Here is a 52,657-nt window from a genome sequence, read left to right as displayed (position 1 = left end):
GACGAACAAGACGAGGTCGACGGGGTCGGCGGGCCCGTCGCCGTCGGCCGCGTCGTCCCCGTCGAGCCCGGCGAACGCCCGCACGACGGCGGCCGTGTGCGCCGCGGTCGTGTCGGTCGGTCCCGGCGCGTCGCCCTCGAAGGGGTCGACGACCCGCGCCGGCTCGAAGCCGGCCGCGCGGACGACGGACTCGCCCATCGGGTCCGCGGCCACCGACACGACGGCGTCGGGCGCGACCGCGGCCAGCCGGTCCAGCGCGCGGCGCGCTCGCTCGGGCGCGCGCCGTTCCGCGCCGCGCTCGACCGCCTCCGCCACCTTCCCGTCGGTGCCCTTCAGCCCGACGCGGCCGCCCATGCCGGCGACAGGATTCACCGCGATCCCCACGTGCATGCCCGACGTTCACCGCGCCGGCCTCTTAAGCGAGCCGCGTCCGGCCGCGGCGCGCGGGCGGCCGCCCCCGGCGACTCACTCGAACGGTTCATAAAGCCCCTCAACACGCGGACACGGGAACCAACAGGCGTCCGCTCATCACAGCAGACGCCGATGGAACGTGCCCGCCATCGGCGACGTCAGCCGCTCGTCTCACCGGGACTGGATCCCTCCCTCGGTAGCTGCCACACGCCCACGCCTTCCGGTCCCGTTTTCGAACCCCTGTGACGCAGTTTCGGGACCGTCCTCGGTCCCGCGCCGACGGACTCCGTCGGAGAATCAATACTTAAGACGCCCCCAGAACAACCGCGAGACATGATCCTCGAAGCCGCCGTGACGGAGCCGTTGCCGATCAGCGCGACCGCGGGCGTGGTCCTGCTCGCGAGCCTCGCGCTCGTCGCCGTGTGGGTCGCGTACCTGTACCGCTAGGCCGCCCCTTCCTCGGCCGCTCTCGTCGCACCGACCGCTCCGGCCGATCGCTTCTCGGCCGCTCAGGCGGACCGCTCCTCGACCGCGTCCGCGTGCTCGCGGATCCACGCCGCCGCTCGCTCGGCCTCCCCCTCGCTCTCGGCGGTGATCTTCACCGTCACGACCTCGCCCGGGTAGGAGCCGACGCGCACGTCGAACCGCTCGCGCAGCGACGCGAACCGGTCGAGCAGCTCGCTCTCCGGCTCGTCGACGTCGACCGTGAGCACGTGGGTGAGCGTCCCCGCGAACTCCGCTTCGACCCGCTCGAACATCGCCTTCATCTCGCCGGGTACCCCGGGGAGGACGTAGACGGACTCGACGACGGCGCCCGGCGCGACCCCCGCCTCGTTCGGCAGCGGGCGGCAGTCCGCCGGGAGGTGCGTCGTCTCCGCCGCGAGGTCGCTGCCGCTGTACCCCCGCTCGGCGAGCCACGCGGCCGCCTCCTCGTTCGCCGCGAGGTCGCGGCCGAACGCGGCCGCGACCGCCTCCATCGTCACGTCGTCGTGCGTCGGCCCGAGGCCGCCGGTGACGATCACCGCGTCGTACTCGGCGTGGTACTCGTTCACGACGCGCGCGATCTCGCTCACCTCGTCCGGCACGACGGTCACCCGTCGGACGGCGACGCCTCGCGCGTCGAGCCGGTCGCAGAGCCAGGTCGCGTTCGTGTTCTCGGTGTCCCCGACGAGGAGCTCGTCCCCGACGGTGACGACGGCGGCGTTCATACCCAGTCCAAGCGGCGCGCGGTAGAAAAGGACCGCGGCGGGGGCGACCGGACGGCGCTCGACGCGACGCGAGCGTCAGAGCCAGCCGTCGTCGTCCTCGTCGTCGTAGACGCCCAGGCCGAGGTCGCGGCGGCGCTGGCGGAGCGCCTCCAGCTGTCGCCTGAAGTAGAGCGTCCCCGCCGCCGCGGCGATCACGCCCACGAGGAGGATGACGCCGAACACCAGCAGGTCCCCCTCGCGGTACGACTGGACGACGATCGAGCCGCGGGACACCTCCTCCCAGACGATCCGGTCGCGGTCGCCGACCGTCTCGACCGCGTGGTCGCGCGGCGACACGTGGCCGACGACCGGGAACTCGGTGGTGAAGCCCGGCGGGAGCGTCACGGCGTACGACCCCTCGACGTACGCGCGCATGGTGAACCGGCGCGGCGACCCGGCGCCCGAGAACGCCACCCGGCCGCCGCTCATGTCGTCCGCGAAGCGGATCCACGTCTCGTCGGTCGTCCGCTCTATCTCGCCGCCGCGGGCGCGGAACTCGCTGCCCGTGATCACCTCGCCGTCGGGGTACCGGTACCGGAACGCCTCGAACTCGAGCGGCTGGTCGCCCGCGTACGGCGTCTGCTCGTACAGCCGGATCTCCTCTCTGTCGCCGACCGCGTACACGACGGTGTAGCGCGCGTCGGTCGAGAGCTCGAACGCGGCGTCGCGGTCCGTGTCGAAGTCGTACTCGCGGGGCGGCTCGGCGTCCAGCGTCTCGTTCGTCACCTCGCCGCCGCCGGTCGCGTAGCCGAGGCAGCCGGCGCTGACCGCGAGGAGGGCGACCGCCGCCGCCGCGAGCGCGAAGCGTCTGTTCACGTGTTACCTCCGGTTAGACCACACAGCGCATCTCGGCCGGGAGGTACGAGCCGATGGCGGCCAGCAGCCCCGGCGGGTCGGTCCCTTCGCCGCAGACGATGCTCTGTTCCAGCAGTCCGAGCCGCTCGACGGTGACGATGTCCTGCGCGTGGCCCGCGCGGTTCACCGTCGCGCGCGTCTCGCCGCGCGTCGCCGAGTTGACGTTCACCCGGCCGTCGCCGCGCCGCCAGTCGTACAGGCGGTCGCGCTCGGCGTCGGCCAGCCGGGACGGCTCCGCGTCCGGGTCGCCGGCGTCGCCCCCGTAGACGAACCGCAGGGGTAGGTGCTGGACGAGGCCGAAGCGCTCGACGACCTGCTCCGGCGAGCCGACGCCGAGGCCGAGCTCGTCGGCGGGCACGAACACGTCGACCCCGGCGTCGAGGGTGACCCCAACGTCGTCCCACGACTCGAGGGTGCCGACGTACTCCTCGCCGGCGTCGAGTCCGCCGTCGTGGGCGACTATCTCGCCCCACGTCTCCGCGAGGACGTTGCGCGCGACCGGCGCGTCCTCGCCGGTCACGTCGACCTGGACGAAGTCGTCGTCGCGCACGCCCACCTGCCAGTCGACGTCGAGCTCGCCGAGGTCGTTCGCCACGAGCGAGTTCATCCCGTCGAGCGCGCGGTCGCGAGCGTCGCCCTCGACGTAGCACTTGGTTGCGAGGACGACCATCAGCCGGTCACGTCCACGTTGAGCTCGTTGCGGAGCTCGTCGATGCGCTGGTCCATCGCGTCGCGGAGCCGGTCGTTGTCCATCGCGTCGAGGGGGGAGCCGCACTCGGGGCACTCGAAGCCGAAGTCCATCGCCTCGCCGAACTCGAAGCGGATCGAACACACCTCACAGAGGTAGAACTCGTGGGTGCGCTCGTACTCCTCGCGCTCCTCTAAGGCCTCGAGCAGCCGGTACATCTCCTCCTGGAGGTTCTCCGGGATGTTGTCGTAGTGGAACGTCCAGAGGTACGTGAGCCACCCGGAGTCCTCGTCGCGGACGCGCCGGTACGTCGCGAGGTCGTTCTCGTACAGGATGAACAGCGCGCGCCGCACGTCGTTGAGCTCCAAGCCGAGCTCCTCGGCCAGCTCCTCGTCGGTGACCTCGCCGTCGGGCGGCGCGGCCGCGACCGGCATCCCCGTCGGCCCCACCAGCTCGTGGAGGTACTTCTGGATGACGGGGTCGTTCAGTAGATCCTCAAAAGCCATTACGGGAAACTGGTGGTGGAATCCGGTTAAAACCTCCGAAAGGCGCGGTCGCGACGCTCCCGATCCGCCCCGCCGGGCGGCGTCCGGTCCGCCGCCGACCGACCCGCCGGTCCGGCAGAGCTTTAGGGGCCGTGACTCACATCGCCCGTATGGCTGACTCGGTGGACGGACGGGGGCGACGCGCGCTCGGCGCCCTCGCGCTCCTCGCCGTCCCGACGGTGTTGGCGGCGGTCCCGCTGGCCGCGCTCGCCGCGCTGCTCGGCCCCGGCGGGCTCGGCGCGCTCCCGTTCGGCGCGGCCGGCGGCCTGCTCGCCGCGGCCGTCGTCGGACCGGCCGCGTCCGCGCTGCTCGGTCCGGTCCTCGTCGACAGGCGGATCGCGCGGCTCCCCGACGCCGACCTCGACGAGCGCCGCGCCGACTTCGTCGCCGACCGCGTCGCGTCGCTCGCGGCCGAGGTCGGCGTCGACCCGCCCGAGGTGACCGCGGTCCGCGCCGACGCCGCGAACGTCGCCGTCGCGGACGGCCACCGCGGGTCCCGGCTGGTGGTCTCGACGCGGCTGCTCGCCCTCCCGAAGGCCGACCGGGACGCCGCGCTGCGCCACGCGCTCGTCAGGCTCCGGACGCGGCAGGCGCTGCTCGCGACCGCGACGCTCCCGGCGCTGGCGGCCGTCGAGACCGCGGCGCTGCTCGCGACGCTGCTCGTCGGGCGCCGGGGGGACCGCACCGCCGCGGACCGGCGCGTCAACCGGATCCACGGGTACGAGCCGGACCGCGAGCGCGTCCCGTCGTGGGCGTACGCCGCCGCCGGCGCGCTCTGCTGGCTGCTGCTCCTCCCGGCGTGGATCCCGGCGACGGTCGGCGACCGGTTCGCCGTCGCCGGCGGGCGCCGCGCCGCGGACGCGCTGGTCGCGCGCGCCGGCGCCGCGGAGCGCGAGGGGCTCGGCAACGCCGTCGCGTTCGCCGGCGACGCCGCGGGCGCCGGCGACTGGCCGCCGCTCCTCGACCGCCTCTCGCTCGTCTCCATGGCCGACGCCGAGACGGGCCGCGTCCGCGGGACGAGCCGGCAGGAGGCGCGGACGCGGCTCGCGCGGCTCCGCTCGAAGCGGACGCTGTAAGAGGGGCCCGCCGGTCCCGGCCCGACTCAGGGCCGCGCCGGGACCCGGAGCCGGACCGTCGTCCCGTCCTCGCCGGTCTCGACGTCGAACCCGCCGCCCGCCTCGGCCACGACCCAGTACACGAGCCGGATGCCGAGGCGGTCGGCGTGGGTCAGCGAGGTCTCGCCCGCCTCCAACACCTGCGTCTCGTGGTTCGGGATCCCGGGGGCGTCGTCGTCGTCGACCTCGACGGTGACCGGGCTCCGCGGCATCCTGAGCGGCACGCCGGAGGTCGTCGAGGAGGACCTGCGCCGCTCCGAGCGGGACGACGCCGACGAGTAGCGGAGCGCCGACTCAGTCGCGGTCGCCGTCCTCGGTGCGGTCGTCCGTCTCGGTGCGGTCGTCGGCCTCGGCGCTCTCGCCGGCCGCGTCGTCGCTCACGTCCGCCGAGTCCCGGTCGGCGTCGACCACGGTCTTCCCGGTCGCCTCCGGCACCACGCGGCGGTCGGCGTCCGCCCACTCGCGGTCGAGCTCAGCGCCTCCGAACAGCCGGTCGAGGAACACCGCGAGCCCGGCGACCTCGGAGTGCGGCTGGTTCGTCACGCCCACGTTGAAGTCGGCGCGCTCGTACAGCGCCCACGGCACCTTCTCGCCGCCGACGACGACGAGGAGGTCGCGCGGCGGCGACGCCTCCCCCACCACCGCTGGCTCGTCGAGGCCGACCGCCTCCCGGACCGCCGCCTCCACGTCCTGGACGCGCTCGCCGTACATCGTCAGGTGGACGACCACGCCCTCGAAGTCGCGGACGATCGCCTTCTGGTCGTCGCGGAGTTCGACCGCGAACGGCCCGCCGAACCGGTCGGTGATGTCGCGGACCGTCTCCGCGGACTGCCCCGCGTTGTCGGGGAGGACCACCCGGTCGGCGCCGAGCGCCCGCGCCGTGAGCCCGACGTGCGTCGTCATGCGGTCGTCGCGCCCCGGCCGGTGGCCGTACCGGAGGACGACGACCTCGCGCGCATCGTTCATGCCACGGGCTGGGCGGGCGAGCGGGGTGTCGCTTTCGATGCGAGCGCGCCGGCGAGGAGCCTCGTCGCGCTCGGCTTGATCCGCAGACGTGGATCGAAACGAGGTAAAACGGGTCGAGGTGACCACGTAACTGGAACCTTCTTGTGGGAGGCGGTCGCGGTATGCGCCATGACGAGCGTCAAGGAGTTCCGCGTCGACGAGCCGGCGACCGCCGACGGACTCGGCCGCGGTCGGTTCGTCTTCACGGACGCCTACTCGGTGTTCGACTGGGGGCAGATGCCCGACGCGATTCCGCACAAGGGCGCGAGCCTCTGCGCGATGGGCGCGTTCAACTTCGAACTGCTGGAGCGCGAGGGGGTCCCGACCCACTACCGAGGGGTCGCGGACCCCGACTCCGGTCGCGTCGTCCCGCTCGACGAGGCGACCGCCCCGCCGACGGAGATGGCCATCGACCTGACGCAGGTGCCCGACCTCCCGTACGAGGGCCCCCACGCCGGCTACGACTACGACGCCTTCCACGCCGCGGGCGGGGAGAACTACCTCGTCCCGCTCGAAGTGGTCTTCCGCAATCGCGTCCCCGTCGGGTCCAGCCTGCGGCGCCGCAGGGAGCCCGCCGACTTCGGCCTCGACGACCTCGCCGGCGCCGACGGCGAGTGGCCGGACGAGCCGGTCGACCTCCCGGAGCCCGTCGTGGAGTTCTCGACGAAGTACGAGCAGCAGGACCGCTACCTGACCCGCGCGGAGGCCGACAAGGTCGCGGGCGTCGCCGACGTCGAGGCCCTCGAATCGCTCGCGCGCGACGTGAACCGCGTCGTCACCGACCGCGCCGAGGCGGCGGGCTTCGTGCACGAGGACGGCAAGATCGAGTGCCTCTCCGTCGACGGCGAGCTGCGCGTCGCCGACGTGGTCGGCACCTTCGACGAGAACCGGTTCTCCTACGGCGGCCGCGGGATCTCGAAGGAGGTCGTCCGCCAGTGGTACAAGGCGAACGACCCAGACTGGGTCGCGGCCGTGAAGGAAGCGAAGGAGTCGGTGGCGGGCCGCGAGACGGACGACTGGCGCGAGCTCTGCGACGAGTCTCCCGACCCACTCCCTCCCGCGGTCGTCGAGGCGGTCTCCGACCTGTACGCAGCCGGGGCGAACGCCTACACCGGCCGCGAGTGGTTCGACGCGCCCGGCGTCGAGGCCGCGCTCGACGCGGCCGAGGGCCTGTAACGTCAGGGGGATCGCCGGGAAGCGGGGGGCGGACCGTCACCATCGATCGGACGCGAGGGAACCTCTTTATCGCCGACGCGCGTGGATGGAGACATGCCCACCGAGGCCGACTTCGGGGAGCGGTTGGCGACCCAGACCGCGGCGTACCTCGACCGGATCGACGACTGCGTCGTCCTCCTGCCGCGCGTCCTCGACGAGTACGCCGACGAGGGTGCCTACCGGGACACTGTCGACGAGATAGCCGCCGTCGAAAGCGAGTGCGACGACCTCGTCCGCGACGTCCGGGCGCTCATCACGGATGCGGGGCCGGACGACATCGGACTGTTGAACACGCGGATCAACTTCAACGAGTCCGCCCTGCTCGACTTCTACAACGAGCTGGACGTGGTCGCGAACCACACCGAACGGATCGCTCAGGAGGTGGCGATGATGCGCCCCGACGCGAGCGTCGAGCCGTTCGCCGACATGCGCGAGATGGCGGACCGGATCGCCGAGATGGTCGCGGTCCTCGGCGACGTGGTCGAGGGGTTCGTCAGGGGGCTCACGCGCGCCGACGGAACGGAGACGTTGGCCGACGGAATCGAGGCGATCCGCGGCTTGGAAAGCGAGTGCGACGACCTCCGTAACGACGCGATCGAGACCGCGTTCGCCGACGGGGCGGTCGATCAGCCCCTCGTCTACCGCGAGCTCGCGATCCTGCTGGACGAACTCGCCAACGCCGTCGAGGACCTCACCGATCGGATCGTCGTTATCGCGAGCAAGGAGCCGGGAATCGTGGCCGAGTCGGCGTCGGACGCGGACGGGAACTGAATACCTCCCGTCACCGCCGCGCCCAGTCGAGCATGCGCTCGTAGAAGGGGTCGGAGGCGAGCGCGTCCGCGTCGCCGACGATCGTCAGCTGCTTTTTCGCCCGAGTGAGGGCCACGTTGACGCGGCGGTGGTCCTCGAAGATGGGCCCGTCCAGGTCGCCGGTCGCGACGAAGGAGACGAGGATGACTTCCTTCGAGGAGCCCTGGAAGCGGTCGACCGTGTCGACCGTCACGTCGGTCCGGCGACCGATCTCGGCGACCTGCGCGCGGAACGGCGCGATCACGCCGACGTCGTCGGGGTCGACGCCGGCGGCGACGTAGGCGTCGACGACCGCGGCGACGCGCTCGGCCTCGCGGACGTTCCGGTTGCCGTCGCGCTCGCCGTCCGGGTCGACGAACCCCACGCCGCCGGTCAGGTCGGGCGCGAGCGCGTCGGGGTCGACGCCGAGGTCCGCGAGCGTCTGCCCGGCGACCTCGGGCGTGGCGGGCCGGAGCGCGCCGTCGTAGAACTCCGCGGAGGCGAACGCCTGGATGCGCTGGCTCATCCGGTACTGGCGGTCGAGCATGACGCTCGCGTCCGGGTACGTCTCGATGAGGCGCTCGAAGAGGGAGGTCTTGAGGTCGTTCTCCGCGCGGACGACCGGCGGGAGCTGCTCGTGGTCGCCGACGAGGACGAACCGGTCCGCGAGGGTGATCGCGGCGTGGGTGCCCGGCTCCGTGAGCTGGGAGGCCTCGTCGACGAGCGCCACGTCGAACTCGCACTCGCGCATGACCCGGGAGCCGCAGGCCGCGGTGGTGGCGGCGACGACCGGGGCGTCCCGCAGCTCTGCCGCCTTCGCGTTCGGCTCGCCGCGCTGGACCAGCCGCACGTCCTGCATGTCGCCCCGGACCCCCGTCTCCGTGCCCACCCTGAGCACGTCGTCGAACCCCTGGTCGCGGAGCGCCTCCAGCGCGTTGTCGACCGCGCGGTTCGTGAACGCGGAGAGCAGCACGCGGTTCCCCTCCGCGACGAGGGCGCGGATCGCCCGCGCGATGGTGTACGTCTTCCCGGTGCCCGGCGGGCCGTGGATCAGCGCCAGGTCCTCGGCGTCGACCGCGAGCTCGACCGCCTCGTTCTGGGCCGCGTTGTTGCCGATGTACGCGTCGGGCGCGTCCGGGTCGTCGGTCCCGGGGCTGCCCGGCGGCCGTTCGCTCGGCTCCCGGAACTCGGGCTCGCGGCGGCCGAACAGCACGTCCTTGCGTTCCGGGTCGCCCTTCAGGACCGCGTCGTGGAGCGCGGTGAGCGACCGGTCGACGGAGATCTCGGACGGGTACACGTCGAGCCGGCGCAGCTCGACCGGCTCGTCCGTCTCGACGATCACCTCGTCGCTTCCGAGCGACGTTATCCGGCCGAGCTCCGCGTGGCCGGAGACGGGGTCGCCGTCGCTCGCGAGCGCCACGTCGCCCTCGCGGAGCTTCGAGACGGCGTCGTCGGGCTTCCGGGCGCGGAGCGCCCAGCGGGCGTCGTCGATCTCTGTCCGCGCGACCGGTTCGAGGCCGATCAGCGCGCGGTCGTCCGCGGCGCGTTCTTCGGGGCTCTGCTCCCACAGCTTCCGGTACTCCGCGTGGGTCTCGCGGCGCTCCTCCGCTAAGGCGACGTAGAAGCGGTCGAAGTAGTCGCGCTCCGCGTCGGGGATCGGCGTCCCGATCTGCCCCGCCTTCGACTCCTGGTCGAGCCGGCCGGAGACCACCATACAGGCGTCCTGCTCGAAGCAGTAGCTGCACGTCGCGTCCGCCTCGTACCCCGTCGGCACCGTCGGGCGCTCGCCGGGGTCGTTGAGCGCGCGCCACTCCATCGCGGCGAGGGCGTTGCGCTCGCGCACGACGAACTCAAGGAAGCCGCGCCCGACCGTGAACTCCTTGGCGGGCGCGAGGTCGCCCGACGCCTCGCTGCGGTCGAGGGCGGTGTTCTTCGTGTACAGCAGCGTCCCGATGTCCGGGTCGACCCCCCGCTCGTCGAGCATGAGCGCGTAGCAGGCCGCCTGGACCTTGTCGTGGAAGCGCGGCTCCCGCTTGGTGTTCTTTCCCGTCTTCAACTCGACGGGCGTGCCGCGCCGGAGCGCGTCCGCCCGCCCCTTCAGCCCGAAGGTGGGCGAGATGAGGCTGAACTCCGAGCGCCACGTGTCGTCGTCGGAGAGCGTCCCCTGCGCGAGCCACCCCTCGATCGCGGCGGCGTTGCGGCGCACCTCGTCTTCGACCTCCTCGGTCTCGTAGCCGAGGAGGCCGAGTTCGAGCCCCGCCTCCGCGACGCGGTCCTCGACGGACGCCTCCAGCTCCACCCCGCGGAGCAGGTCGCCGAACACCTCGTGGACGATGGTCCCCTTGACCACCGGGTAGTTGAGCGGGATCCCGGAGAGCTTGTTCAGGTAGTACATCCGCGGGCACTGGACCCACGACCGGATCCCCGTCACGTCGACGAGGAAGTCGGGCTGGAGGACGACCCACGACTCGCCGGTCGTGGCGTACCCCGTCTCGCCGCGGTACTCGTCCTCCTCCGCGTCGGTGACGAGCAGCTCCATCCCCGGCTCCGCGTGCTCGGCCGTCTCCGTCCACTTCCCCCACAGCGTCACGTCGACCGGGTCGCCCGCGCCGCGGTCGGGCCGGACCCGCACCTCGCGGAGGTCGCGCTCGCCGTGCGACGTCGACACCGTCCGCGCCTCCCCGACGGAGACGATCGGCCCCCGAACGTTCACGTCCCCGCTCGGCGGCGGCACCGAAAAACGCTGTCGGTGAGCGCGGTCGTCGCGGCCGGCGCTCCTCTGCTCGCCGTCGCCCCCGCGTTCGCCCCGCACCGACACGCTCTTGCGCTCGCGACCCCCACGCATCCACCAGCATGCGCGTACGAGACTGGGACGACATCCTCGCGGACGTCGCGAGCGACTCGACCGACCCCGACGGCTGGCGCGCGGTCGCCGGCACCCGCCGCGGCGGCCTCGGCGAGGACCTCTACTTCGGCCACCCGAGCGTCGGCCTCTACCACCTGAAGACGTACGCCAAGAACCCCCGCGACCTCCGCGGCGTCGGCGCGCAGGTCGCCCGCAGCGTCGACGACGAGCTCGACCCGCTCCTCCCGGACGCCGACAGCGACGGGCGGTTCGCCGTTCGGTCGGCCCCGGAGGACGAGGAGCACGCCGAGGAGATGGCGACCCGGCTCACGGAGACGCTGCGGGTCCACGCGGAGGCGCCGACCGACCCCGACCACCTCTTCGAGGACGTGATGGAGGCCGTCGAGTCGCCCGCGTTCGGCCCGATGGAGTACGAGTTCGACGGTCGCCCGGACGAGCTCGACGAGCTCTCCGACACCTTCGACCAGGCCGAGGAGCTGCTCACCAGCGAGCTCGACGACCTGATCGAAGACGACGACGTGGACCGCGGGTTCCACTGACGGGAGCGACCGCTCGGTCCGCGCGGACCGAGCCTGCCGACCACCGCCGCATCGGTTTTGTCGCTCCGCGGTCAACGCCTGGTATGGGACTCAAAGAAGACACCGCGAACGGCGTAATCTCGCTCGGCATCGGCGTCATCGTCACCTGGCTCACCGCCGGCGACGGCGACCACAGCACGGCTGACCTCCTCGTCGCGGTCGCGATCAGCTCGTTCCTCTCGGGCTTCTTCACGAGCTACTTCGCGAAGTGACGCGCGGAGCGGCGAGGGGGAGCCGGAACCGTCGCCCTCAGATCGCCGTCACCCACGCCCTCAGATCGCCGTCACCCACGCCCGGTACTCGGCGTCGAGCTCGTACACCTCGCGGAACGCGCGCTCGACGAACCCCGCGACGCGGTTCGCGTCCGAGCGCGCGGTGACGACGGCGTTCGTCCCCTCGGCCTCCTCGGGGCTGACGAGCTCGTCGATCCGGAACTCGGGGAACTCCGAGAGCAGGTCCTTCAGGCGCTCTAGCTCCTCGTCGGTACAGTCCATGATGAGCTCGGTCCCCGCGAGCTGGATCCACGGCGGCACCTCGCCGCCCTCGGTGTCGTCGCTGGCGGGGTCGACGTCGACGGTCATCACGTCGCCGGAGCGCGCGCGGTGCGCGGCCGCGGCGTCGGCGAACAGCTTCAGCCGCTCGTCCTCGCCCGCGGCGTCGAATCTGGTCATACCCACGCTCGGCCGCGACGGGGCTTAAAAATCCGCACTCCGCGGCCGTGGGAGACTCCGCCCGTCCCCGGTCACTCCCGCTCCGTCTCCGCCAGCACGTCCTCGACGGTCGACAGCGTCCGCTCGGCCTCGGCGAGCCGCGCCTCGGCCTCCCCCTCCTCGATCAGCGCCAGGTCCTCGTCGTCGAGTTCGTGTCGAACCTCGGCCGCGCGGCGGAGCCGCTCGTACTCGTCGCTCCGCGCCAGCTCCCGGACGGAGCGCAGGGTCGCGACGGCCTCGTCGCCCGCGATCCGCCCGACGAGCGGGACCAGCTCGTCGATCTCGTAGGCGAGCTCGTCGCCGGGCTTCGGCGGCCAGTCGAGCGTCAGCGGCTCGCCGTCGAGCCGTTCCAGGTACGTCCGGTGGACCGCGACCGCGGTGCGGAGCGCGCCCGGGTCGTCGACGTAGTGCTCCAGCTTGGAGTTCGTGTAGCCAGCGTACTCCAGCAGCGTCGCGGGCGGCTCCTCGCCGGCCGCGTGCGTCTCGACGTACTCCGCGAGGTCCGTCGGCGGCACGTCGACGTCGACGAAGGGCGTCCCGTCGGCGCGGTCGAGGAAGTCGAACACCTCGCGGGCCGACGCCGACTTGAAGAACTCCTCGAACGCCGCCCGGACCGCCTCGTCGTACGCCTCGATCGGCTCGCGGACGCGGTCGAGGTCCGCGTCGAGGTCGGCGTCGGCCATCTCGGCGACCTCGCGGAGCCCGTCGAGCCGCGCGTCGAGGCGCTTGCGGGCCTCGCGGGCCGCCTTCCGGGCCGCACGGTAGTCGTCGACCGCGTCGTCGTACGCCTCGAGGAGGTCGACGAACTCCCCGGCCGGCTCCAGCGCCTCGCGGGCGGCCGCGAAGTCCTCCTCGGAGAGCCGGCGCTTGTCGACCGCCTCGTCGGCGGCGTCGAACGCCGCCGCGGCCGGGAGGTCGTCGTCGACGTCGACCGCGTCGTCGAACTCGCCGCGGAACCGGACGTACGACTCGAAGTCGCCGGAGCCGACCGCGTCCTCCTCGAACCGGTCGAGGATCCGGTGCGCGTGCCGGTACGCGTCGGCCGCCGCCTCGACGCGCTCGCGGCCGTAACCGTCGATCCGCGACTCGATCCGACGCAGTTCGTCGTAGCGCTCGCGGAGGCGCGCGGCCGCCTCGCCCGCCTCGGCGACCGGGTCGTCCCCCTCGCCCTCGGCCCGTCCCGCGGTCCCGCCGGCGCTCTCGGACATCGGTCAGTACACCTCGTCCGGGTCGAAGACGCGCTCCCCGACGTGCTCGCCGTCTATCGTCCGGTGGAAGCACGACCGGTGGCCGGTGTGGCAGGCGCCGCCCGCCTGGTCGACGAGGTACAGCAGGGCGTCCGCGTCGCAGTCGACCCGGACCTCCCGGACCGACTGGGTGTGGCCGGAGGTGGCCCCCTTGTGCCACAGCTCCTCGCGGGACCGGGAGTAGTAGTGGGCCTCGCCGGTCTCGCGGGTGCGCGCCAGCGCCTCGGGCGAGACGTACGCGAGCATCAGCACCTCGCCGGAGTCGGCGTCCTGGGCGACCGCCGGCACCAGCCCGTCCTCGCCGAAGTCGACGTCGATCGGCTCGGCCTCCGCGTCGGCGTCACTCATGTCCGTCCGGAGGCGTGGCGCTCGAATAGTCCTTGTGCCTGCGGTCACCGCGCGGAGGTCGTCGTCCGGCGGTCGGGGCGCTATCCCCGCCGCAGCACGAGCGCGTCGCCGTCGGCGTACGCGTCCGGCCGCCGCTCGACGACCTCGAAGCCGAGCGAGTCGTACAGCGCGAGCGCGGCGTCGTTGTCCGGGTGCGCCTGAAGCGTCACCGGCCCGTCGGCGTCCGCTATCGCCGCCCGCAGGAGCCCGCGGGCGCGCCCCTCTCGGCGGAACCCGGGCGCGACGACGAGCTCGGCGAGGTGGACGCCGGGCCGGTTCGGCGCGTCGACCGGGAGCAGGTAGCCGACGACGCGCCCGTCCGCGACGGTCACCCGGGCGGCGCCGACCGCCAGCCTGTACTCCAGCAGGTCCGGGCTCGGCTGCCGGAGGTGCGACTGGAGCTCGCGGATCCGGTCGGCGTCCGCGGTCCGCCCCGGCCGAACCCTCGGGTCCGGGCCGTCGCGGCCGCCGTCGTCGCCGGCGGTCGCGTCGTCGTCGCCGCCGCGCTCGTCTCGGTCGGGGCCGGCGGCGTTCTCGCCCGCCATCTCACGCGACCCCCCAGAGCGCGACGGCGACGGCCGCGCCGGCCAGCGTCGCGAGGAAGTTCACGGTCTGGTTCCCGATCCGGTCGCCCTCTACCAGGGCGCCGAGGAGGCTGTCGACGGTCATGCCGGCGACGCCCGCCGCGACGACCGCGCCGCCCGCCGCGACCCCGCCCGGGGTCACCGGGTCGAGGACCGGCGCCCCGGCGGCGGCGAGGAGGCCGACGAGCAGCGCGCCGGCGAGGCCCGCCAGCTCGCCCTGCCAGGTGATCGCGCCGTCGGTGCCGGGCTCGACGCGGCGGAGCGTCGTCACCAGCCGCGGGCCGTCGAAGAGGCCGCCGATCTCAGAGGAGAGCGTGTCGGCCATCGCGGTCGCCGTCGCGCCCGCGAAGGCGAAGCCGAGCGGCGCGGCCGGGACAGCGAGGTGCGGCGCGGCCGCGTAGCCCACCACCGCCGCGAGCGCGACCGCGGAGTTCGCCAGCACGTTGCCGGTGCCGCGGGCGCCCTCGTTCTCCTGAGCGACGCCCCGGGCGGCCTTCTCGTCGAACCGGTACTTCGAGGCGAGGCCGCCGATAGCGTAGAAGGCCATCAGCGTCGCGAACCATCCCACGCCGCCGAGGACGGCCGCGAGCAGCGCCGAGACGACGCCGGTGAGCATCCCCGCCACCGAGGCGGTGCCGATGGCGAACGAGACGTAGCCGAGCGCGCCGGTCACCGGGAGGGCGACGAGGATGAGCGCGACGCCGACGGTCGGCTCCAGCGCGAGGAACCCCCACGTCACGAACGCGACGAGGATCGTCGTGATGTGCGCGTCGCGGGAGAACACGAGCGACCGGACCAGCGCCGCCGTGAGCGCGGCCGCCGCCGCGAGGAAGACGAGGAGGGGGACCGTCGCGCCGTCGACGGGGGCGCCGGTCTGGAGCCGCACCCCCGCCTGGCCGACGAGCGCGGCGGCCGTTCCGGCGACGACGTAGCCGGCGACGAGCGGGAACTCGTCGGTCGTCCGCCGCGAGACGACGGTCCGTCCGAGGCGGCCGACGCCGACCGCGAGCGTCGCGGCCGCGAACGCCTCGTACGGCAGCGGGGCGCGCGGCAGCGACGCAAACAGCGCGAGGCCCGCGCCGGCGAGCGCGAAGGAGACGAGCCCGTAGAGCCGCTCCGCCTCGCGGTCGCCGGGCAGCGCGAGCGTCTCGAACCACTCGCCGTCGCGGACGCCGAAGAAGGCCGCGCCGGCGACGGCGAAGAAGGGGACGGCGGCGGCGGTGTCGAGCGCCGGTGCGAGGACCGCAATGGCGGCCACCGCGGCGAAGATACTCGCGCGTCGGAGCCTCCGTATCACACCATCGGCTACCCCCGACGACCACTTAACGGTCCCGACAGCCGTCGGGTGGTCGCTCGGCGCCGCCTCCCGCCCCGACGCCGCGCTCAGTACCGGTACTCGTTGAACTGGACCGCGTGTCCCTCCAGCACGCGGACGGACTCCTCGGGGTCCTCCTCGTCGTCGGCGGTCCGGTCCTCGTGTGAGTCAACCACTCTCATATGCGAGCGGTACGCTCGCCGGAACATAACTGTTTCCCACGCGGTGAACGTTATCGCCCTCCGCGACGCGGCGCTTAGCCGAGTACGCGGTCGATCTCTCCGAGGTGGTCGATCACGTGGTCCGGGTCGATGTCCGAGGCCGCGAGGGCGGCCTCGTCGGTGACGCCCGACCGGACGAGGACGGACGTCATCCCGGCGCGCTCGCCGAGCGCGATGTCCGTGTCGAGCCGGTCGCCGACGACGAGACACTCTTCGGGCGGATACGGGAGTCGCTCGCGGACCATCTCGATGGCGGTGTCGGAGGGCTTGCCGAGGACGGCGTCGGGCTCGCGCCCCGCGACGCCCGCTATCGCGTTGATCACGGCCCCGGAGCCGGGCACGTCGCGCTCGGGCGCCGGGATAACCACGTCGGGGTCGGTGCCGATGAACGGGATGTCACGCTCCAAGGCCCACAGCGCGGTACAGAGGTCGTCGTAGTCGAACTCGCGGTCGATGGAGGCGACCAGGGCGTCGGCGGCCTCGACCGAGTCGGTCGTCGAGAGGCCGGCGGCCGCGAACTGGTCGAGCAGCCCCGACTCGCCGATACAGAGGAGGTCGTCGTCGGCGTGGCGCTCTCGGAGGTACCGCGTGGTCACGCTGCCGGCGGTGAACACCCGGTCGGCGCCCACGTCGTACCCCGCCGCGCCGAGGCGGTCGACGTACGCCGGGGGCGCCTTCGTCGGGTTGTTCGAGACGAACAGCGTCTCGACCCCCGCCTCCCGGAGCCGGCGGTACCCCGTCGGGGCGCCCGGGATCGGATCGTCGCCGCGCACGACCGTGCCGTCGACGTCGACGACGGCGCCGCTGAATTCCATGTCCGGAGTGGGAGCGCCACGGCCGTAGGGGTTGCGCCCGGATCAGCGGAGCCTCCCAGCCACCCGCCGCAGAGATCACGAACTCGGTACCGGTCCCACCTTCGGGATAACGGAAGGGTAAAGCGGCCGCGTTCCATATCGGTGGTCACTGTGACGACGACCCAGGTGACCCTCGTCCAGATCGACAACTACGGGCCGTGGACGACGACGCCGGAGCCGCGCCGGGAGATGGACCTCCAGACGCTCCAGTCGCGGCTCTACGCCGACGTCGCCCAGTTCCTCGGCCACCGCGACGCCTACGTCTTCTTCACCCGCTTCGACAACATGATCGCGGTGACGAACGGCGTCGACGGCGCGGCCCACGCGACCCTCCAGGAGTCGATCGGCAACCGCTACCCGGTCACCGTGAGCCTCGGGACCGCCGTCGCCGAGCGCCCGGTCGACGCGCTCGAGGCGGCGAACCGGCGGCTCCAGACCGCGGGCAGCGCCCAGGACGAGAGCCGGACCGAGGTGCTCGCCGGCGAGTACCTCTCGGAGACGAACCGGTCGGACCTCCAGGTCGCGCACTTCGACGTGATCAACGCGACCGGCAAGTACACCGACCGGCTCAACGAGTTCGACACGTTCATCAACATCGAACGGGCGTACGGCTCGCTGATGCGCCACCTCCGCGAGGCGCACGGCGCGCTCTCCTTCTTCGTCGGCGGCGACAACGTCGTCGCGGTCTGCCCCGACCTCCCCGAGTCGGCGTTCTCGTCGGCGGTCGCCCACGTCGAGGACGACGTCGACATCGAGCTCCAGGTCGGCGTGGGCCGGGGGGCCTCCGCTCACGAGGCCGGCTTCGCGGCCAAGCACGCCCTCGAAGACTGCCGGCACGACGGGACGAACGTCGAGCTGTTCGGCGTGCCCGCCGTCAGCGACTGACCGGCTCGCCGGTCGGTCGAGCTCGCCCCCTTCGCCGAATCAATTCTGATAATTTCGGTGCGAGGTTTTTATACACCGCTCCGATACCTCCAGATAGCATGTCAGAGGAGATAGTGTTCGTCTGTACGGCGGACGGCTGTGACGAGGGCCCGTGGGAGGGCTCGCACGACGCGATGGCGCACTGCTCCGAGCACCCGGACCACGGGTACACGGGGATGCCGCGGTCCGAGCTCGACCCGAGCCGCGAGGTGATCCCCGCGACCGCGACGCGGGAGCGCGACAACCGCAACCTCCAGCACAAAGGGCACCCGAAGGGTGCGTACGCGCAGAACGACTGACACGTCCCGACGGACGGGCCGCGGTCCCGGCGTCCGTCCCAGACCCTGGCAGCGGCTCCCCGTCGTCGACGCGGCGCGCGAGGAATCGCCTCTCTGACGGACCCTTCTCCTTCCGATTCGGCGCCGTTTATGAGCGCCCCGGACGTACGGGCTCGCATGGTCTCGGAGATATTCGATCCCGACGCGTGGGAGCCCGTCACCGACGAGTTCGACGACATCACCTACCACCGCGCCGTCGACGTCCCCGCGGTCCGGATCGCCTTCGACCGCCCCGCGGTCCGCAACGCCTTCCGGCCCGGGACGGTCGACGAGCTATACGCCGCGCTCGACCACGCCCGCAAGCAGGCCGACGTGGGCACCGTCCTCCTCACCGGGAACGGCCCCTCCGAGAAGGACGGCGGCTGGGCGTTCTGTTCCGGCGGCGACCAGTCCGTCCGGGGCGGCTCCGGCTACGAGTACCGCGACGACGACGAGGCGGGCGACGACGACGACGACCTCGTCCGGGAGGCGCGCGCGGGCCGGCTCCACATCCTCGAAGTCCAGCGGCTGATCCGATTCATGCCGAAGCCCGTGGTCGCGGTCGTCCCCGGCTGGGCGGTCGGCGGGGGCCACTCGCTGCACGTCGTCTGCGACATGACCCTCGCCAGCGCGGAGCACGCGCAGTTCCTCCAGACCGACCCCGACGTGGGGTCGTTCGACGGCGGGTTCGGCTCCGCGTACCTCGCGAAGCAGATCGGGCAAAAGAAGGCCCGAGAGGTGTTCTTCCGGGGCAAGACCTACTCCGCCGAGGAGGCCGCGGACATGGGGATGGTCAACGAGGTCGTCCCGCACGAGGAGCTGGAGGACGTGGCCGTAGAGTGGGCCGACGAGATGACCCGGAAGTCGCCGACCGCGATGCGGATGCTGAAGTACGCGTTCAACATGGCCGACGACGGCATGGTCGGCCAGCAGGTGTTCGCGGGCGAGGCGACGCGGCTCGCCTATATGACCGAAGAGGCGCAGGAGGGCCGCGACGCCTTCCTGGAGGGCCGCGAGCCGCAGTTCCGCGACTACCCCTGGCACTACTGACGAATGGACAGAGACGCGGCCGCTCGCGCGATGACCCTCGGGGCGGCCGCCCCAGTCACCTACAAGTACCCCGCCGCGGTACCGCTACCCATGCTGGTCGAGGAAGTGATGACGACAGACCTCGTGACCTGTGACGTCGGCGCCACGGTCCGGGACGCCACGGAGTCGATGCTCCGCAACCGGATCGGCAGCGTCGTCGTCACGGACGGCGGGACGCCCGCCGGGATCCTCACCGAAAGCGACGTCCTCCACGCCGGGTACGTCACCGACGACCCCCTGTCTTCGATCCCGGTTCGGGAGGCCGCGAGCGCCCCGCTCGTCACCGTTCGGCCGAGCGCGACCCTCCGGAGCGCGACCGAGCGCATGCGCTCGGAGGGCGTCAAGAAGCTCGTCGTCGTCGACGGCGTGACGCCCGAGGGGATCGTCACCACGCAGGACATCGTCGACAACTACGCCGGGATCCGCCGGGAGGTCCGCGACCTCGCGACGGACGCGACCGGGTGGTCGGAGCGGTCCGACCGGCTCCGCGACTGAGGACCGCCGGTTAGGTGCCCTCAGTCGTCGTCGCCGACGATCCCCTCCGCGACCGCCATGTCCTCGACCGCGTCGCTCTGGTGTACCCGTTCATGTTCTGCTGTTAGCTCGCCGCCCCGGCCGCCGTCGGTGCGCTTTTTCCGCCGCCGCCGGTATCCGGACCTATGTACGCGGCCCTCTGCCGACTCGGAATCGGTGCGTACCTGCTGTGGCTCCTGTTGACCGTCCTGCTAATTCTCGGGCGGTACACCCCGGTGCCGTCGTTTCAGGTCGTTCACCTCGGCGTCGTCGTCGGCGCCGCCGTCCTGACGTTGATCGGCGCCGCCCGACTGCTTCGGAAGGGGTACGGCCGCGCGACGCGACTGCTCAACGAGCGGTCGTGAGTCGGCGTCGCGCTCTCGCCGCAGGAATGCGTGGGACGGGATTCGAACCTCACTCACTCCGCTCGCTGCGCTCGCTCCGTTCCCTGATTAGCTCTGTTGAAATCCTTAAGAATTGATAGGATCGGTGTGCGAGATCCAGAGGATAACCTCAGCGAGCGATCCAATAGCTTCTCAGAGAACTGCCGATTCGAACGCACATATGAAGCACCGACGTGTGAGAGAAACTATAGTTAGGGGGGTCGGTTCCTGCTTCTGTCAGCAGGCGTCTTGTGTATCCACGTCGATCGAGAGTTCACCCATAATATCGATTTCGACCAAAATACTCAGACAGTCCGCGTTGGTCTGTAACTGAGTAGATGTTACCTGCTTCTCACCAGTTTCGTCATCCGGCTCAACACGAGCGTGGAGCGCATAATTCCCGGGTGACTGAACAGGGTTTTCCCACGAGTGTATGTCAATTTCCTCGTCCCCGTCCTCGTCTCGGTCGGCCATTGGTCGCGTTGGATGTGTTTCCCAGAATACGACCTCGTTATCGGTTACATCCTCAATAACGACATCGAATACGGCAGGGCTGTCGCCGAGGTTCTTGACCCACACCTCCGTAATAGAGATTGGGCTCGATTTCCGGGTGAACTCCGAGACAGACGAACACCCAGAAAGCGGGATCGAGAGGGCGGCTCCGGCGGCCATCAGTAGCCTCCGGCGTGACTCTGTGGAGGGCACGGTTGTATGTTCTTCTCGATTTAATATGAATACTGGGTCAGAACAAGCCTGCCCGACCATCGCCATCAAGGGGAGAGAGGGTGGGCCGAATCCAGTTCCACGTGAGACGGGGGAGACGCTCTGTTTTGGGCAACGGCTGTATCAACTACTCGATTGCTATCAGCAATGCCGTGACCGATACGCGCCCTGTATTTAGCATGGCTCCAAGAACATATCCCCTGCTAAGGATTTCAACAAAGCCCCCTGATCCGAATACCCTCTCGTCCGATTGCTGCTGCTCGCGGGTTGCTCGCAGCAGCAATGCGGGGGAAGGGATTCGAACCACGTTCGCTCGCCGCGACGCGGCTCGCTCACTTCTCGCTCCCTAGTTCGAATCCCTTCTGCTCCTAGTGCTGTCGCTCACGTATTGTTCGCGACAGCATGCGGGGGAAGGGATTCGAACCCTCGAACCTCTACAGGAGCGGATCTTAAGTCCGCCGCTTTTGGCCAGGCTCAGCCACCCCCGCGCGGGTCCCGCTATCCGCGGCGAGGTGAAACCCCTTTCGGAAGTCCTACCACTCGACCGACAGCGTCCCGTCGCCGTGCGGGTCCGGCGCGATCTCCTCGTCGGTGCGGCGGTCGACGACGTGGATCACGCCCGCGTCCTTCTTCGCGGGACACGCCTCGGCCGCGCGGACGTTCTCTTCGAGGTCCTCCTCGCCGATGTAGTACGCCTCGGGCTTCGCCATCCCGCTCACCACGTCCATGACCCAGTTGTCCGCGACCTCGGCGCACTTGCCCGCCCCGAAACACTTGTTCGCCTCGAAGACGATCTTGTACGGCTTCTCGTCGATCGGCGGTCCCTCGCCGCCGATGTCGCTGGCGCGGAGCACCTCGTCGCCGCCGTCGGTCTCGGCCTCGTCGCTCATGTCGCTCCCTCGGCGGTCGCGGGCCTTTCGTCTGTCGGTCGTTCCCGCTCGCTCGGCACGGTCCGGGCGGTCGCGTCGGTCACTCCTCGACGTGGTCCGCGAGCAGCCGCTCGGCGTGCTCGGCCGAGTCGGCGAGTTCCCACCGGACCTTCGCGGCGTCGCCGTACGCCAGCGCCTCCTTCAGCTCGTCGCGGAGGACGCCGGTGCCGAACCCGACCGTGTCGCCGTCGGCGTCGCCGAGCTCGTACAGCGCGTAGCGGCTCGGCGCGCTCCCGACGGTCGAGCGGTCGAGGTCGCGCCAGGGCTTCGCGAGGCTCACGGCGTCGCCCCCGCTCCCGTCATCGGTGCGCGTCGAGGCCGTCCTCTGGGGCTTCGACGATCTCGTAGCTCCCCTCGGTCCAGCCGTCCTCGACGAAGACGAACACGCGCCCGCCGGCGATCTCGGGGTCGGCGACGACCTCGTTGCGCTGCCCCTCGCGACCGACGATCACGCCGGGGAACACCTCGTCGCGCTCGCCGTCCTCGACGATGACGCGGCCGACGCCGGACTCCTCCAATATCTCGTCGTCGGTCTTGTAGTCGTTGACGTACGTCATCACGCCCTCCGTCTCCGTGGGGTCGGTGACGAGGACGTGGGTCTCCTTGCCGGGGCCGGCGGTCACCGACCCCTCGGCGGACCTGGGGACGCCCCGGTAGAGGGTCGTTCGGCCGTCGAGGTACTCGACGACGACGCCCTCCTCGCGGAGGTCGACGCCGATCGAGGTCGGCGGCACGTCGCTGCGTGATGGCGCGGACATACGCGACGCTCGGAGTGCCGGCCTCAAAAGGGACGCGCTCGGGCCTCGCGCCGACGCGCGCCCGTCGACGAACCGCCCCGAACGCCGCGCGGTGGGGCGGCCTCAGCCGCGAGAATCGGCGTACCACATTTAAGTTCCTGCCGCGGGGAGTGCGTGGCATGCAACGGACGCGACGGGCGCTTCTCGGGGTCGGCGTCGCCCTCGCCGGGACCGCCGGGTGTCTCGGCGTCGAGGGCGTCCAGTACCCCGACGCCGCCGCGGGCGACGGGGGCGACCCCGACGGCGACCCGCCCGAAGACGGCCCTCCCGACGACCCGCCCGAGCAGACCGACGGCGGCCCGCCGGACGCCAACGCCGCGCTGGCGACGGCGACGCGCGCGGTCGTCGACGACGCGGTGTGGTTCGCGACCGAGTACCCGGCGGCGGTCGCGACCTACCGCGACGCGATAGCCGACGCGGTCGCGACGGTCCGCTCGGTCCGCGCGACCGTCGACGAGGAGGCGGCGATCGCGACCGAACAGGTCGACGCGGTCGCGGCCGCGGGCGAGACCGCCGCCGACCGCGCGGCCGCGGCGCTCGAACCCCACTTCTCGCCCGGCCCGCGGATCCGCGCCCGCGTCGACCGCCACGTCGCGGTCCTGCGGGAGTTCGCCCCGCGCAACGACGTCGACCGCGCGCTGGAGGAGCTCGACCGCATGCGCCGCGACCTCGCGAGCGTCGGGACCGCCATCTACGTCGAGGAGGAGTTCTCTCGGGACCCGATCTACAACCGGCTGTTCCGCCGACTGCTGGCGCCGCTCCCGCCCGAGGACCCCGAGCGCGGCCGCGTCACGGGCGGCACGCTCGTCGAGCTCGCCGTCGCGAGCCGCGACTTCTCGACGTACGCGCACCGACCCTACGACCGCGACGGGGTCGACCGCGACCGGATCCCGCGCATCTACGGCGACGCGTTCGACTCCGAGCGGCAGCGGGAGCTCCGCGCTCGTCTCGGCCCGATCCCCCAGCCGGAGGACCGCGTCGAGGAGCTGTTCGTCGCGTACGCGCGGCGGCCGCCGCTGGGGACCCGCCGCCAGGAGGCGTTCGAAGGCTGGCCCCGCGAACTCGACGGCGTCCCGGTCCACGTCCAGCGCTACCCGGACGCCGAGACCGCCGAGGCGCGGCTCTCGACGGCCCTCGACGAGGGGGCGACAGAGGGCCGCGCGCCGGTCGATCCCGAGGCGACGCTCGCCGGGTCCGACTTCAGCGGGAACGCGTCCGCGGACGGAAACGCCACTGAGGGCGGAAACGCCTCCGACGCGGACGGCGAGACCGACGACGGCCCGACGGCCTGGCACCGCTTCTACCACCGCGAGGCGGAGGGCGAGCGGTACGGCTTCGACGAGCACGCCGGCGTCCAGTACGGCTACCTCGTCCGGGCGGGCGAGTTCCTGCTCGCGACCGGCTTCTCGGGCGACGCGTGGGAGGAGCGGACCGGGTGGCACGGTCGCCTGCGGCACGGGTGGGTGACCGGCGCGTGAACGCGAAACAGATCGGTCTCGTCGCCGCCGTGTTCGGCCTGGTCGGCGTCGGCGTCGGCATCGTCGGCGCGGCCGCGACGGGCTGGGCGGAGGCGGCGCTCGCGACCGCCGCGACCGGCGAGACGGCGCGGTTCGGCCCCGTGTTCGTCGCGCAGTCCTACCTCGCCGCGACCGCGACCGTCCTCGTCTCCGCCGTCCCGCTGGCCGGCGTCCTCGGCGTCCTCGTCGGCTCGCGCGCCCGCGGCGTCGGCTCCGCGGCGACGACCTGCGGGCTCGGGACGGGCCTCGGCGCGCTGGCGTACGGGCTGATCGCGGTCACGGTGATCGTGGTCTCGCAGGGCGACGCCGCCGCGCAGGCGCACGGCCTCGTCGACGCCGTCGTCCCGACGCTCGCGACCGCGTTCGTCGCCGGCGCCGTCGGCGCGTCGACCGGCGTCCTCGGGACGGTGATGCGATGACCGCCGACCGAAGTCGGCCCGGCTCCGGCGACGACGGCCGGCCGGACAGACCGATCCGACGCGCGTCGCGGCGAGGCGTCCTCGCGGTCGGCGCCGCCGGACTCCTGGCCGGCTGCCTCGTCACGTCGGAGGAGGAGGGCTCGGACGCCAGGCAGACGGGCGACGGTGCGAACGGGAGCGACGCAGACGGCGACGGGGACGAAAGCGGGTCCGGCGGCGACGCTGGAAGCGACGGGGACGCGTCCGAAGACGCGTCGACCCCGGACGAGGTCGGTCCCGACGGCTCCGGGCTCGTCGTGACCGACGCGACCGTCCGCGAGGTGACGGAAGGCGGCGGGTGGACCAGAGTTCGGGCCCGCCTGACCGTCCGGAACGCCGGCCGGTTCGAGTACGGGACCGTCGAGTTCCGCGCCGACGCGTACGCCGTCAGACCGGGCACGGACGAGCGCGAGGCGGTCGGCTTCGGCTACGTCACGCGCCGCTTCTCCCCGGACGACCGGTTCGGGGAGGGCCGCTCGCGGTCGTTCGACGTGACGATCCGCTTCGAGAGCGACGAGACGCCGGTCCGTCCCGAGCGCGACCGGTACGCCGTCGACGCGGCGGTGCGGCGCGCGGAGCCGCTCTGACGCGACCCCGATCGTGGCCGCTGTTTCCGGTCCGCTCTCGGCAGAGAGACTCGCCGTGATCGCTACCTCTTTGTCCGCGGTCGCGAGCCGTGAACCCATGGAGGGACAGGCGGCGGCGCTCGGCGCCGGGACCGTGTTGAACGCGCTCGCGACCGGCACGGGCGCGGCGTTCGGCCTCGACGTCGAGACGCGCGCGACGGTCGAGCTGGACCCCGCGGCCGACGGCGTGGAAGGCGAGATAGCCGAGGACGCCGCCGCCGACACCGACCTGATCGAGCGCTGCGTCGCGCTCGCGACCGACCGCTGGGGCGACGGCGAGGGCGGCCGCGTCCGGACCGACAGCGACGTGCCGCTGGCGGCGGGTCTAAAGAGCTCCAGCGCGGCCGCCAACGCGGCCGTCCTCGCGACCTGCGACGCGCTCGGGCTCGCGGTCGGCGACGATCCGGACGACCCCGCGGTCGACGTCACCCGCCTCGCGGCCTGCCGGCTCGGCGTGCGCGCGGCCCGCGAGGCCGGCGTCACGGTCACGGGCGCGTTCGACGACGCGACCGCGTCGATGCTCGGCGGCGTCACCGTCACCGACAACGGCGCCGACGAGCTGCGCCGTCGCGAGGCGGTCGACTGGGACGCCCTCGTCTGGACCCCGCCCGAGCGGGCCTACTCGGCCGACGCCGACGTGGCGCGCTGCGAGGCCGTCGCGCCGATGGCGGACCTCGTCGCCGACCTCGCGCTCGACGGCCGGTACGGCGAGGCGATGACGGTGAACGGGCTGGCGTTCTCGGCCGCGCTCGGCTTCGACGCCGACCCCGCGGTCGAGGCGATGCCCCACGCGACCGCGGTGTCGCTGTCGGGGACCGGCCCGAGCGTCGTCGCCGTCGCGGCCCCCGACGACCCCGAGACCGACCTCGACGCGGTCGCCGACGCCTGGGGCGACCGCCCCGGAACGCTGCGACGATCGGCGACCAGAAACGACGGCGCGGCCGTCGAGTGACCACACCACTACCCCACTACCAATGAGCGACACACCCAACGCGGAGGACCGGAGCCTCGACGAACTGCGACACGAGATCGAGGATATCGACCGCGAGATAGTCGAGCTGATCGCCCGCCGGACGTACGTCGCCGACACCGTGGCGGCCGTGAAGGAGGAGCGCGACCTGCCGACGACCGACGAGGGGCAGGAGGAGCGGGTGATGGAGCGCGCCGGCGAGAACGCCGAGCGCTTCGACGTGGACGCCAACCTGGTGAAGGCCATCTTCCGGCTACTGATCGAGTTGAACAAAGTTGAGCAAAGAGAGAGTCGGTAGCTCAGTCGAGGCCGAAACTCAGCTGTAACGCCTCGTCGACTTCAGCCATCGTAGGTCCGTCGAGTGAACCGACGACCGAGTGAACCCGTTCCGGAACCGAGACGGTTCGAAGCTGGTCGAGCCGGACTGACGAATTCTTTTCGAGCGGTGACCCGTCCGCCTCGACGAACACCTCGAACGGATACTCGCGGTAGGTCCCCGTGACGGGCGCGACAATGGTCGTACTGGAGTTCCGGTTTCCGATATCGTTTTGAACGACCACGGCCGGGCGCGTCTTCTTCATCTCGTGTCCCTCGGCGGGGTCGAGTCGAACGATTACCACGTCGCCCCGTCGCACGTCCGTGCCGTCACTCATCGAGGCGTTCCCACGCTTCGTCGGACGTTTCGCTCCACTCCTCGGCGAGCGCCTCCGCGCTCTCGGAGGCCTCCCGATAGGCGGCTGCCAGCTCGTCGTCGTCCGGTCGGTCTGACTCGACCTCGACGACGGCGACGGTGACGCGCTTGTTCGCGTACTCGGTGCCGAGATAGACTCGGCCCCGGTCGTCCGTCTCGTTCGTTTTGAGGTCTGTTGCGTCGACTTTCATCGACGAATGGTACGGACCCACCGCTGATATGTGTTGCCCACTATTACCCACGAATTTCCCCGTAGCGGGTATAGGTGTATTATCGATTTCAGCTACCTGAGCGAGGCGGAGCGGGGGGGGGGGAATCGGGAAGCGGCTCGGCGTGTCGGACCGGTGCCGAGGTTAGTCGTCGCCGAGCGCGCGCGTGAACGTCCTGACGCCGACGAATCGGGGCACGCGCTCGCAGTAGGCGTCGTAGGCGTCGCCGTAGGTGCCGCGGAGCCAGGCTTCCTCGGCGAGCACCTGGAGCACGGTGACGACGGCGAATTCGACGGTCAACACACCGACGAGCGGGGAGTTCGCGAGGACGGCGTACGTCGCGAACAGAAGGACGTAGCCGACGTTCTGGGGGTTGCGGGTGTACCGATAGAGGCCGTCGGTCCGGAGCTCGTCTTTGCGCCCTTCGGTCGCCTCCTCCCCGAGGTCGACGGCGGACCTGCCGAGAGCCCCGAACGCGACGAGTACGGGCATCGAGTCTGATTGACGAACCGACAGGTATCAAACCCACGGTCCGGCCGGTTCCGCGCTGGAGGTCCGGAAACTCCGAAGTCAATCGCCGTCCCGGATCATCATCACCTTCACGCGGCGAACGGCGTCGAAGTCGCGCAGCCGGTACGTCAGTTCCCGGACGCGGGCGGCGTCGCCGCGGCAGAACAGGGACTCGAGACACCACTCTCCTTGGTGCGTGTGACTCGTGTTGAGGATGACGTCTTGGTACTCGTGTTGGACGCCGTGGAGCTCCCGGATCACCTCGTGGTGACGGTAGTCGAAGCCGAGGAGCGCGACGACCTCGCCCGCCGTGTCTTCGAGCCGCGCGTGCGACTCGACGTACTCCCGCATCGCCTCCCGGACCGCCCGCGACCGGTTCTCGATCCCTTCGTCCCGCCACGTCCGGTCGAACTCCTCGATCAACCCCTCGGGGACGTTGAAACTCGTTCGCATCACCTCGTCGTCGGACCGGCGAGCAAAAGAGGGTCGGTATGTCGGTCCGCTTACTGATACGCCTGCATCCCGGTGAGGTCCTCGCCGAGGATCAGGGTGTGGATGTCGTGGGTGCCCTCGTAGGTGTACACCGTCTCCATGTTCGCCATGTGGCGCATCGGCGAGTAGTCGGCTGTGATCCCGTTGCCGCCGAGCATCTCCCGGGCGATCCGCGACTGGTCGCGGGCCATCCGAACGTTGTTGCGCTTGGCCATCGAGACGTGCTGCGGCCGCATCTCGCCGGCCTCCTTGAGGTCAGCGAGCCGGTGAGCGAGCAGCTGGGCGAGCGTGATCTGCGTCGCCATCTCCGCGAGCTTCTCCTGTTGCATCTGGAAGCCGCCGATCGGCTTCCCGAACTGCTCGCGGTCGGTGGCGTACTCGCGCGCGACCTCGAAGCAGTCCCGCGCGGCGCCGACCGCGCCCCACGCGATGCCATAGCGGGCCTGCGTCAGACACGACAGCGGGCCCTTCATGCCCTCGACGCCGGGGAGGCGGTTCTCGGCCGGGACGCGGACGTTCTGGAGGCTGATCTCGCCCGTGATCGACGCCCGGAGGCTGAGCTTCTCGTCGATCTCGTTGGTCGTGACGCCGTCGCGGTCGGTCTCGACGAGGAAGCCGCGGACCGGCGTCCCCTCCTCGCCGTGGTCCTTCGCCCACACGACCGCGACGTCCGCGATCGGGGAGTTCGTGATCCACGTCTTCGAGCCATTCAGGACGTATTCGTCGCCGTCCGGCTCGGCCATCGTCTCCATCGCGGAGGGGTTCGACCCGTGCTCCGGCTCCGTGAGCCCGAAGCAGCCGACCGCGTCGCCGGTGCCGAGCCGCGGGAGCCACTCCTCCTTCTGCTCGTCGCTGCCGAAGGCGTGGATCGGGTACATCACCAGCGCCCCCTGGACGCTCGCCATTGAGCGGAGCCCGGAGTCGCACGCCTCGAGTTCGCGCATCAGCAGGCCGTACGCCGTCTCGCTGACGCCCGGCAGGCCGTATCCGTTGAGGTTCGGCGCGTAAAAGCCCATCTCGCCCATCTTCGGGATCAGCTCCGTGGGGAACGTGCCCTCGATCCAGTGGTCTCCCATGTCCGGGACCTCCCCCTCGACGAACGACCGCGCGGAGTCGACGAGCAGCCGCTCCTCCTCTGACAGCGTCGACTCCATGTCGAAGTAATCAAGCATACGATCGGTACGATTTCGCGGGTAAATAAGTATATTCTCGCCCGGCGAGCGGGCGAAGCGACGCGTCGTGAGTGTGGTTAGGTGGCCGGCGAGGATTCGGACGCCAGGGCCTCGTGCGACTCGGTTCCGGGGTCTCGAACTTACTCTCGCCGCTTGCCTGCATGAAAATGTTTTCACGCCGTACTCGGGATCGGTGAGACATGGACCTACAGATCGACGGCAACGCGGCGCTCGTCACCGCATCGTCCAGCGGGCTCGGCAAGGCATCGGCGAAGGCGCTCGCACGCGAGGGCGTCGACGTCGTCATCAACGGCCGCGACGAGGGGCGGCTGGCGGACGCGAAAGCCGAGGTCGAGGCCATCGCGACCGGCGAGGTCGTCGCCCACTCGGCGGACCTGACCGACGCCGACGAGGTCGCGGCGCTCGTAGAAGCGACCGTCGACGAGTTCGGCACGATCGACCACCTCGTGACGAGCGCCGGCGGCCCGCCCTCCGGCGCGTTCCTCGACACCGACGACGAGGACTGGCAGCACGCCTACGACCTGCTCGTGATGAGCGTCGTCCGACTGGCGCGGGAGTCGTATCCGTACCTCAAGGAGGGCGACGGCGGCACTATCGTCAACGTGACCTCCCGCAGCGTCAAGGAGGCCATCGACAGCCTCGTGCTGTCGAACTCCGTGCGGATGAGCGTCATCGGCCTGGAGAAGACGCTCTCGAAGGAGTTCGCCCCGGAGGTACGCGCGAACGCGGTCCTGCCGGGCCCCCACGAGACGAGCCGGATCCGGGACCTCGTCGAGGCCGCCGTCGAGCGCGGCGACTACGACTCCTACGAGGAGGGGCTCGACGACTGGGCGGGTAACCCGCTCGAACGCATCGGCGACCCGATGGAGCTCGGCAACACCGTCGCCTTCCTCTCGTCGCCGAAGTCGGGGTACGTCAACGGCACCGCCCTCCCGATCGACGGCGGCTCCACCGGAGCGAACCTATGAAGTCGGTGGCGTTCGACGAGGCGGAGACGTACGAGCCCGACGAGGGCTGGCGGCGCGTCTCGATGGCGGGCAGCGACCGGTTCTCCTTCGAGTGGTTCGAGAAGCCGCCGGGCCACAGCTCCCCGATGCACGACCACGAGAACGAGCAGGTCTGCCTCTGCCTGGAGGGCGAACTCACCGTCGTCTCCGAGGACGACGAGGTCACGATTCAGAAGAACGACTCGGTCCTCTTAGAGGCCAACGAGCCCCACAGGGTCGAGAACACCGGCGACGAGCGCGCGGTCGGCCTCGACGTGTTCGCGCCCGGGCGCTCGTTCGACTTCTGGACGGACCGGGAGGAGTGAGATGAACGGAGCCACCCCGCGATGAAGTACCTCGCGCGCGCGGCGACCGGCGAGCCGCTGCTCGGCGACGACGAGGGGTACGTCCCGCTCGACGCCGTCGAGCCCGACCTGAGGAGTGTCCGCGACGCGCTTCCCCGGGCGGCCGCGGGCGACCTGGGAGACCCGGCCGACGCGCCGGCGGACCCTGTCCCGGCAGCGAACGTGTCGTTCGGCGCGCCCCTGGAGTCGTTCGGGAAGCTCTGGGGGATCGGCCTGAACTACGAGGCGCACGCCGGGGACCTCGACGAGCAGCGCCCCGACGAGCCGGCGAGCTTCATGAAGCCGCGGTCGGTCTTGACGGGCCCCGGCGGCCCGATCCGGCTGCCCCCGGAGTCGCAGAGCGAGCGGGTGACCGCCGAGGCCGAACTGGCGGTCGTGATGGGGCGGACGTGTCGGAACGTCGCCGAGGGCGACGTCGACGACGTGATCGCGGGCTTCCTCCCCGTGATCGACATGACCGCCGAGGACGTGCTCCGGCGGAACCCGCGCTTCCTCACGCGGGCGAAGAGCTACGACACGTTCCTCGTCCCCGGCGCCGCGCTCGCGGTGCCCGACGGCCCGGTCGACCTCGACGGGCTCTCCGTGCGGACGGAGGTCAACGGAGAGGTGCGGGCCGAAAACGAGGTCCGGAACATGCTGTTCCCGCCGGCGGAGATCGTCTCGTTCCACTCCGACGTGATGACGCTGGAACCCGGCGACCTGTTCAGCACCGGGACGCCCGGCGCGGCGCCCATCGACCCCGGCGACGAGGTGCGGGCGGTCGTCGAATCCGTCGGGTCCGCCACCGCGCCGGTGACGCGGTAGGCCGGCGAGCGGCGGTGTTGAGATAAGGTCGAACGACGAGGCGGTCAATAGGTCGAGTGGTCTATGCTCCCGTTCGACCGCACGCCGCGATGTTGCCCTTGACCCGTCGACAGCGACTGCCTCCGCTCGTCGAACGGGCGTCCGCCTCGTCCGTGAGCCGTCCGCTCGCTCGCACGGACGGGGCGCTTCCGAGCGTGCGCGAGAAACGGGCGACCGTCGAGCAACGTCAGGGCGAGAATGTTCCGCGAGGAAAACGCCGCGAGCGCGGACCGCGTCAGCGACCGCCGTCGGTCATCGCGACCGGCTCGTCGGCCGTCGCCTCCGCCGCCGCGTCGTCACTCGACGCGGGGTCGGTCGCGGTGTCGGTGACGCCGAACTCCGTCCAGAGCGTGGCGACGACGACCGCGTACGCGACGAGGTCGTAGTGGACCGCGCCCTCGACGCCGGCGAACGCGACCAGCGTGCTGTACCCGTAGAGGGCGGCGACGCCCCCGACGAACGCGGCCTCGTTGGTGAACCGTCCGTCGCGCGCCGCGGCGACCGCGCGGCGGATCGCGGGCGCGCAGGCGACGAGGAACGCGAGCCCGGACAGCGCGCCGAGGTTGATGAAGAAGTGCGTCGTCATCGCCGAGTCGAGGATCGACTGAAGGTACTGGACAGTCACGGGGTCGTAGAACAGCCACTCCACCCGGGTCGGGTACAGCACCGCGATGTACGGCGTCGCGACCATCAGCCCGAAGAGGACCGCGACCGCCACGCGGGCCGACGCGAACTGCGCGGCCCGCCGCGCCTCGAACGCCTCGTCGCCGGGCGCGACGACGAGCCCGCACTCCGCCAACACCTCGCGGAGCGCCTCGCGCGACACCGACGGGTCGTGGTGGACGCCGACCGTCCCGTTGCGCCGGGTCGCCGAGGCGGTGCTGACGCCGTCGACGTCGCGGAGGACCGCCTCCACCAGCCCCTCGCGCCGGTCGGTGTCGATCCCCTCGACGGAGAACGTGTCGTGGTCGTGGTCCGCCGGTACGCGGGCGACCCGCGGGCCCGATACGGCGGCGTCGCCCGCGGGCGCCTCGTCCCCGGGCGGGCCGCGCTCCCCGGCCGCGTCGGGGGCGTCGATTCCGCGTTCGCGGACCACGGCGTCGAGCGGCGTCTCGCCGCCGCGGTGGTCGTCGTCTCGCATGAGAGGTACCTACGGTTACACAAGCATGAAACTTCCCCCGCGGCGGCGGCGCGTTCGGCGGTCGACGCGGCGGCGACGCGCGTCAGGCGTTCACCGATTCGAGGTAGGAGCTCACGATCATCTGCCCCTTCCGGGTGAGCGCGGCCCCGCTCTCGCCGTCGGCGACGAGGTCGGCCTCGCGGAGCGTGTCGAGGATCATCGAGGTCTGGGTGACGTCGCCCGTGACCACGTCGGCGATGTTCGCCTCGCCGCCGGCGGAGTAGATCGACACGAGGATCTCCAGTTGCTCTTCGGTCGGGTCGAACGAGTCGAGGTCCTCCATGGCCTCGGCGTACTCGATCTTGATGTACCGGCCGAGGATGTTGAGCGCCCGCTCGTTCGGGACGGTCGCGATCGACGTGACCGTCTGTCCGTCGGTGACGTGGCGGAAGACGAGCGCCGGGCGCTTCGTGCCCCCGAGGGTGCGGTCGGTCCGCTCGTAGTCGATCACGGCGGAGAGGTCGACGACGAACGGCTCCGGGCAGTCCCTGAACCGTATCTCGCCGGGCGACACCGACACCGAAGCGCGGTGGTCGCCGGCGTCGGTGACGCGCCCGCCGACCTTCGCGGGGTGCCGAACGGTGACGGCGACGTTCCGCAACAGCACCTTGAACAGGAGCCGGGTGAACCGGTCCATGTCCTCGGCCTCGCCCTCCACGAGCGCCGAGCGCCGCGACCCGTCGCGGTCGTACGCGACGGTGACGCTGTCGTTGAAGAACGAGCGCAGGTCGCCCGGGACGCTCCCGACGACGACGTCGAACACCCGCGAGAGCGGGACCGTCTCCTTCCCGTCGTCCGTCGCGAGGACCATTCGCCGCTGGCTCAACAGGACGCGACCCGTCACCGGTTCGTCGGTCCCGAAACTCGCCGCGTGGACGCGGCCGACGAAGTCGGCGACGACGGACTCCTCCATCGGTGTCACCTGAGCGCCGTACGCTATTTATTGTTACTCACCCCGTATCAGTCGTGATAACGAGATGTCACCCGAGCGCCGCGGGCCGCCGGTCGAGCGGGACGGGCCGGGGGATCGGAGCGGCGGGACTCGCCGAACAGGACCGAATTTGTTCGGTCGACGGCGCCCGGTGCCGGGGTGGTCGGCTGGGGAACAGCAAAGCCTAATGACGTGGGCACCAAACCGTCAGGTGATGCCCACAGTAGAATACCTCAACTACGAAGTGCTCGACGACCACGGCTGGTCGATGGACGACGACAACCTCTTCGAGGAGGCCGCCGACGCGGGCCTCGACGAGGAGGACTACGGCACCCTCGAAGTGAACCAGGGCGAGTACATCCTCGAATCGGCCGAGGCGCAGGGCTACGACTGGCCCTTCTCGTGCCGCGCCGGCGCCTGCGCGAACTGCGCGTCCATCGTCAAGGAGGGCGACATCGAGATGGACATGCAGCAGATCCTCTCCGACGAGGAGGTCGAGGAGAAGAACGTCCGCCTCACCTGTATCGGCAGCCCGGCCACCGACGAGGTCAAGATCGTCTACAACGCGAAACACCTCGACTACCTGCAGAACCGCGTCATCTGACCGGCTCTCTCCTGTGGTGACAGGCCGTTCTCACGCGGGGCCGCGCCGCTCGCGGTCCTCGCACCTCCCGCCGCGCCGTCAGCGACGGCGCCGCCGGTCGCGGGCGGCTCCGCCCCGGTGACCGAGCCGCCGCTCTCGCCGCCCGAACCTGTTCGGGCGAATTTCGCGGCCCTGAGAACGCGCGAAACCCCGTTCCGGGGACCGTCCGTACGGGGGGTATGGTCGAGAAGACGGACCGAACCGAAGACACGAACGGGCCGCGGTCGGCCGACGGTCGCCGGTTCGAGGTGTTCGTCCGCGAGGCGGAGTCGGACCCGCTCCGCCACGTCGGCACCGTCGCCGCGCCGACGCCGGACGTCGCTCACGAGGAGGCGAGCAAGCTCTTCGCGTGGTACGCCCGCGACGTGTGGGTGTGTCCGGCCGCGGAGGTGTCCCGGTACTCCGCGGAATCGCTCGCGGGCGACGCGGACGGACCGGACGACGAGGCCGCCGACGCGGACGAACCGCGCGTCTACGAGGAGACCGAGGGGACGCCGACCGCCTCCCGCGCCGGCGCGCCCGCGGTCGACGCCGACGAGGAGGGGTCGCGATGATCTCCGTCAGCAAGCTCCTCTGCGGGCTCGACGCCGAGAGCGACGGACTCCGATACGACGCGGCCGACGACTCCGAGGAGTCGCAGATCACGGAGGAGAAACAGCGGCGGCCGGTCGTCGTCTGGAACACCACGAAGCGGTGTAACCTCTACTGCGAGCACTGCTACGCGGGCGCCGACGCCGAGGGCGCCCCGAACGAGCTCTCCACCGCGGAGGGGAAGGCGCTCATCGACGACCTCGCCGAGTTCGGCGTCCCCGTCCTCCTGTTCTCCGGCGGCGAGCCCCTCGTCCGGGAGGACCTGCCCGAGCTGATCGCGTACGCCGACGACAGCGGGATCCGGCCGGTCCTCTCGACGAACGGCACGCTCCTCACCCGTGACCGCGCCCGGGAGCTGAAGGAGGCGGGGCTCAAGTACGCCGGCGTCTCCGTCGACGGGCTCCCCGAGCGCAACGACCGCATCCGCGGCGAGGAGGGCGCGTTCGACGCCGCGGTCCGCGGCATCGAGGCCTGCCTCGACGTGGGGCTCAAGACGGGCCTGCGGTACACGATCACCGAGCACAACGTCGACGACCTCGCGGGCGTCGTCGACCTGCTCGTCGACGTGGGCGTCGACCGCTTCTGCTTCTATCACCTCGACTACGGCGGCCGCGGCGCCGACATCTCGGACGTCGACCTCTCCCCGGAGGCGACCCGGCAGGCCGTCACCGACCTCTGTGACCTCACCCGTGAGTACCACGCGGCCGGCGAGGAGATAGAGACGCTGCTCGTCGGCAACTACGCCGACGCCGGCCACCTCGTCGAGTACGCCGACCGCGAGGTCGGGTCCGACCGCGCCCGCCTGATCTACCGCTACCTCGAACGCAACGGCGGCGACCCGACCGGCGAGCGCGTCGCGGACGTCGACCCCGTCGGCAACGTCCACCTCACGCAGTTCTGGCAGGGGTACTCGCCCGGCAACGTCCGCGACCGCTCGTTCGGCGCGATCTGGTCCGACGAGTCGAACCCGCTCCTCGCCGGCCTCCGCGAGCGCGAGGACCGCCTCGCCGGCCGCTGCGCCGACTGCGCGTACCAGTCGATCTGTCGGGGCGGGTCGCGGCTCCGCGCGCTCTCGGCGCACGGCGACCCGTTCGCCCCCGACCCGAAGTGCTACCTCACCGAGGCCGAGCGCGCCGGCGAGGAGGCGCTCGCCCGGATCGACGCCGCCGACCGATCCGCACCCGCCGACGACTGAGGCGCTCGCCCGGCCGCGCTCACTCCCGTTCCTCGCCCGCGCCCTCGGCGTCTCTCCCCGTCCCGTACTTCGCCGAGAAGCGCTCCGCGGGCACTTCGCCGCGGGCGACGCCGATGGCGTCGCGCACGAGTTCGAGCGTGACGCCGTCTCGGACCGGCTCGACGGCCGGCGGGTCCTCGTCGTCCATGTTCGGACCGAGGGGCCGGCGACGCCTCCGCCTCCCGCTTTACCGGTGTACCGCTTCAAGAGGAACCGCTCACCGCTCGGCGCCGTCGAAGACGTCCGTCACTAGCTTCGCCTGCGCCGTGCGGAGCCGCTGGGAGAGCGCGGACTTGCTGATCGCTAGCTCGTCGGCCAACTCGCTCAGGCGCACGTCGCGGTCGTCGTCGAAGTAGCCGCGGACGACCGCGAGCTCGAGCCCGCGCCGCTGTTTCGGCGTCAGCGAGGAGAGGTCGAAGGTGACCTGTTCGGTCGCGTCCGGTCCCTCCACGACCGCGAGCCGCACGAGCCGCACGCGGTCGACGACCTCCCGGAGCTCCCCGACCAACCGGCGGACCGCGTCGCGGTCGTCGACGTATGTCGTGACGAGGACCGTCCCGTCCTCGACGCGGCGGAAGTGCGGGACGTAGCCGAGCCGCCCGAACGCGTGACAGAGGCAGTCCTCGTCGACCTCGCCGGTCCCGCGGCGGACGTCCCCGTCCGGCGTCGTCACGTCGACCACGCACTCGTCGCCGACCGCGTTGACCGCCACCTCGGCGGCCTCGTCGGCCTCGTCGACGATCGGACAGCCGCGGTCGCCCCTCGGGTCGACGTCGAGGTCGACCCGCAGGCGGCGGTCACCCTCGGCGCCGGCGGCGTCGGACATGTCAGTCGCTACGGACGGCGTCGGTTTCATCTTTCGGCGGATTCCCGGGATCCGGCGCCGCGCCGGTCGGGTGTAAAAATGGTCGGAATCGGGGTCGGGGTCGCGTCGGAGGCGCGAGTCGGTCGCGCTTCAGTCCTCGGACTCGGGAGCGGCCTCCTCGGCGGCCGGCTCGCTCCCGCCGGCCGACTCCTCGTCGCCCTCCTCGGAGCGCGCGGCGACGAGCGCCCCGCTGGCGACGCTGTACATCGGCTCCTCGGCGGAGCGCACGCCGCTGATCGAGAACGGGATGTTCGCGTCCGCGAGGTGGTCGGCGAACAGGTCTTCGAAGCCGTTCGGGCTGGAGGTGCCGCCGGTGACGACGACGGGCACATCGAGGCCCTCCTCGACGTCCTCCTCGTCGACCTCGCGCGTGATGTTCTCGATGACGTAGTCGAGCAGGTTCTCGTAGTAGATGGCGAGCGCGCCCTCGACGCCGCCGACGTCGGTGCGGAAGTCGAGCTCGAAGTCGTCCTCCTTGATGCTCGTCACCTTGTCGACGGGCGTGCCCGTCGCCTGCGCGGTCTGCTCGTCGACCCAGTCGCCCCCGCGGGCGATGGAGAACTTCATCACGGGCACCGCGTAGTAGGCGAGACAGACGTTGGTCATCCCCGCGCCGAAGCTGATCCCGAGGCCGGTGAAGTTGTTGTCGGCCAGCTCGGAGTAGATGACCGCCATCCCCTCGTTGATCGGCTCGGGGTCGTACCCCATGTCGCCGAGCATCGACTCGAGCGTCTTCTCGTGGTACAGCGTCGTGAGCGGCGAGTCGATGGGGTCCGCCGGGCTGGAGTAGAACAGGCGCTCGTTCGGCTTCGAGGGCTCGCCGACCACTTGTTCGGTGATCAGCTTGATCATCGGGATGGCCGAGGCCTCCTCGCTGGAGAGGATGCCGTGTTGCATCGGCCGCCGGGTCTCCTTGTTGAAGATGTTCGCGAAGTTGAGGGCGTCGTCGCCGACGACGTACACCTTGTCGTCCTTGCGGATGTGGAGGACCTCGCTGCGCGAGAGCATCTGCTCGGCCATGTCGCTGTACTCGATCTCGACGAACGAGTTCCGCTGCTGTACGAACACCGTCTCCGCGCCTTCCTGTCGTCCGGAGAGGATGTTCATCGTGCCGACGTCTAAGCCCTTGGCCATGTTCGGGTATTTCATTTCGGACCTGATAAACGTTCGTGGCGGGTCGATCCGACCTCGCTCCCGGCCGGGCGAACGCCTTCGGGACGGGGGGTCCCCGACGGATCCCGCACCGTTTATTCCTCGCGGGCGGGAGTACGCGGACGACGTGCGAGACACGCTCCGCGGCCTCGTCCAGCTCGCCCGCCTCGGCAACTGCGTCGCGGCCGGAGTGCTCACGGCCACCGGCGCGTTCGTCGCCGGCGCGAGCGGCGCCGCCGTCCCGACCGCGCTCGCGGCCGCGACGACCGTCTTCGCGGTCGCCGCGGGCAACGCGATCAACGACTACTTCGACCGCGAGATAGACGCCGTCAACCGCCCGGACCGTCCGATCCCGCGCGGCGCCGTCCCGCCGCGGCTCGCGCTCGCGACGGCCGCGACCTGGTTCGCCGTCGCCGTCGCGGTCGCGGTCGCGCTCCCCCCGGCGGCAATCGCCATCGCCGCGGTGAACCTCGTCGCTCTGCTCACCTACACGAGCCTGTTCAAGGGGACGCCCGGCCTCGGCAACGCCCTGGTCGCCTACCTCGTCGGCTCGACGTTCCTGTTCGGCGGCGCCGCGGTCGGGAACCCGCGGGCGGTCCTCGTCCTCGCGGCGCTCGCGGGGCTCTCGACGTTCACGCGCGAGGTGATCAAAGACGTCGAGGACGTGGCCGGCGACCGCGAGGAGGGGCTCGCGACGCTCCCCATCGCGGTCGGCGAGCGCACCGCGCTGTGGATCGGCGCGGCCGCGCTCGTCGTCGCCGTCGCCGTCAGCCCGCTGCCGTACCTCTCCGGGACCCTCGGCGCGGCGTACCTCGCGGTCGTCGCGGTCGCCGACGCGGTCATGCTGTACGCGACCTACGAGGGGTTCGATGACCCCGCGGCGGCGCAGCGCCGGTTCAAGTACGGCACCTTCCTCGCGGCGGCCGCTTTCGTCGTCGGGCGAGCCGCCGTGGTCGCGTGAGGGAGGTCACGCAGTCGTGGTCGCGTGAGACGGGTCGCACGGCCGCTAATAGGAGAGTGGCGCGGCGAAAAAACGGTCTCGCTCGAAGCGATGCTCGACGGCGGACGGTCAGGTGACGGTCACGCGACGTTGAAGCCCTTGTCGCGGAGGAAGTCCTCCACGCGACCCGAGTGGTTCCCCTGGAGCTCGATGGCGCCGTCCTCGACGGTGCCCCCGCAGGCGAACTTCGACTTGAGATCCGACGAGAGGGAGCTCAGATCCACGTCCTTCGGGTCGAATCCTTCGATGACCGTTACCTCCTTACCGTACCTGCGCTCGTCGATGCGGATGCTGATCTGCTGGGACTCCTTCGCGACGTCCTCGCAGACGCAGAGTTCCTGGGGCAGTCCGCACGTCGAGCAGACTTCCGACATTACAGCCCGAATCTACAGGACGCCCGTATTAAATAGTGTCGGGAAGCCCCCCGATCAGCGGACGAACCGCCCGATGAGCGGCAGTCGCTCCAGCGCGAGCCCGCGGACGGCCCGCCGGGCGGCGTCGGCCTCGGACCGCGTCACCGACCCGGCGTAGGCGGCGCGCTCGTACGCGGTCGCGACGGTCTCGACGCGCTCGTCGGCGCCGAGCGCCCGCATCGTCTCGACGTAGCGCCGCGGGGTCTCTCCCGGCCGCCGCTCGCGGTATGGCTCGGCGAGCAGCCGTTCGAGGTCGGCGAACGCCCGCTCGGCGTCCGCGGTCGGGTCGCCGCGCCGCCGCGGGAGCAACGGACCGATCCGCCGGCCCGCGCGGCTCGCGAGGCCGGTCCGCCGAACCCCCGCGACGGCGAGGCCGGCGACGAGCAGCCAGTAGAGCGCGGTCTCCGGGTCGGGGAGCGACCCGAGCGGGCCGCCGTCGCTCCCGCTCGCCTCGGCACCCGTCGCCGGGCCGGTCGCCGTCGACGGCGCGGTCCCCGTCTGGGTCCCGTCGAGCCGCGCGATGGCTCCGGGCCCGAGCGATCCGCCGTCGCTCGCGTTCGCCGTCGCCGAGCCGTTCGTCCCGTTGGCCGACGCCCCCGCGTCGTCGGTCGCCTCCGCGTCGGTCTCGTTCGGCTCGATCTCCGGCGTCGCGTCCGGGGCGGACGCCTCGGTGTCGACGTTCTCCGCCCCGTCGGCGCGCGCCTCCGCGAGCCGGGTGTCGCGCGCCGCGTCGCGCGGCTCCGAGGGGGTCGGGTCGAACGTCACCCAGCCGTGGTCCGGCACGTAGATAGACACCCACGCGTGGGCGTTCTGTCCGCGGACGACGTACTCGTCGTCGCCGACGCGTTCGCCGGGAGTGTAGCCGGTCTCCATCCGCGTGGGGATCCCCTGCGTCCGGAGCATCGCCGCCATCGTCGTCGCGAAGTACACGCAGTAGCCGGCGTCCATCTCGAAGAGGAACGCGTCGGCCACGTCGCCCTCGGGCCGCTCGACGGTCAGCGAGTAGTCGTACTCCGAGCGCAGGTACGCCTCGACCGCGGCCGCCCGCTCGTACGGCGACTCGACGTCCGCGGCCGCGAGTATCTCCTCGGTCCGCTCGCCAACCCGGTCGGGCGTGCTCTCGGGTAGCTGGGTGTACCGCTCCTCGATCGCCTCGGGGTAGTCGGTGCTGGCGTTCCGGAGCGTCGCGGGGTCGGCGTCGAGGACGCGGCTCGTCACCGTCACGTCCTCGCCCGGTTCGAGCGGCGCCGCGAGCCGGAGGCCGCCGCGTTCGTCGACCTCGACCGCCCCGCCGCCCGAGACCGAGACGGGCTTCCAGGGCGCGGGCAGCGCGCCCGACACCGTCTCCGCGGTGACCGTCACGTCGACCGTCTCCGCCTCTCCCGGCGGCCCCGCCAGCGTGCCGTTCAGCGCGGAGCGCTCGCCGGTCCGCACCCAGCCGTCGCCGGTGTAGGTGTCGTACGCCCCGGTGTGCCAGTTCCGCTCGACGGGGCTCTCGATCGTGTACCGCACCTCGGGGGAGAGCCGCGTGGTGCCGATCACGTCGAGTTCGTCCTCGCCGCTCAGGCTCGACTCCAGCGTCGTCGTGCCGCGGTCGAGGCCCAGCGGCGCCGCCGCGCCCGCCGGGATCACGGTGACGGTCGCGCTCGCGACGACCATCGCCGCGACCACCAGCGCGAAGGTGCCCGCGTGGCCTCTGCGCCGACTCGGCGTCGAGAGCGTCGAGAGGCCGACGGCGAGCGCGAGCCCGACCACGCCGGCGACCGCCGCCCCCGTCTCCGCGTCGCCCGTGAGCACGAGGAAGCCGAGGGTCCCGCCGCCGACGCTCGCGGCCGCGACGTGGCGCCCGCGCCCGGCGAAGTAGCCGACGAGGAACGTCGGTACCGGCGCCACGGCGAGCACCCACACGTCCGCGAGCGCCAGCCGCAGCACGGAGAGCCCCGTCGACAGCGCGAGGAGGTCCAAGGCGACGCTCCGGACCGTGAACAGCGCGCGCTGGCTCGCGGGGATCGCGAGGAAGTACCCCGCGAGCCCCGCGGCGAACAGCACTCCGGCCAGCCACAGCGCCGTTCGCTCGCCGACGGCCCGCGCCAGCGCGACCCCGCCGAGCCCCGCGACCGCGACGACCGCCGCGGTCCGCCCCGTTCCGCCGACGACGTTCGTCACCTCGAAGAACACGGCGAGGTACGCCGCGGCGACGACCGCGACGCCGACGACCGCCGGGTCGGCCAGCCGCCGCTCGTCCCCGGCGGGACCGCCCGAGGCGAGCCGCTCCCGGACGGACGCCCCGCGGCTCACGGCGACGCCACCTCCCGTCCGTCCGGCGCCGCGTCGGCCCGGCCAGCGCCGGTGCCGTCGCCCCGTCGGCCCGCGCCGTCGCCGCCCGTGCGCTCCGCCTCGGCCTCGCGGCGCAGGTCGGCGAAGGACTCGGACCGGTCGCCCGCGCGGAACCGGGCGTCGTCCGCGCCGGCGACGACCGTCACGTCGGCCTCGTCGTCGGCGACCGCGCCCGGGCCGATCCGCGCCGCCAGCTCCAGCACCTCGCGCCGCCCGCGGCCGCCGGGGGCCGCCGAGACCCGCCCGCCGGGCAGCCGCACGTCGACGGGGACGCCGTCGTCGAGCAGCGCCAGCGCGAGGCTCACGGTCGCCCGCGCGAGCTCGTCGGCCGCGGCCGCGCTCGCGGTTCGGTCGGCGTCCGCGTCGCCGTCGCGGCCCACGCCGCCGAACGGGTCGCCGTCGCGGCCGGCGCGCCCGCCGCCGCTGACCTCCGTCCCGCCCGCGATCGTCACCCGGTTCCGCGCGGTCTCGGCCGCGAACTCCTTGACGACGATCTCGTCGCGCTTGGCGGTCGTCGCCCAGTGGACGTCGCGGACCGCGTCGCCGCGGGTGTACTCCCGCAGGCGGTCGAACTCCTCGCGCTGACGGCTCACGTCGACCGCGTCGGCCGCGTACAGCGCCCGTCGGAACCGCGCCGGGATCGGGTCGCGCGGCGGGTACACGGTCACCGCGTCGGTCTCGTCGACGAGCAGCGAGCGCTCGAAGAGGCCGAACACGTCGGTCGCGGTGAGCTGGACCGGGCCGAGCGTCCGCTTGCCGCGCTCGCGGTACGTGACGGCGTACGACACGGGCTCCGTGCCGACGGCCGCGCGGATCGGCGCCGTCGGTCCGTCGAGCCCCTCGTCGACCCGGACCCGAACGTCGGCGAGGAACGAGGACGCGCCGCCGTCCCGCGCCGCCGGGCCGAACTCCAGGCGGACCTCGCGCGTCTCCCCGACGAACCCGTCGGCGGGCGTCACGTGCCGGACGGTCGGGGCGTCGACGCGCGACACCTGGACGTAGCCCGCCGCGAGCGCGATGGCGACGGGGATGACGATGGCGTCGAGTGCGCGGCCGCCGGCGGCGAGCGCGCTCGCGGCCGCGACGAGGCCGACGGCGCCGGCGACGCGCCCCCGGCGGGTGAGTTCGGGCGTCATCCGATCGAGGGCGGTGTCGGCGTCATCTCGTCACTCCACGCGGATCCGGTCGAGCGCGTCCTGAACCACGTCGGCGCCGTCGGTTCCGCCCGACTCGGTCCGGATCCGGTGCGAGAGCACGGTCGGGGCCTCCGCCTGAACGTCGTCGGGGATCACGTACCCGCGGCCCTCCAGCGCGGCGCGGGCCTGCGACGCGCGGACCAGCGCGAGGCTCCCGCGCGGGCTCGCCCCGAGCCTGGCGTTCCGGCGGGTGAACACCGCGAGCCGGGCCACGTACTCCCGGACCGCCTCCGAGGCCTCGATCTCGCCGACGATCCGGCGGGCCCGGCGCACGTCGGCGACCGTCGCCACCGGCTCCACCGCGTCGACCGGGTGGTCGCCGGTGAGCCGCCCGAGGATCGCGGCCTCCTCGTCGGTGTCCGGGTAGCCGAGCCGGATCTTCTTCGTGAAGCGGTCGACCTCTGCGACGGGCAGCTCGTAGGTCTGTCCCGGCTCGACGTCGTTCTGGGTCGCGATCACGCAGAACGGGTCCGGCAGGGCGCGGGTCGTCCCGTCGGTCGTCACCTGGTTCTCCTCCATCGCCTCCAGCAGCGCCGACTGCGTCTTCGGCGGGGCGCGGTTGATCTCGTCGCCGAGGACGACGTTCGCGAACACCGGGCCGGGCTGGAAGTCGAACTCGTCGGTGCGGCGGTTGAACACGTTGACGCCGGTCACGTCGGAGGGCAGCAGGTCGGGGGTGAACTGGACGCGCTTGAACGAGCCGTCGATCGATCGCGCGACCGACTTCGCGAGCGTCGTCTTCCCGACGCCGGGCACGTCCTCGACGAGGAGGTGCCCGCGCGCCAGCACGGTGACGAGGACGTGCTCGACGGCGTCGCGCTTGCCGACGATCACGTCCTCGACCTCCCCGACGATGCGGTCAGCGAGCGCGGCCACGTCCGCGGGGGTCTCGGGGTCGACGCCCGCGGCGGCGGCCGCCCCGCCGACCTCGCCGCCGGTCGATTCCGCCTCGCCGTCCACCGGCTCCGCGGGACCGGCGCCGAACGGCCCCGACTCTCCGGGGTCCGTCATGTTCGGCCGGCCTCGTTCGGGTCGGGCTCCCGTCCGAAGGCGACCGTGCGAATGCTCCCCGTGATCATCGATATACCACGGGTAAGGCGAGCAACGGCATATGCGTTCCGCCGGCGGCGGTCCGCTCGTCTCGGCCGATTTCGCCCCTTCGGCGCCGACGGTCGCGGGCGACGATTCGCGCCTCGCGACCGGGCCGTTCGCCGCGGACCTACGACTCCCGGACGTTCCGACCGACCGGGTCGCCGAACGACGCCGCGCCGGTCGCCGGGTCGCGCTCGTAGACGACCTCGCCCCGGACGAGGGTGACCTCCGGGAAGACGCCGCGGAGCCCCTCGAAGGGGGTCCACCCGCAGGCGCTGTGGAGCGCGGCGGCCTCTATCTCGCGCGGGTCGGCGGTGTCGACGAGGACGAGGTCGGCGTCGCGCCCCTCCGCGACCCGCCCCTTGCGGTCGAGGCCGAACGTCTCGGCGGGGTTCGCGGCGACCACGTCGCGGACGCGTTCGAGCGACAGCTCCCCGGTCCGGGCCGATTCGAGGAGGAGCGGGTACAGCGTCTCGACGCCGGGGACGCCGCTCGGCGCGTCGACGAGCCCGCGGCGCTTCTCCGCGACGGTGTGGGGCGCGTGGTCGGTCGCCACCACGTCGACCGCGCCCTCGGCGAGCCGCGCGAACAGGGCCTCGCGGCGCTCCTCCGAGCGGAGCGGCGGGTTCATCCGCCCGAACGTCCCGAGCGACCGCGCCCGCTCGCGGGAGAGGAACAGGTGGTGCGGCGTGACCTCGCAGGTCGCGTCCGCCCCGTCGTCGCGGGCCTCGACGACGGCGTCGACGGCCTCCGGCGTCGAGGTGTGCGCGACGTGGACCTGCGCGTCGCGGTCCGCGGCCGCCGCGAGCGCGCGCTCGACCGCGGCGACCTCGGCGTCGGCCGTCCGGTAGGCCGACCACGCGTCGGCGGTCGCGGCCGTGCCGACGCCCCCGAGGTCGCCGTCGAGCGCCCCCTCGTCGAACAGCGTCGCGTCCTCGGCGTGAACGGTGACGGGGGCGTCGCGCCGGGCCGCCGCGTCGAGCGCGTCGGCGAACAGGTCGGCGTCGATGCCCATGTCGCCCGTCGAGTCCGCGAGGAACACCTCGCCGAGCGCGAACAGCGGGCGGTCGAAGAGGCCCTCAGGGTCCCACTCCCCCGTGACGCCGCCGTTGATCCCGTAGTCGACGAGCGAGTCGGCCGCGAGCGCGGCCTTCTCGTCGAACGCCGCGCCGTCGACGGTGGGCGGCGAGGTGTTCGGCTGGTCGACGACGGTCGTGACGCCGCCCGCGGCCGCGCTCCGCGACCCCGAAGTCCACGTCTCCTTGTGGCTCCCGCCCGGCTCGCGGAAGTGGACGTGGACGTCGACCGCGCCCGGCAGGAGGTGCCTCCCGCGGGCCTCGATGACGCGCTCGCCGGCGTCGGCCCCGAGCCCTCCGGCGACAGCGTCGATCCGTCCGTCGTCGCCGATCCGCACGTCTCGAACCCGGCCGTCGGCCAGCGTCGCGCCCGTGATGAGCATCGTTGTCGGCCGGTCGCGGCGAGCGGGATAAACGCTGGTGGTTCCCGGTCGCGGGGTCCGCGGCGGCCCGCCACGAGGCACCGCAAGACGTTTGTCGCCGGCGCGGGCTCCCTCGCGCATGGTCGCTGCCCTCTCCGCCCTCTCGGGCGCCGCTCCTCCGCTCTCGGGTGCCCTCTCCCCGCTCTCGGGCGCGGCCGCGCCCCTCGCGGTCCCCGCCGTCGCGGACGCGGTCGTCGGCTGGCTGTGGACGGTCGCGCTGTTCCTCTTCCCCGGTATCGTCGCCGCGGGGCTGTGCGCGCCGTTCCTCGCCGCCGAGCGCCTCCGCGCGCTGTTCCGCGCCCTGCCGCCGACGGGGCGGCTCCTCCCCTCCTACCTCGGCGTCTCGGTCGGGCTCTCGGTGCCGTACCTCGCCGGGGTCGTCCTCACCGTCGCGCGCGCCGCCGAGGCGGGCCCCGCCTGGAGCTCCGGGTTCCTGCTCACGGCGCTGCTCGGCGCGGTCGCGGTCGGCCTCGTCGCGCCGGCGGTCGCCGTGTTCGGGCTCCCGCGGCTCGGGCTCGACTGGGACCCGACCGGTTACGGCGTCTCGACGTACCTCCTCCTCGGCGGCGCTGGGCTGTGGTACGCGGCCGTCGCCGCGGTCCCGCTCGTCGCGCTCGCGGTCGGGATGGCGCTGCCGGGCGGGTACTGACGGCGGCCGCCGTCGCCGCACCGCCCCGTGCCAACCGCTGCCGACGCTCCGATACGGTTTTGGGTCGTCCCGCGGAATCCCCGCCAAATGCTGTCTCGACAGTTCGTCCGGGAGAACCCCGAGGTCGTCCGCGAGGCGCTCGACAACAAGGGCGTCGACGTGGACCTCGACCGGATACTCGACGTCGACGAGGAGTGGCGGGAGCTGAAACAGCGCGGCGACGACCTGCGCCACGAGCGCAACGAGGTCTCCTCGACGATCGGCGAGCTGAAGGCGGCCGGGAAGGAGGAAGCGGCCGAAGAGGCGATCGAGCGCTCGCAGGACCTCAAGGCCGAGCTCCAGGCGATCGAGGAGCGCGCCGACGAGCTGGAGGCCGAGTTGGAGGCGTCGCTGCTCGAACTCCCGCAGATCCCGCAGGACTCGGTCCCCGTGGGCGAAGACGAGTCCGAGAACGTCGAGCGCCGCCGCGAGGGGTTCGACGACCGCCGCGACCTCCCGGCCGACGTCGAGCCGCACTACGACATCGGCGAGGAGCTGCAGATCCTCGACTTCGAGCGCGGCGCGAAGGTCGCGGGCGGCGGCTTCTACGTCGCGAAGGGCGACGGCGCCCGCCTCGAGCACGCGCTGATCCAGTTCATGCTCGACGTCCACCGCGAGCAGGGGTACGAGGACGTGTTCCCGCCGATCCCGGTCAACTCCGCGTCGATGCGCGGCACCGGCCAGCTGCCGAAGTTCACCGAGGACGCCTACCGCGTCGAGGGGACGAACGAGGAGGCGTACGACGACGACGACCTCTGGCTGCTCCCGACCGCGGAGGTGCCCGTCACGAACCTCCACCGCGACGAGATCCTCCTCGGCGAGGACCTCCCGCTGAAGTACCAGGCGTACACGCCGAACTTCCGGCAGGAGGCGGGCGAACACGGCACCGAGACCCGCGGGATCGTCCGCGTCCACCAGTTCAACAAGGTGGAGATGGTGAACTTCGTCCGGCCCGAGGAGAGCGACGAGCGCTTCGAGGGGCTCGTCGACGAGGCCGAGGAGGTCCTGCGCCGCCTCGAACTCCCCTACCGCATCCTGGAGATGTGTACCGGTGACCTCGGGTTCACGCAGGCGAAGAAGTACGACATCGAGGTGTGGGCGCCGGCCGACGACATGGACGAGGGCCCCGAGCAGGGCGGCCGCTGGCTGGAGGTCTCGTCCGTCTCGAACTTCGAGGACTTCCAGGCGCGCCGCGCCGGCATCCGGTACCGCGAGGAGCACCACGAGTCCGCGGAGTACCTCCACACCCTGAACGGCTCGGGGCTCGCGGTCCCGCGGATCGTCGTCGCCATCCTGGAGTACTACCAGAACGACGACGGCACCGTCACCGTCCCCGAGGCGCTGCGCCCGTACATGGGCGGCACCGAGGTCATCGAGGGCGGCGACGCGGTCGGCGAGTCGAAGCTGGGCGGGGAGTAGGGCACGCCCTCCGACCGCTCGCGCCCCGAAGCGGCGTCGGCGCTTCCACCTACTTCACGTCCGAACTCGACGCGCGGGAGAGCAGCACGACGGCGACGGCGCCCAACACGAGGTCGAGCCCGACGAGCACGGCGACGCCGGGCGCGACGCCGTCGAGCGTCCCGCCGAACCACGCGACGTCGATGACCGTCATCACGTCCTGGTCGATCATGAGCGAGCGAGCGGCGTCGACGCCGTAGGTCACGGGGTTGACGCGGGCGAACGTCTGGATCCACCCCGGGAGCGCTTCGAGCGGGAGGAACGCGCTCGACAGGAACAGCAGCGGGAACTGCAGCAGGTTCGCGCTGATGATCGTCGACTCCTGGTCTCGCGTGAGGATCGCGACGGCGTTCGAGAACGCGACGAACCAGAGCGAGAACAGGATCCCGACCGCGACGATCCCCGCCGCCCCGGCGACGCCGGTGACGATGTCGGCGCCGAGGAGGACGCCGAGCCCGAGGATGATCGCGATCTGGACCGCGATCCGGAACACCTCGGCGGCGGTCTTGCCGACGAAGACGGCCGTGCGGCTCATCGGCGTGACGAGCACCTTCTCGAACATGCCGTTCTCGATGTCGTTCACGAGCCCGACGCCGGAGGTGATCGCCGCCGCGAGCGCCACCTGAATGGTGATCGCCGGCACGAGATACGTCTCGTAGCTGATACCCGGCAGCCCTCGGTTAACCGCGCCGCCCGCGACGTTTCCGAACACTTCCGTGAACAGCACGAGGAAGATGATCGGCTGGACGAGCGAGACGACGAGGACGAACGGGTTCCGCACGGCCTTGCGGTTCCACCGCTTGAAGTTCACCCACGCGTCGCCGACGAACGTGTTCCCGGAGCGCGCGCTCGACCCCGAGCGGTCGTTCGCGGGCGCGCTCATCGCGCCACCTCCTCGTCGTCGATGTCGAGCTCTTCCCCGGTGATCGCGAGGAAGACGTCGTCGAGCGTCGGCGCGCGGATGTTGAACCCGGTCACCGTTACGTCCGCGTCCCGGAGCGCCACGAGGAGGTCGGTGCCGTGCTCCCGGGCCGTCTCCGCGGTGACGCTGATCCCCTCCTCGGTCTCGGCGACCGAGGCGTCCGCGAAGGCGTCGAACTCCCGCGCTATCGCCGCGGCCCGCTCGGTTGCCGTCCCGTCGCCCTCCAGTTCCACGTCGAGGACCTCACCCCCGACCTCGCGTTTGAGCTCGCTCGGGCTCCCGTCCGCGACGATCTCGCCGTCGAGGATGACCGCCAGCCGGTCGCAGAGCTGGTCCGCCTCCTCCAGGTACTGCGTCGTCAGGAAGATCGTCGTCCCGAGGTCGTTGATGCGTCGGAAGTACTCCCACAGTCGGTTACGGGCCTTCGGGTCGAGCCCCGTCGTCGGCTCGTCCAGGAAGACGAGCGGCGGTCGATGGACCAGCGCCGTCGCGGCGTCGAGCCGCTTTTTCATCCCGCCCGAGAACTCCTCGGCCCGCTTGTCGGCCACGTCCGCCAGGTCGACGAGGTCGAGCAGCTCGTCGACCCGCTCGGACTGCTCGTCCCGCGGGACTCCGTACGCCTCGCAGGCGAACCGGATGTTCTCCGCGGCGGTGAGCTCGGGGTCGATGCTCGTCTCCTGAGCCATGTACCCGATCGACTCGCGGACCTTCCGGGAGTCGGAGCGCACGTCGAAGCCGCTGACCCGGACCGTTCCGCCGGTCGGGGACAGAAGCGTCGCGAAGACCTTGATCGTCGTCGTCTTGCCGGCCCCGTTCGGCCCCAGAAAGCCGAAGAACTCCCCCTCGGGAACGGTCATGTCGATCCCGTCGACGGCGACGGTCCCGTCCGCGTAGGTGAGTTCGAGCCCGTCGACGTCGATCGCGGCGGCGGACGCCGGCTCGCCGGCGCTGCCGTCTCGGGACCGATCGCTCGGCCCCGCCGTGTCCTGTGTAGGCATATCCGTATTACCGGACCCGGCGGCATATACTCCCGACTTCGAACGTCCATTGTTACTACGAAAATTGAAGTCGGCGAGCGCGGTGGACCGCTCGGTACGTCAGAGTTCGTGTTCGATCGCCCAGTGGTGGAGGTGCGCGAAGGCGGGGAACAGCGACTCCGCCTTCTCCGTCGGCGTGTACTCCACCCGGGGCGGCACCTCGTCGTACGCCTCGCGGTCGAGCAGCCCCGCCTCGGTCAGCTCCTTCAACCGCGCCGAGAGCGTGTTCGGGGCGGCGTCGAGTTCGCTCTCCAAGTCGCTGAACCGCAGCGAGTCCTCGGCGAACGCGAACGCGCTCAACACCGCCATCGTGTGGGCCTTTCCGAGGAGATCCAGGAGCTCGGCCACCGTCCGACCGATGCGCTCCTGCTCCTCCGGGGCGAACGACTCGCGGAGGGCGGTCGCCTCCGCGCGAGTCAACCCCCCGCTCAGTCCGGGCACGTCCGGCACATCGCTCTGTCCGTTCATCGAGCGATCACTGTGCGCTATTGCTATTGTATCTTTGGGATACAGGCCGAATGCGGGCTAATACTTCGAAGCTTCGAAGTCACAAGTATATGTCCTCGGCGCGCCACTCTCGGGTATGCGAATCGCAGTACTCGGTGCGTCGGGACGAACCGGCCGGCCGCTCGTCGAACAGGCGCTCGACCGCGGGCACGAGGTGGTCGCGTTCGTCCGGGACCCCGCGAGCCTCTCGTCGTCGGTCCGGGACGACGACCGGGTCGCCGTCGTCGCGGGCGACGCGTACACCGGCGACGGCGTCGACCGCGCCGTCGGCGGGGACGGAACCCCGATCGACGCCGTCGTCAGCGTCCTCGGACAGACCGACGGGAGCCCGGACGACCTCCTCACGGCGGCCGGCGAGCACGTGCTCGCGGCGATGGACGAGCACGGCGTCGATCGCTTCGTGACGCTCGTCGGCGCGGGTGTCAGGGAGGCGGGCGAGTCGGTGAGTCTCGGCGGGAGGGTGATGGAGTCGCTCCTGAAGCTGCTGGCGCGGGCGGCCCTCGAAGACGCCCGCGACCACGTCGAGACCGTCCGGACCAGCGACGCGCGCTGGACGGTCGTTCGCGCCCCGCGCCTCACCGAGGCCGCGCACGCGGGCGCGTTCCGACACGGGACGGACCTCACGCTCGGGGTGCGCGACGCCGCCGCGCGGGCGAACGTCGCCGCGTTCGTCCTCGACTGCCTCGAAGGGGTCGAATACGTCGGCGAGATGCCGAAGGTCGCGGACGAGCGATGACCGAACGGTTACTGGTCACCGGTGCGACGGGGACCGTCGGCGATCCGCTCGTCAGAGCGCTCGCGGACCGGGACGCGTCCGTCCGCGTGGCGACCCGGAGCCCGGAGCACGCGCGGGACGCGTTCGGCGACGGCCCGGAGCCCGTGGCGTTCGACCTCGGTCGCCCCGAGACGTGGGGGGCGGCGCTGGCTGGCGTCGACCGACTTTTCCTCCTGTACCCGCCGGGGAGCGCGGTGAGCGACGTCCGCGAGTTCGCCGACGCCGCCGACCGCGTGGGCGTCGAGCACGTGGTCTTCCTCTCGATCCTCGGCGCGGAGAAGTTCCCGGTCCTCCCCCATCGTCGGATCGAGCGCCACCTCGCCGGGACCGGCATGGACCACACGTTCCTCCGCGCCTCGTGGTTCGCCCAGAACCTGAGCGAGATCCACCGCCGAGAGATCGTCGAGCGCGACGAGATATTCGTCCCGGCCGGCGACGGCGTCCTGAGCTTCACCGACGCGCGGGACGTCGCGGCGGTCGCCGCGCGGGCGCTCACCGAGTCGGGTCACGCGGACCGGGCGTACGACCTCACCGGCCCGGCCGCGCTCGACTTCGAGGAGGTGGCCGAGATATTCGCGGCGGTGCTCGACAGACCGATCGCGTACGCCGACCCGTCGCGACTGACGTTCGCGCGGCGGATGTACGAACGCGGCTTCTCCCCGGGGTTCGTCGCGTTCATGACCGCCGAGTACTCGGTCGTGCGGCTGGGTCGCTCCGGCCGGACGACGGGCGACGTCGAGGCGGTCCTCGGGCGCCCGCCGCGGACGGTCCGCGAGTTCGTCGCGGACTACGCGGACGAGTTCCGACCGTAGCGCGGCCGCGGTTTCCACCGGGGCGCCGCGAGCGCCGCTACTGGTTCTCCAGGGCGTCGAGGATACAGGCGGCGGCGATCACCGCCTCCTTGGGCACGTCGCTCGCGTCGTCGATGGTGACCGTGTAGGCGTCCCGCATCGAGAACTGCCCCTCGATGTCGCCGACGTGGCCGCCGTCGGCGTCGAATATCTCGTACTTGTTCGGGATCAGGTTCGCGGCGCCGACGAGGTGCCGGAGCGCCGACAGCAGCTTGTTCTTGGATTCGATCGTCGCCAGCGCCTCTCCCGTGTCGGGGTCGCGGACCGTCCAGTTCTCGACGAACAGCGAGTAGTCCTCGTCGAGCACGACCACCTCCTCGCCGGTGCCCGCGTCGACGATGGCGTAGTTGCCGCCGATGTCGACGATCCCGCCCGCCTTCACCGAGAAGGCGTCCTCGTCGTCCCCGGTGACGAACGGGAACTCCTCTTTCAGCTTGAACATCTTCTGTTTCCCGCGGAGGACGACGTCGCCAGCGCTGTCGCGGACGGCGTACTTGTTCCGGACCAGCGACTGTTTCACCTCGTAGCGGTCGTCGCTGAGGTCGACGGTCGAGATGTCGTACGTGCCCGACTCGGCGTCGGACGCGGAGGGAAACGGCATGGACGCGACGACGGCGAGCGGTCAAAAAAGCCTTCTGTTCGCGCCGACCCGGGCGTCAGGGCGTCAGCCGGTCGACGGCGAGCCACTCCACGTCTGCGCTGTCGCCGGGACGCCCGTCGCCGACCTCGGTCAGGGCGAACACCATCTCCTTGCGGACGCCGCCCGCGAGCCGCACGTCGAGCGAGAGCTCTCGGGGCGAGAACTCGTGGCCCGGCCCCACCACGCGCACGAGGTGTTCGGAGTGCGGGAGGTCCTCGACCGTCTCCACGTCGAGGTACGTCCGGAAGTCGGCGCCGAACTTGAAGCCGGTCTTCGGCACCGCGTCGGCCGCGCGGAGGCGCCGGTAGACGGCGAGCCGGCGATCGAACCGCTCGCCCTCCACGTCGCGGCCGCGGGCGACGATCCGGGCGGCGGCGTCCCCCGATTCCGCGTCCGCAGCCTCGGGATTCCCGACCGACGCCGACAGCGACAGGCGTCCGTCGGCGGCCAGCGACGCGGCCTCGACGAGGGAGAGCTGGA

At 71.7% G+C, this 52,657-nt stretch carries 63 protein-coding genes, 1 tRNA gene and 1 pseudogene (2 of these 65 cut by a window edge); 26 read left to right on the top strand and 39 right to left on the bottom strand.

The genetic code is table 11. The features are described from left to right. The 5 genes from DVK06_RS07340 to DVK06_RS07320 form a co-directional block, all read right to left on the bottom strand. Nucleotides 1-390, bottom strand: the 5' portion of a protein-coding gene (locus DVK06_RS07340; protein ID WP_121599826.1) for an ATP-NAD kinase family protein. It extends 738 nt beyond the left edge of the window; only the first 390 of its 1,128 coding nucleotides appear in the window; the start codon lies at nt 388-390; the stop codon falls past the left edge of the window. 530 nt (nt 391-920) lie between these two features. Beyond that, nucleotides 921-1,619 carry a molybdopterin-binding protein gene (locus tag DVK06_RS07335; protein ID WP_053770846.1) on the bottom strand — a complete coding sequence of 233 codons (699 nt, stop codon included), beginning with the start codon at nt 1,617-1,619 and terminating at the stop codon, nt 921-923. Between the two features lie 75 nt (nt 1,620-1,694). After that, nucleotides 1,695-2,474, bottom strand: a complete 780-nt coding sequence (locus DVK06_RS07330; RefSeq protein WP_121599825.1) for a DUF5803 family protein — start codon at nt 2,472-2,474, stop codon at nt 1,695-1,697. A gap of 13 nt (nt 2,475-2,487) precedes the next feature. After that, a complete protein-coding gene (locus tag DVK06_RS07325) occupies nt 2,488-3,183 on the bottom strand; it encodes a DUF2110 family protein (protein ID WP_121599824.1) in 696 nt (231 codons plus the stop codon). Continuing rightward, the gene (locus DVK06_RS07320; RefSeq protein ID WP_053770849.1) at nt 3,183-3,707 is read right to left on the bottom strand and encodes a transcription factor; all 525 of its coding nucleotides are present in this window, start codon (nt 3,705-3,707) and stop codon (nt 3,183-3,185) included. Before DVK06_RS07320 ends, DVK06_RS07325 begins: the two co-directional genes overlap by 1 nt. A gap of 149 nt (nt 3,708-3,856) precedes the next feature. Between DVK06_RS07320 and DVK06_RS07315 the strand changes: the two genes are divergently transcribed. Beyond that, nucleotides 3,857-4,822 (top strand): hypothetical protein, encoded by a 966-nt coding sequence (locus DVK06_RS07315; protein WP_053770850.1) that lies wholly within the window; start codon nt 3,857-3,859, stop codon nt 4,820-4,822. Nucleotides 4,823-4,848: 26 nt separating this feature from the next. On the opposite strand, the pseudogene DVK06_RS07310 reads toward DVK06_RS07315, so the two are convergent. Continuing rightward, a pseudogene (locus tag DVK06_RS07310) lies at nt 4,849-5,058 on the bottom strand (PAS domain-containing sensor histidine kinase); the annotation flags it as partial. 97 nt (nt 5,059-5,155) lie between these two features. Next, complete coding sequence (locus DVK06_RS07305; RefSeq protein ID WP_121599823.1) at nt 5,156-5,827, bottom strand: tRNA (cytidine(56)-2'-O)-methyltransferase; 672 nt, start codon at nt 5,825-5,827, stop codon at nt 5,156-5,158. 168 nt (nt 5,828-5,995) lie between these two features. On the opposite strand from DVK06_RS07305, the gene DVK06_RS07300 reads away from it, so the two are divergent. Both DVK06_RS07300 and DVK06_RS07295 read left to right on the top strand, forming a co-directional pair. Further along, nucleotides 5,996-7,042 carry a phosphoribosylaminoimidazolesuccinocarboxamide synthase gene (locus tag DVK06_RS07300; RefSeq protein WP_121599822.1) on the top strand — a complete coding sequence of 349 codons (1,047 nt, stop codon included), beginning with the start codon at nt 5,996-5,998 and terminating at the stop codon, nt 7,040-7,042. Nucleotides 7,043-7,135: 93 nt separating this feature from the next. Next, nucleotides 7,136-7,852: a DUF47 domain-containing protein gene (locus DVK06_RS07295; RefSeq protein ID WP_121599821.1), complete on the top strand. Its 717-nt coding sequence runs from the start codon at nt 7,136-7,138 to the stop codon at nt 7,850-7,852. Nucleotides 7,853-7,862: 10 nt separating this feature from the next. Here the strand turns inward: DVK06_RS07295 and DVK06_RS07290 are convergent, their stop codons facing one another. Beyond that, entirely contained in the window at nt 7,863-10,583 is a 2,721-nt protein-coding gene (locus DVK06_RS07290; protein WP_121599820.1) for an AAA domain-containing protein, read from the bottom strand. A gap of 140 nt (nt 10,584-10,723) precedes the next feature. On the opposite strand from DVK06_RS07290, the gene DVK06_RS07285 reads away from it, so the two are divergent. Together DVK06_RS07285 and DVK06_RS18920 are read left to right on the top strand one after the other, a co-directional pair. Next, the gene (locus DVK06_RS07285; protein ID WP_121599819.1) at nt 10,724-11,275 is read left to right on the top strand and encodes a hypothetical protein; all 552 of its coding nucleotides are present in this window, start codon (nt 10,724-10,726) and stop codon (nt 11,273-11,275) included. Between the two features lie 83 nt (nt 11,276-11,358). Next, entirely contained in the window at nt 11,359-11,526 is a 168-nt protein-coding gene (locus tag DVK06_RS18920; RefSeq protein WP_167551891.1) for a hypothetical protein, read from the top strand. Nucleotides 11,527-11,586: 60 nt separating this feature from the next. Here DVK06_RS18920 and DVK06_RS07280 read toward each other — a convergent pair whose 3' ends face one another. The 6 genes from DVK06_RS07280 to DVK06_RS07255 all read right to left on the bottom strand — a co-directional run bounded on the left by DVK06_RS07280 (nt 11,587) and on the right by DVK06_RS07255 (nt 16,593). Next, the gene (locus DVK06_RS07280; RefSeq protein ID WP_121599818.1) at nt 11,587-11,985 is read right to left on the bottom strand and encodes a hypothetical protein; all 399 of its coding nucleotides are present in this window, start codon (nt 11,983-11,985) and stop codon (nt 11,587-11,589) included. Between the two features lie 71 nt (nt 11,986-12,056). Then, nucleotides 12,057-13,232 carry a hypothetical protein gene (locus DVK06_RS07275; protein WP_121599817.1) on the bottom strand — a complete coding sequence of 392 codons (1,176 nt, stop codon included), beginning with the start codon at nt 13,230-13,232 and terminating at the stop codon, nt 12,057-12,059. 3 nt (nt 13,233-13,235) lie between these two features. Further along, a complete protein-coding gene (gene hisI / locus DVK06_RS07270) occupies nt 13,236-13,619 on the bottom strand; it encodes a phosphoribosyl-AMP cyclohydrolase (RefSeq protein ID WP_053770859.1) in 384 nt (127 codons plus the stop codon). Between the two features lie 80 nt (nt 13,620-13,699). Next, entirely contained in the window at nt 13,700-14,203 is a 504-nt protein-coding gene (locus DVK06_RS07265; protein WP_199718598.1) for an N-acetyltransferase, read from the bottom strand. Between the two features lies 1 nt (nt 14,204). Further along, complete coding sequence (locus tag DVK06_RS07260; protein ID WP_121599816.1) at nt 14,205-15,539, bottom strand: DUF92 domain-containing protein; 1,335 nt, start codon at nt 15,537-15,539, stop codon at nt 14,205-14,207. Nucleotides 15,540-15,813: 274 nt separating this feature from the next. Further along, nucleotides 15,814-16,593 carry an HAD-IIA family hydrolase gene (locus DVK06_RS07255; protein WP_121599815.1) on the bottom strand — a complete coding sequence of 260 codons (780 nt, stop codon included), beginning with the start codon at nt 16,591-16,593 and terminating at the stop codon, nt 15,814-15,816. Nucleotides 16,594-16,743: 150 nt separating this feature from the next. Here DVK06_RS07255 and DVK06_RS07250 point away from each other — a divergent pair, with 150 nt between their 5' ends. The 5 genes from DVK06_RS07250 (at nt 16,744) to DVK06_RS07230 (ending at nt 19,840) form a co-directional block, all read left to right on the top strand. Further along, the gene (locus tag DVK06_RS07250) at nt 16,744-17,517 is read left to right on the top strand and encodes a GTP cyclohydrolase III (RefSeq protein WP_053770863.1); all 774 of its coding nucleotides are present in this window, start codon (nt 16,744-16,746) and stop codon (nt 17,515-17,517) included. A 98-nt stretch (nt 17,518-17,615) separates the two neighbouring features. Continuing rightward, complete coding sequence (locus DVK06_RS07245; protein WP_053770864.1) at nt 17,616-17,855, top strand: hypothetical protein; 240 nt, start codon at nt 17,616-17,618, stop codon at nt 17,853-17,855. Nucleotides 17,856-18,011: 156 nt separating this feature from the next. Then, complete coding sequence (locus tag DVK06_RS07240) at nt 18,012-18,923, top strand: 1,4-dihydroxy-2-naphthoyl-CoA synthase (RefSeq protein ID WP_053770865.1); 912 nt, start codon at nt 18,012-18,014, stop codon at nt 18,921-18,923. A gap of 90 nt (nt 18,924-19,013) precedes the next feature. Next, a complete protein-coding gene (locus DVK06_RS07235) occupies nt 19,014-19,457 on the top strand; it encodes a CBS domain-containing protein (RefSeq protein WP_053770866.1) in 444 nt (147 codons plus the stop codon). 164 nt (nt 19,458-19,621) lie between these two features. Next, a complete protein-coding gene (locus DVK06_RS07230; RefSeq protein WP_121599814.1) occupies nt 19,622-19,840 on the top strand; it encodes a hypothetical protein in 219 nt (72 codons plus the stop codon). 255 nt (nt 19,841-20,095) lie between these two features. Here the strand turns inward: DVK06_RS07230 and DVK06_RS18205 are convergent, their stop codons facing one another. The 5 genes from DVK06_RS18205 to DVK06_RS07205 all read right to left on the bottom strand — a co-directional run bounded on the left by DVK06_RS18205 (nt 20,096) and on the right by DVK06_RS07205 (nt 22,268). Then, complete coding sequence (locus tag DVK06_RS18205) at nt 20,096-20,563, bottom strand: hypothetical protein (protein WP_147438054.1); 468 nt, start codon at nt 20,561-20,563, stop codon at nt 20,096-20,098. 421 nt (nt 20,564-20,984) lie between these two features. Continuing rightward, nucleotides 20,985-21,069, bottom strand: a tRNA-Leu gene (locus DVK06_RS07220). A gap of 45 nt (nt 21,070-21,114) precedes the next feature. After that, nucleotides 21,115-21,471 (bottom strand): ferredoxin, encoded by a 357-nt coding sequence (locus DVK06_RS07215; RefSeq protein ID WP_121599812.1) that lies wholly within the window; start codon nt 21,469-21,471, stop codon nt 21,115-21,117. A 79-nt stretch (nt 21,472-21,550) separates the two neighbouring features. Beyond that, nucleotides 21,551-21,790, bottom strand: coding sequence for a hypothetical protein (locus tag DVK06_RS07210; protein WP_121599811.1), 240 nt, complete (start codon nt 21,788-21,790; stop codon nt 21,551-21,553). A 19-nt stretch (nt 21,791-21,809) separates the two neighbouring features. Next, complete coding sequence (locus DVK06_RS07205) at nt 21,810-22,268, bottom strand: DUF5796 family protein (RefSeq protein WP_121599810.1); 459 nt, start codon at nt 22,266-22,268, stop codon at nt 21,810-21,812. Nucleotides 22,269-22,426: 158 nt separating this feature from the next. On the opposite strand from DVK06_RS07205, the gene DVK06_RS07200 reads away from it, so the two are divergent. The 5 genes from DVK06_RS07200 to DVK06_RS07180 all read left to right on the top strand — a co-directional run bounded on the left by DVK06_RS07200 (nt 22,427) and on the right by DVK06_RS07180 (nt 26,176). Continuing rightward, nucleotides 22,427-23,785: a hypothetical protein gene (locus DVK06_RS07200; protein WP_121599809.1), complete on the top strand. Its 1,359-nt coding sequence runs from the start codon at nt 22,427-22,429 to the stop codon at nt 23,783-23,785. After that, nucleotides 23,782-24,243 (top strand): hypothetical protein, encoded by a 462-nt coding sequence (locus DVK06_RS07195; RefSeq protein WP_121599808.1) that lies wholly within the window; start codon nt 23,782-23,784, stop codon nt 24,241-24,243. The genes DVK06_RS07200 and DVK06_RS07195 overlap by 4 nt, the downstream gene beginning before the upstream one ends. Then, nucleotides 24,240-24,869 (top strand): hypothetical protein, encoded by a 630-nt coding sequence (locus DVK06_RS07190; protein WP_121599807.1) that lies wholly within the window; start codon nt 24,240-24,242, stop codon nt 24,867-24,869. Before DVK06_RS07195 ends, DVK06_RS07190 begins: the two co-directional genes overlap by 4 nt. A 97-nt stretch (nt 24,870-24,966) precedes the next feature. After that, entirely contained in the window at nt 24,967-25,860 is an 894-nt protein-coding gene (locus DVK06_RS07185; RefSeq protein WP_053770875.1) for a shikimate kinase, read from the top strand. A 22-nt stretch (nt 25,861-25,882) separates the two neighbouring features. Next, entirely contained in the window at nt 25,883-26,176 is a 294-nt protein-coding gene (locus DVK06_RS07180; RefSeq protein WP_004596730.1) for a chorismate mutase, read from the top strand. A gap of 1 nt (nt 26,177) precedes the next feature. Here the strand turns inward: DVK06_RS07180 and DVK06_RS07175 are convergent, their stop codons facing one another. From DVK06_RS07175 to DVK06_RS07155, 5 genes are all read right to left on the bottom strand, one after another. Then, complete coding sequence (locus tag DVK06_RS07175; RefSeq protein WP_121599806.1) at nt 26,178-26,531, bottom strand: type II toxin-antitoxin system PemK/MazF family toxin; 354 nt, start codon at nt 26,529-26,531, stop codon at nt 26,178-26,180. Continuing rightward, nucleotides 26,524-26,760: a hypothetical protein gene (locus DVK06_RS07170; protein WP_008006521.1), complete on the bottom strand. Its 237-nt coding sequence runs from the start codon at nt 26,758-26,760 to the stop codon at nt 26,524-26,526. Before DVK06_RS07170 ends, DVK06_RS07175 begins: the two co-directional genes overlap by 8 nt. 162 nt (nt 26,761-26,922) lie before the next feature. Next, nucleotides 26,923-27,270, bottom strand: coding sequence for an isoprenylcysteine carboxylmethyltransferase family protein (locus DVK06_RS07165; RefSeq protein WP_121599805.1), 348 nt, complete (start codon nt 27,268-27,270; stop codon nt 26,923-26,925). 78 nt (nt 27,271-27,348) lie between these two features. Then, nucleotides 27,349-27,741 (bottom strand): CopG family ribbon-helix-helix protein, encoded by a 393-nt coding sequence (locus DVK06_RS07160; protein WP_053770881.1) that lies wholly within the window; start codon nt 27,739-27,741, stop codon nt 27,349-27,351. Between the two features lie 50 nt (nt 27,742-27,791). Beyond that, nucleotides 27,792-28,952 (bottom strand): acyl-CoA dehydrogenase family protein, encoded by a 1,161-nt coding sequence (locus tag DVK06_RS07155; protein ID WP_121599804.1) that lies wholly within the window; start codon nt 28,950-28,952, stop codon nt 27,792-27,794. Nucleotides 28,953-29,152: 200 nt separating this feature from the next. Here DVK06_RS07155 and DVK06_RS07150 point away from each other — a divergent pair, with 200 nt between their 5' ends. The 3 genes from DVK06_RS07150 to DVK06_RS07140 are packed head-to-tail and all read left to right on the top strand — an operon-like array spanning nt 29,153 to nt 31,128. Beyond that, nucleotides 29,153-29,941, top strand: coding sequence for an SDR family oxidoreductase (locus DVK06_RS07150; protein ID WP_121599803.1), 789 nt, complete (start codon nt 29,153-29,155; stop codon nt 29,939-29,941). Then, nucleotides 29,938-30,285 (top strand): cupin domain-containing protein, encoded by a 348-nt coding sequence (locus DVK06_RS07145; protein ID WP_121599802.1) that lies wholly within the window; start codon nt 29,938-29,940, stop codon nt 30,283-30,285. The genes DVK06_RS07150 and DVK06_RS07145 overlap by 4 nt, the downstream gene beginning before the upstream one ends. A gap of 21 nt (nt 30,286-30,306) precedes the next feature. Then, entirely contained in the window at nt 30,307-31,128 is an 822-nt protein-coding gene (locus DVK06_RS07140; RefSeq protein WP_121599801.1) for a fumarylacetoacetate hydrolase family protein, read from the top strand. A gap of 274 nt (nt 31,129-31,402) precedes the next feature. On the opposite strand, the gene DVK06_RS07135 is transcribed toward DVK06_RS07140, so the two are convergent. Then, nucleotides 31,403-32,308 carry a heavy-metal-associated domain-containing protein gene (locus DVK06_RS07135; RefSeq protein ID WP_121599800.1) on the bottom strand — a complete coding sequence of 302 codons (906 nt, stop codon included), beginning with the start codon at nt 32,306-32,308 and terminating at the stop codon, nt 31,403-31,405. An 82-nt stretch (nt 32,309-32,390) separates the two neighbouring features. After that, nucleotides 32,391-33,260, bottom strand: coding sequence for a CheF family chemotaxis protein (locus DVK06_RS07130; protein ID WP_121599799.1), 870 nt, complete (start codon nt 33,258-33,260; stop codon nt 32,391-32,393). A gap of 232 nt (nt 33,261-33,492) precedes the next feature. On the opposite strand from DVK06_RS07130, the gene fer reads away from it, so the two are divergent. From fer to DVK06_RS07115, 3 genes are all read left to right on the top strand, one after another. Further along, the gene (gene fer / locus DVK06_RS07125) at nt 33,493-33,882 is read left to right on the top strand and encodes a ferredoxin Fer (RefSeq protein ID WP_049931604.1); all 390 of its coding nucleotides are present in this window, start codon (nt 33,493-33,495) and stop codon (nt 33,880-33,882) included. 218 nt (nt 33,883-34,100) lie between these two features. Beyond that, nucleotides 34,101-34,475 (top strand): Htur_1727 family rSAM-partnered candidate RiPP, encoded by a 375-nt coding sequence (locus DVK06_RS07120; protein WP_121599798.1) that lies wholly within the window; start codon nt 34,101-34,103, stop codon nt 34,473-34,475. Then, the gene (locus DVK06_RS07115; protein ID WP_121599797.1) at nt 34,472-35,707 is read left to right on the top strand and encodes a TIGR04347 family pseudo-SAM/SPASM protein; all 1,236 of its coding nucleotides are present in this window, start codon (nt 34,472-34,474) and stop codon (nt 35,705-35,707) included. The genes DVK06_RS07120 and DVK06_RS07115 overlap by 4 nt, the downstream gene beginning before the upstream one ends. 19 nt (nt 35,708-35,726) lie before the next feature. Here DVK06_RS07115 and DVK06_RS18635 read toward each other — a convergent pair whose 3' ends face one another. From DVK06_RS18635 to DVK06_RS07105, 3 genes are all read right to left on the bottom strand, one after another. Next, a complete protein-coding gene (locus tag DVK06_RS18635) occupies nt 35,727-35,894 on the bottom strand; it encodes a hypothetical protein (RefSeq protein WP_158293536.1) in 168 nt (55 codons plus the stop codon). Between the two features lie 69 nt (nt 35,895-35,963). Next, the gene (locus DVK06_RS07110) at nt 35,964-36,572 is read right to left on the bottom strand and encodes a helix-turn-helix domain-containing protein (RefSeq protein WP_053770897.1); all 609 of its coding nucleotides are present in this window, start codon (nt 36,570-36,572) and stop codon (nt 35,964-35,966) included. A gap of 129 nt (nt 36,573-36,701) precedes the next feature. Next, nucleotides 36,702-37,745: a cell division FtsA domain-containing protein gene (locus tag DVK06_RS07105; RefSeq protein WP_053770898.1), complete on the bottom strand. Its 1,044-nt coding sequence runs from the start codon at nt 37,743-37,745 to the stop codon at nt 36,702-36,704. Between the two features lie 145 nt (nt 37,746-37,890). On the opposite strand from DVK06_RS07105, the gene DVK06_RS07100 reads away from it, so the two are divergent. Next, the gene (locus DVK06_RS07100) at nt 37,891-38,724 is read left to right on the top strand and encodes a geranylgeranylglycerol-phosphate geranylgeranyltransferase (protein WP_121599796.1); all 834 of its coding nucleotides are present in this window, start codon (nt 37,891-37,893) and stop codon (nt 38,722-38,724) included. Nucleotides 38,725-38,843: 119 nt separating this feature from the next. Here DVK06_RS07100 and yciH read toward each other — a convergent pair whose 3' ends face one another. The 5 genes from yciH to DVK06_RS07075 form a co-directional block, all read right to left on the bottom strand. Further along, nucleotides 38,844-39,137 carry a stress response translation initiation inhibitor YciH gene (gene yciH, locus DVK06_RS07095; protein WP_004596695.1) on the bottom strand — a complete coding sequence of 98 codons (294 nt, stop codon included), beginning with the start codon at nt 39,135-39,137 and terminating at the stop codon, nt 38,844-38,846. 54 nt (nt 39,138-39,191) lie between these two features. Then, nucleotides 39,192-41,474, bottom strand: coding sequence for a DUF3488 and DUF4129 domain-containing transglutaminase family protein (locus DVK06_RS07090; RefSeq protein ID WP_121599795.1), 2,283 nt, complete (start codon nt 41,472-41,474; stop codon nt 39,192-39,194). Continuing rightward, nucleotides 41,471-42,649 (bottom strand): DUF58 domain-containing protein, encoded by a 1,179-nt coding sequence (locus DVK06_RS07085; RefSeq protein WP_121599794.1) that lies wholly within the window; start codon nt 42,647-42,649, stop codon nt 41,471-41,473. The genes DVK06_RS07090 and DVK06_RS07085 overlap by 4 nt, the downstream gene beginning before the upstream one ends. Before the next feature lie 30 nt (nt 42,650-42,679). Beyond that, complete coding sequence (locus DVK06_RS07080; RefSeq protein ID WP_053770902.1) at nt 42,680-43,720, bottom strand: MoxR family ATPase; 1,041 nt, start codon at nt 43,718-43,720, stop codon at nt 42,680-42,682. A 208-nt stretch (nt 43,721-43,928) separates the two neighbouring features. After that, on the bottom strand, nt 43,929-45,260 hold the full coding sequence (locus DVK06_RS07075; RefSeq protein WP_121599793.1) for a dihydroorotase: 1,332 nt from the start codon (nt 45,258-45,260) through the stop codon (nt 43,929-43,931). 118 nt (nt 45,261-45,378) lie between these two features. Between DVK06_RS07075 and DVK06_RS07070 the strand changes: the two genes are divergently transcribed. Then, on the top strand, nt 45,379-45,948 hold the full coding sequence (locus tag DVK06_RS07070; RefSeq protein ID WP_121599792.1) for a hypothetical protein: 570 nt from the start codon (nt 45,379-45,381) through the stop codon (nt 45,946-45,948). An 87-nt stretch (nt 45,949-46,035) separates the two neighbouring features. Next, nucleotides 46,036-47,406: a serine--tRNA ligase gene (gene serS, locus DVK06_RS07065; RefSeq protein ID WP_121599791.1), complete on the top strand. Its 1,371-nt coding sequence runs from the start codon at nt 46,036-46,038 to the stop codon at nt 47,404-47,406. Nucleotides 47,407-47,455: 49 nt separating this feature from the next. On the opposite strand, the gene DVK06_RS07060 is transcribed toward serS, so the two are convergent. From DVK06_RS07060 to DVK06_RS07050, 3 genes are all read right to left on the bottom strand, one after another. Beyond that, nucleotides 47,456-48,328 carry an ABC transporter permease gene (locus DVK06_RS07060; RefSeq protein ID WP_053770906.1) on the bottom strand — a complete coding sequence of 291 codons (873 nt, stop codon included), beginning with the start codon at nt 48,326-48,328 and terminating at the stop codon, nt 47,456-47,458. Next, nucleotides 48,325-49,365 carry an ATP-binding cassette domain-containing protein gene (locus DVK06_RS07055; protein ID WP_053770907.1) on the bottom strand — a complete coding sequence of 347 codons (1,041 nt, stop codon included), beginning with the start codon at nt 49,363-49,365 and terminating at the stop codon, nt 48,325-48,327. Before DVK06_RS07055 ends, DVK06_RS07060 begins: the two co-directional genes overlap by 4 nt. 99 nt (nt 49,366-49,464) lie before the next feature. Beyond that, on the bottom strand, nt 49,465-49,872 hold the full coding sequence (locus tag DVK06_RS07050; RefSeq protein WP_121599790.1) for a helix-turn-helix domain-containing protein: 408 nt from the start codon (nt 49,870-49,872) through the stop codon (nt 49,465-49,467). A 115-nt stretch (nt 49,873-49,987) separates the two neighbouring features. Between DVK06_RS07050 and DVK06_RS07045 the strand changes: the two genes are divergently transcribed. Further along, entirely contained in the window at nt 49,988-50,647 is a 660-nt protein-coding gene (locus DVK06_RS07045; RefSeq protein ID WP_121599789.1) for an NAD(P)-dependent oxidoreductase, read from the top strand. Further along, nucleotides 50,644-51,498 carry an SDR family oxidoreductase gene (locus DVK06_RS07040; RefSeq protein WP_121599788.1) on the top strand — a complete coding sequence of 285 codons (855 nt, stop codon included), beginning with the start codon at nt 50,644-50,646 and terminating at the stop codon, nt 51,496-51,498. The genes DVK06_RS07045 and DVK06_RS07040 overlap by 4 nt, the downstream gene beginning before the upstream one ends. A 37-nt stretch (nt 51,499-51,535) precedes the next feature. Here DVK06_RS07040 and DVK06_RS07035 read toward each other — a convergent pair whose 3' ends face one another. Further along, on the bottom strand, nt 51,536-52,138 hold the full coding sequence (locus DVK06_RS07035; RefSeq protein WP_121599787.1) for a hypothetical protein: 603 nt from the start codon (nt 52,136-52,138) through the stop codon (nt 51,536-51,538). A gap of 55 nt (nt 52,139-52,193) precedes the next feature. Continuing rightward, nucleotides 52,194-52,657: the 3' portion of a tRNA-intron lyase gene (gene endA / locus DVK06_RS07030; RefSeq protein ID WP_121599786.1), read on the bottom strand. Its footprint extends 691 nt past the window's final position; the window shows 464 of its 1,155 coding nt (coding positions 692-1,155); the start codon falls outside the window, past its right edge; its stop codon occupies nt 52,194-52,196.

The sequence above is a fragment of the Halorubrum sp. Atlit-28R genome (assembly GCF_003665955.1).
Lineage (GTDB): Archaea > Halobacteriota > Halobacteria > Halobacteriales > Haloferacaceae > Halorubrum > Halorubrum tropicale.
The sequence above is the reverse complement of the archived record's forward strand: the minus strand, read 5'-3'. Positions and strand labels throughout refer to the sequence as shown.

Coding starts and splice junctions, on each gene's coding strand:
- DVK06_RS07300 (WP_121599822.1), top strand. CDS start 5,996: ATGACGAGCGTCAAGGAGTTCCGCGTCGACGAGCCGGCGACCGCCGAC.
- DVK06_RS07285 (WP_121599819.1), top strand. CDS start 10,724: ATGCGCGTACGAGACTGGGACGACATCCTCGCGGACGTCGCGAGCGAC.
- serS (WP_121599791.1), top strand. CDS start 46,036: ATGCTGTCTCGACAGTTCGTCCGGGAGAACCCCGAGGTCGTCCGCGAG.
- DVK06_RS07055 (WP_053770907.1), bottom strand. CDS start 49,365: ATGCCTACACAGGACACGGCGGGGCCGAGCGATCGGTCCCGAGACGGC.
- DVK06_RS07035 (WP_121599787.1), bottom strand. CDS start 52,138: ATGCCGTTTCCCTCCGCGTCCGACGCCGAGTCGGGCACGTACGACATC.
- fer (WP_049931604.1), top strand. CDS start 33,493: ATGCCCACAGTAGAATACCTCAACTACGAAGTGCTCGACGACCACGGC.
- DVK06_RS07280 (WP_121599818.1), bottom strand. CDS start 11,985: ATGACCAGATTCGACGCCGCGGGCGAGGACGAGCGGCTGAAGCTGTTC.
- DVK06_RS07295 (WP_121599821.1), top strand. CDS start 7,136: ATGCCCACCGAGGCCGACTTCGGGGAGCGGTTGGCGACCCAGACCGCG.
- DVK06_RS07070 (WP_121599792.1), top strand. CDS start 45,379: ATGGTCGCTGCCCTCTCCGCCCTCTCGGGCGCCGCTCCTCCGCTCTCG.
- yciH (WP_004596695.1), bottom strand. CDS start 39,137: ATGTCGGAAGTCTGCTCGACGTGCGGACTGCCCCAGGAACTCTGCGTC.
- DVK06_RS07175 (WP_121599806.1), bottom strand. CDS start 26,531: ATGAGTGACGGCACGGACGTGCGACGGGGCGACGTGGTAATCGTTCGA.
- DVK06_RS07060 (WP_053770906.1), bottom strand. CDS start 48,328: ATGAGCGCGCCCGCGAACGACCGCTCGGGGTCGAGCGCGCGCTCCGGG.
- DVK06_RS07045 (WP_121599789.1), top strand. CDS start 49,988: ATGCGAATCGCAGTACTCGGTGCGTCGGGACGAACCGGCCGGCCGCTC.
- DVK06_RS07170 (WP_008006521.1), bottom strand. CDS start 26,760: ATGAAAGTCGACGCAACAGACCTCAAAACGAACGAGACGGACGACCGG.
- DVK06_RS07160 (WP_053770881.1), bottom strand. CDS start 27,741: ATGCGAACGAGTTTCAACGTCCCCGAGGGGTTGATCGAGGAGTTCGAC.
- DVK06_RS07275 (WP_121599817.1), bottom strand. CDS start 13,232: ATGTCCGAGAGCGCCGGCGGGACCGCGGGACGGGCCGAGGGCGAGGGG.
- DVK06_RS07105 (WP_053770898.1), bottom strand. CDS start 37,745: ATGGCCAAGGGCTTAGACGTCGGCACGATGAACATCCTCTCCGGACGA.
- DVK06_RS07245 (WP_053770864.1), top strand. CDS start 17,616: ATGTCAGAGGAGATAGTGTTCGTCTGTACGGCGGACGGCTGTGACGAG.
- DVK06_RS07315 (WP_053770850.1), top strand. CDS start 3,857: ATGGCTGACTCGGTGGACGGACGGGGGCGACGCGCGCTCGGCGCCCTC.
- DVK06_RS07115 (WP_121599797.1), top strand. CDS start 34,472: ATGATCTCCGTCAGCAAGCTCCTCTGCGGGCTCGACGCCGAGAGCGAC.
- DVK06_RS18920 (WP_167551891.1), top strand. CDS start 11,359: ATGGGACTCAAAGAAGACACCGCGAACGGCGTAATCTCGCTCGGCATC.
- DVK06_RS07325 (WP_121599824.1), bottom strand. CDS start 3,183: ATGGTCGTCCTCGCAACCAAGTGCTACGTCGAGGGCGACGCTCGCGAC.
- DVK06_RS07255 (WP_121599815.1), bottom strand. CDS start 16,593: ATGGAATTCAGCGGCGCCGTCGTCGACGTCGACGGCACGGTCGTGCGC.
- DVK06_RS07145 (WP_121599802.1), top strand. CDS start 29,938: ATGAAGTCGGTGGCGTTCGACGAGGCGGAGACGTACGAGCCCGACGAG.
- DVK06_RS07235 (WP_053770866.1), top strand. CDS start 19,014: ATGCTGGTCGAGGAAGTGATGACGACAGACCTCGTGACCTGTGACGTC.
- DVK06_RS07240 (WP_053770865.1), top strand. CDS start 18,012: ATGGTCTCGGAGATATTCGATCCCGACGCGTGGGAGCCCGTCACCGAC.
- DVK06_RS07335 (WP_053770846.1), bottom strand. CDS start 1,619: ATGAACGCCGCCGTCGTCACCGTCGGGGACGAGCTCCTCGTCGGGGAC.
- hisI (WP_053770859.1), bottom strand. CDS start 13,619: ATGAGTGACGCCGACGCGGAGGCCGAGCCGATCGACGTCGACTTCGGC.
- DVK06_RS07050 (WP_121599790.1), bottom strand. CDS start 49,872: ATGAACGGACAGAGCGATGTGCCGGACGTGCCCGGACTGAGCGGGGGG.
- DVK06_RS07200 (WP_121599809.1), top strand. CDS start 22,427: ATGCAACGGACGCGACGGGCGCTTCTCGGGGTCGGCGTCGCCCTCGCC.
- DVK06_RS18635 (WP_158293536.1), bottom strand. CDS start 35,894: ATGGACGACGAGGACCCGCCGGCCGTCGAGCCGGTCCGAGACGGCGTC.
- DVK06_RS07320 (WP_053770849.1), bottom strand. CDS start 3,707: ATGGCTTTTGAGGATCTACTGAACGACCCCGTCATCCAGAAGTACCTC.
- DVK06_RS07180 (WP_004596730.1), top strand. CDS start 25,883: ATGAGCGACACACCCAACGCGGAGGACCGGAGCCTCGACGAACTGCGA.
- DVK06_RS07110 (WP_053770897.1), bottom strand. CDS start 36,572: ATGTCCGACGCCGCCGGCGCCGAGGGTGACCGCCGCCTGCGGGTCGAC.
- DVK06_RS07215 (WP_121599812.1), bottom strand. CDS start 21,471: ATGAGCGACGAGGCCGAGACCGACGGCGGCGACGAGGTGCTCCGCGCC.
- DVK06_RS07150 (WP_121599803.1), top strand. CDS start 29,153: ATGGACCTACAGATCGACGGCAACGCGGCGCTCGTCACCGCATCGTCC.
- DVK06_RS07185 (WP_053770875.1), top strand. CDS start 24,967: ATGGAGGGACAGGCGGCGGCGCTCGGCGCCGGGACCGTGTTGAACGCG.
- DVK06_RS07080 (WP_053770902.1), bottom strand. CDS start 43,720: ATGACGGACCCCGGAGAGTCGGGGCCGTTCGGCGCCGGTCCCGCGGAG.
- DVK06_RS07265 (WP_199718598.1), bottom strand. CDS start 14,203: ATGGCGGGCGAGAACGCCGCCGGCCCCGACCGAGACGAGCGCGGCGGC.
- DVK06_RS07075 (WP_121599793.1), bottom strand. CDS start 45,260: ATGCTCATCACGGGCGCGACGCTGGCCGACGGCCGGGTTCGAGACGTG.
- DVK06_RS07155 (WP_121599804.1), bottom strand. CDS start 28,952: ATGCTTGATTACTTCGACATGGAGTCGACGCTGTCAGAGGAGGAGCGG.
- DVK06_RS07205 (WP_121599810.1), bottom strand. CDS start 22,268: ATGTCCGCGCCATCACGCAGCGACGTGCCGCCGACCTCGATCGGCGTC.
- DVK06_RS07135 (WP_121599800.1), bottom strand. CDS start 32,308: ATGCGAGACGACGACCACCGCGGCGGCGAGACGCCGCTCGACGCCGTG.
- DVK06_RS07120 (WP_121599798.1), top strand. CDS start 34,101: ATGGTCGAGAAGACGGACCGAACCGAAGACACGAACGGGCCGCGGTCG.
- DVK06_RS07130 (WP_121599799.1), bottom strand. CDS start 33,260: ATGGAGGAGTCCGTCGTCGCCGACTTCGTCGGCCGCGTCCACGCGGCG.
- DVK06_RS07305 (WP_121599823.1), bottom strand. CDS start 5,827: ATGAACGATGCGCGCGAGGTCGTCGTCCTCCGGTACGGCCACCGGCCG.
- DVK06_RS07140 (WP_121599801.1), top strand. CDS start 30,307: ATGAAGTACCTCGCGCGCGCGGCGACCGGCGAGCCGCTGCTCGGCGAC.
- DVK06_RS07165 (WP_121599805.1), bottom strand. CDS start 27,270: ATGCCCGTACTCGTCGCGTTCGGGGCTCTCGGCAGGTCCGCCGTCGAC.
- DVK06_RS07190 (WP_121599807.1), top strand. CDS start 24,240: ATGACCGCCGACCGAAGTCGGCCCGGCTCCGGCGACGACGGCCGGCCG.
- DVK06_RS07040 (WP_121599788.1), top strand. CDS start 50,644: ATGACCGAACGGTTACTGGTCACCGGTGCGACGGGGACCGTCGGCGAT.
- DVK06_RS07085 (WP_121599794.1), bottom strand. CDS start 42,649: ATGACGCCCGAACTCACCCGCCGGGGGCGCGTCGCCGGCGCCGTCGGC.
- DVK06_RS07230 (WP_121599814.1), top strand. CDS start 19,622: ATGTACGCGGCCCTCTGCCGACTCGGAATCGGTGCGTACCTGCTGTGG.